Annotated in this window: 53 protein-coding genes and 1 riboswitch (2 of these 54 cut by a window edge); of the genes, 14 read left to right on the top strand and 39 right to left on the bottom strand. The window is 45.3% G+C overall.

Going from position 1 to position 57,671, the window contains the following annotated elements; all coding sequences use genetic code 11:
- The 3 genes from modA to JSY36_RS17760 form a co-directional block, all read right to left on the bottom strand.
- Positions 1-77: the beginning of a molybdate ABC transporter substrate-binding protein gene (gene modA, locus JSY36_RS17770; protein ID WP_205167393.1), read on the bottom strand. 676 nt of this gene lie to the left of the window's left edge; the window shows 77 of its 753 coding nt (coding positions 1-77); it begins with the start codon at positions 75-77; its stop codon lies beyond the left edge, outside the window.
- 295 nt (positions 78-372) lie between these two features.
- Positions 373-981 carry a zinc dependent phospholipase C family protein gene (locus JSY36_RS17765; protein ID WP_205167392.1) on the bottom strand — a complete coding sequence of 203 codons (609 nt, stop codon included), beginning with the start codon at positions 979-981 and terminating at the stop codon, positions 373-375.
- Positions 982-1,057: 76 nt separating this feature from the next.
- Positions 1,058-1,621 carry a GNAT family N-acetyltransferase gene (locus tag JSY36_RS17760; protein ID WP_205167391.1) on the bottom strand — a complete coding sequence of 188 codons (564 nt, stop codon included), beginning with the start codon at positions 1,619-1,621 and terminating at the stop codon, positions 1,058-1,060.
- A gap of 118 nt (positions 1,622-1,739) precedes the next feature.
- On the opposite strand from JSY36_RS17760, the gene JSY36_RS17755 reads away from it, so the two are divergent.
- Positions 1,740-2,732 (top strand): aldo/keto reductase, encoded by a 993-nt coding sequence (locus tag JSY36_RS17755; RefSeq protein ID WP_205167390.1) that lies wholly within the window; start codon positions 1,740-1,742, stop codon positions 2,730-2,732.
- Positions 2,733-3,449: 717 nt separating this feature from the next.
- Here JSY36_RS17755 and JSY36_RS17750 read toward each other — a convergent pair.
- The 4 genes from JSY36_RS17750 to JSY36_RS17735 form a co-directional block, all read right to left on the bottom strand.
- Positions 3,450-4,133 (bottom strand): zf-HC2 domain-containing protein, encoded by a 684-nt coding sequence (locus JSY36_RS17750; RefSeq protein ID WP_205167389.1) that lies wholly within the window; start codon positions 4,131-4,133, stop codon positions 3,450-3,452.
- A 2-nt stretch (positions 4,134-4,135) separates the two neighbouring features.
- Complete coding sequence (locus JSY36_RS17745) at positions 4,136-4,615, bottom strand: RNA polymerase sigma factor (RefSeq protein WP_336511523.1); 480 nt, start codon at positions 4,613-4,615, stop codon at positions 4,136-4,138.
- A gap of 214 nt (positions 4,616-4,829) precedes the next feature.
- Positions 4,830-5,348: a spermidine/spermine N(1)-acetyltransferase gene (gene paiA / locus JSY36_RS17740; protein WP_205167387.1), complete on the bottom strand. Its 519-nt coding sequence runs from the start codon at positions 5,346-5,348 to the stop codon at positions 4,830-4,832.
- 317 nt (positions 5,349-5,665) lie between these two features.
- Entirely contained in the window at positions 5,666-7,099 is a 1,434-nt protein-coding gene (locus JSY36_RS17735) for a SpoVR family protein (protein ID WP_205167386.1), read from the bottom strand.
- A 234-nt stretch (positions 7,100-7,333) separates the two neighbouring features.
- Between JSY36_RS17735 and JSY36_RS17730 the strand changes: the two genes are divergently transcribed.
- Complete coding sequence (locus tag JSY36_RS17730) at positions 7,334-8,872, top strand: hypothetical protein (protein WP_205167385.1); 1,539 nt, start codon at positions 7,334-7,336, stop codon at positions 8,870-8,872.
- 164 nt (positions 8,873-9,036) lie between these two features.
- On the opposite strand, the gene JSY36_RS17725 is transcribed toward JSY36_RS17730, so the two are convergent.
- The 4 genes from JSY36_RS17725 to JSY36_RS17710 all read right to left on the bottom strand — a co-directional run bounded on the left by JSY36_RS17725 (position 9,037) and on the right by JSY36_RS17710 (position 13,397).
- A complete protein-coding gene (locus JSY36_RS17725) occupies positions 9,037-9,507 on the bottom strand; it encodes a hypothetical protein (protein ID WP_205167384.1) in 471 nt (156 codons plus the stop codon).
- 176 nt (positions 9,508-9,683) lie between these two features.
- A complete protein-coding gene (crcB, locus tag JSY36_RS17720; protein WP_205167383.1) occupies positions 9,684-10,064 on the bottom strand; it encodes a fluoride efflux transporter CrcB in 381 nt (126 codons plus the stop codon).
- Positions 10,057-10,461, bottom strand: coding sequence for a fluoride efflux transporter FluC (locus JSY36_RS17715; protein WP_205167382.1), 405 nt, complete (start codon positions 10,459-10,461; stop codon positions 10,057-10,059). Before JSY36_RS17715 ends, crcB begins: the two co-directional genes overlap by 8 nt.
- Positions 10,462-10,922: 461 nt before the next feature.
- Positions 10,923-13,397: a penicillin acylase family protein gene (locus JSY36_RS17710; protein ID WP_205167381.1), complete on the bottom strand. Its 2,475-nt coding sequence runs from the start codon at positions 13,395-13,397 to the stop codon at positions 10,923-10,925.
- Positions 13,398-13,538: 141 nt separating this feature from the next.
- A riboswitch (M-box (ykoK) riboswitch) is annotated at positions 13,539-13,706 on the top strand.
- 232 nt (positions 13,707-13,938) lie between these two features.
- Between JSY36_RS17710 and mgtE the strand changes: the two genes are divergently transcribed.
- Entirely contained in the window at positions 13,939-15,300 is a 1,362-nt protein-coding gene (mgtE, locus tag JSY36_RS17705) for a magnesium transporter (protein WP_205167380.1), read from the top strand.
- Positions 15,301-15,435: 135 nt separating this feature from the next.
- Here mgtE and JSY36_RS17700 read toward each other — a convergent pair whose 3' ends face one another.
- Positions 15,436-16,515 (bottom strand): M42 family metallopeptidase, encoded by a 1,080-nt coding sequence (locus JSY36_RS17700; RefSeq protein ID WP_205167379.1) that lies wholly within the window; start codon positions 16,513-16,515, stop codon positions 15,436-15,438.
- Between the two features lie 197 nt (positions 16,516-16,712).
- Positions 16,713-17,033 (bottom strand): universal stress protein, encoded by a 321-nt coding sequence (locus tag JSY36_RS17695; RefSeq protein WP_336511525.1) that lies wholly within the window; start codon positions 17,031-17,033, stop codon positions 16,713-16,715.
- Between the two features lie 237 nt (positions 17,034-17,270).
- Here JSY36_RS17695 and JSY36_RS17690 point away from each other — a divergent pair, with 237 nt between their 5' ends.
- The 3 genes from JSY36_RS17690 to JSY36_RS17680 all read left to right on the top strand — a co-directional run bounded on the left by JSY36_RS17690 (position 17,271) and on the right by JSY36_RS17680 (position 20,327).
- Positions 17,271-17,528, top strand: coding sequence for a hypothetical protein (locus tag JSY36_RS17690; protein WP_205167378.1), 258 nt, complete (start codon positions 17,271-17,273; stop codon positions 17,526-17,528).
- Between the two features lie 111 nt (positions 17,529-17,639).
- Positions 17,640-18,584 carry a 6-phosphofructokinase gene (pfkA, locus tag JSY36_RS17685; protein WP_205167402.1) on the top strand — a complete coding sequence of 315 codons (945 nt, stop codon included), beginning with the start codon at positions 17,640-17,642 and terminating at the stop codon, positions 18,582-18,584.
- Positions 18,585-19,055: 471 nt separating this feature from the next.
- On the top strand, positions 19,056-20,327 hold the full coding sequence (locus JSY36_RS17680) for an ammonium transporter (protein ID WP_205167377.1): 1,272 nt from the start codon (positions 19,056-19,058) through the stop codon (positions 20,325-20,327).
- 80 nt (positions 20,328-20,407) lie between these two features.
- Here the strand turns inward: JSY36_RS17680 and JSY36_RS17675 are convergent, their stop codons facing one another.
- The 5 genes from JSY36_RS17675 to JSY36_RS17655 form a co-directional block, all read right to left on the bottom strand.
- Positions 20,408-21,112: a hypothetical protein gene (locus JSY36_RS17675; RefSeq protein ID WP_205167376.1), complete on the bottom strand. Its 705-nt coding sequence runs from the start codon at positions 21,110-21,112 to the stop codon at positions 20,408-20,410.
- Positions 21,109-21,996, bottom strand: coding sequence for an ATP-binding cassette domain-containing protein (locus tag JSY36_RS17670; protein WP_205167375.1), 888 nt, complete (start codon positions 21,994-21,996; stop codon positions 21,109-21,111). The genes JSY36_RS17675 and JSY36_RS17670 overlap by 4 nt, the downstream gene beginning before the upstream one ends.
- Positions 21,993-22,364, bottom strand: coding sequence for a GntR family transcriptional regulator (locus JSY36_RS17665; RefSeq protein ID WP_205167374.1), 372 nt, complete (start codon positions 22,362-22,364; stop codon positions 21,993-21,995). Before JSY36_RS17665 ends, JSY36_RS17670 begins: the two co-directional genes overlap by 4 nt.
- A gap of 160 nt (positions 22,365-22,524) precedes the next feature.
- Positions 22,525-22,776 (bottom strand): hypothetical protein, encoded by a 252-nt coding sequence (locus JSY36_RS17660; RefSeq protein ID WP_205167373.1) that lies wholly within the window; start codon positions 22,774-22,776, stop codon positions 22,525-22,527.
- Between the two features lie 23 nt (positions 22,777-22,799).
- Entirely contained in the window at positions 22,800-23,057 is a 258-nt protein-coding gene (locus tag JSY36_RS17655) for a hypothetical protein (RefSeq protein ID WP_205167372.1), read from the bottom strand.
- A 150-nt stretch (positions 23,058-23,207) separates the two neighbouring features.
- Between JSY36_RS17655 and JSY36_RS17650 the strand changes: the two genes are divergently transcribed.
- From JSY36_RS17650 to JSY36_RS17635, 4 genes are all read left to right on the top strand, one after another.
- A complete protein-coding gene (locus JSY36_RS17650) occupies positions 23,208-24,752 on the top strand; it encodes a peptide chain release factor 3 (RefSeq protein WP_205167371.1) in 1,545 nt (514 codons plus the stop codon).
- A 781-nt stretch (positions 24,753-25,533) separates the two neighbouring features.
- Positions 25,534-26,229 (top strand): DUF1538 domain-containing protein, encoded by a 696-nt coding sequence (locus tag JSY36_RS17645; protein WP_205167370.1) that lies wholly within the window; start codon positions 25,534-25,536, stop codon positions 26,227-26,229.
- Positions 26,226-26,957 (top strand): DUF1538 domain-containing protein, encoded by a 732-nt coding sequence (locus tag JSY36_RS17640; RefSeq protein WP_205167369.1) that lies wholly within the window; start codon positions 26,226-26,228, stop codon positions 26,955-26,957. The genes JSY36_RS17645 and JSY36_RS17640 overlap by 4 nt, the downstream gene beginning before the upstream one ends.
- On the top strand, positions 26,954-27,652 hold the full coding sequence (locus JSY36_RS17635; RefSeq protein WP_205167368.1) for a P-II family nitrogen regulator: 699 nt from the start codon (positions 26,954-26,956) through the stop codon (positions 27,650-27,652). Before JSY36_RS17640 ends, JSY36_RS17635 begins: the two co-directional genes overlap by 4 nt.
- A gap of 44 nt (positions 27,653-27,696) precedes the next feature.
- Here the strand turns inward: JSY36_RS17635 and JSY36_RS17630 are convergent, their stop codons facing one another.
- The 6 genes from JSY36_RS17630 to JSY36_RS17605 all read right to left on the bottom strand — a co-directional run bounded on the left by JSY36_RS17630 (position 27,697) and on the right by JSY36_RS17605 (position 34,600).
- Entirely contained in the window at positions 27,697-28,284 is a 588-nt protein-coding gene (locus JSY36_RS17630) for a pentapeptide repeat-containing protein (RefSeq protein WP_205167367.1), read from the bottom strand.
- An 84-nt stretch (positions 28,285-28,368) separates the two neighbouring features.
- Entirely contained in the window at positions 28,369-28,560 is a 192-nt protein-coding gene (locus JSY36_RS17625; RefSeq protein WP_205167366.1) for an aspartyl-phosphate phosphatase Spo0E family protein, read from the bottom strand.
- Between the two features lie 142 nt (positions 28,561-28,702).
- Positions 28,703-30,439 carry a phospho-sugar mutase gene (locus JSY36_RS17620; RefSeq protein WP_205167365.1) on the bottom strand — a complete coding sequence of 579 codons (1,737 nt, stop codon included), beginning with the start codon at positions 30,437-30,439 and terminating at the stop codon, positions 28,703-28,705.
- A 186-nt stretch (positions 30,440-30,625) separates the two neighbouring features.
- Entirely contained in the window at positions 30,626-32,299 is a 1,674-nt protein-coding gene (locus tag JSY36_RS17615) for a glycerol-3-phosphate dehydrogenase/oxidase (protein ID WP_205167364.1), read from the bottom strand.
- Between the two features lie 225 nt (positions 32,300-32,524).
- Positions 32,525-34,021: a glycerol kinase GlpK gene (gene glpK, locus JSY36_RS17610; protein ID WP_122896044.1), complete on the bottom strand. Its 1,497-nt coding sequence runs from the start codon at positions 34,019-34,021 to the stop codon at positions 32,525-32,527.
- An 18-nt stretch (positions 34,022-34,039) separates the two neighbouring features.
- Positions 34,040-34,600, bottom strand: a complete 561-nt coding sequence (locus JSY36_RS17605; protein ID WP_122896043.1) for a glycerol-3-phosphate responsive antiterminator — start codon at positions 34,598-34,600, stop codon at positions 34,040-34,042.
- A 114-nt stretch (positions 34,601-34,714) separates the two neighbouring features.
- Between JSY36_RS17605 and JSY36_RS17600 the strand changes: the two genes are divergently transcribed.
- Together JSY36_RS17600 and JSY36_RS17595 are read left to right on the top strand one after the other, a co-directional pair.
- Positions 34,715-35,776 (top strand): hypothetical protein, encoded by a 1,062-nt coding sequence (locus tag JSY36_RS17600; protein WP_205167363.1) that lies wholly within the window; start codon positions 34,715-34,717, stop codon positions 35,774-35,776.
- 26 nt (positions 35,777-35,802) lie between these two features.
- Positions 35,803-36,696: a PP2C family serine/threonine-protein phosphatase gene (locus tag JSY36_RS17595; protein WP_205167362.1), complete on the top strand. Its 894-nt coding sequence runs from the start codon at positions 35,803-35,805 to the stop codon at positions 36,694-36,696.
- Positions 36,697-36,813: 117 nt separating this feature from the next.
- On the opposite strand, the gene JSY36_RS17590 is transcribed toward JSY36_RS17595, so the two are convergent.
- The 7 genes from JSY36_RS17590 to JSY36_RS17560 all read right to left on the bottom strand — a co-directional run bounded on the left by JSY36_RS17590 (position 36,814) and on the right by JSY36_RS17560 (position 44,667).
- A complete protein-coding gene (locus JSY36_RS17590; RefSeq protein ID WP_205167361.1) occupies positions 36,814-37,311 on the bottom strand; it encodes a hypothetical protein in 498 nt (165 codons plus the stop codon).
- A 151-nt stretch (positions 37,312-37,462) separates the two neighbouring features.
- Positions 37,463-38,998 (bottom strand): bifunctional GNAT family N-acetyltransferase/carbon-nitrogen hydrolase family protein, encoded by a 1,536-nt coding sequence (locus JSY36_RS17585; protein ID WP_205167360.1) that lies wholly within the window; start codon positions 38,996-38,998, stop codon positions 37,463-37,465.
- Between the two features lie 227 nt (positions 38,999-39,225).
- Positions 39,226-39,690, bottom strand: a complete 465-nt coding sequence (locus tag JSY36_RS17580; RefSeq protein ID WP_205167359.1) for a chemotaxis protein CheX — start codon at positions 39,688-39,690, stop codon at positions 39,226-39,228.
- Positions 39,691-39,888: 198 nt separating this feature from the next.
- Positions 39,889-40,851 (bottom strand): ABC transporter permease, encoded by a 963-nt coding sequence (locus tag JSY36_RS17575; protein ID WP_122896026.1) that lies wholly within the window; start codon positions 40,849-40,851, stop codon positions 39,889-39,891.
- Positions 40,852-41,919, bottom strand: coding sequence for an ABC transporter permease (locus tag JSY36_RS17570; protein ID WP_419466050.1), 1,068 nt, complete (start codon positions 41,917-41,919; stop codon positions 40,852-40,854).
- Positions 41,919-43,442, bottom strand: a complete 1,524-nt coding sequence (locus JSY36_RS17565) for an ABC transporter ATP-binding protein (protein WP_205167358.1) — start codon at positions 43,440-43,442, stop codon at positions 41,919-41,921. The genes JSY36_RS17570 and JSY36_RS17565 overlap by 1 nt, the downstream gene beginning before the upstream one ends.
- Before the next feature lie 139 nt (positions 43,443-43,581).
- On the bottom strand, positions 43,582-44,667 hold the full coding sequence (locus JSY36_RS17560; RefSeq protein WP_205167357.1) for a BMP family lipoprotein: 1,086 nt from the start codon (positions 44,665-44,667) through the stop codon (positions 43,582-43,584).
- A 483-nt stretch (positions 44,668-45,150) separates the two neighbouring features.
- Here JSY36_RS17560 and JSY36_RS17555 point away from each other — a divergent pair, with 483 nt between their 5' ends.
- Positions 45,151-45,549 (top strand): response regulator, encoded by a 399-nt coding sequence (locus JSY36_RS17555; protein ID WP_205167356.1) that lies wholly within the window; start codon positions 45,151-45,153, stop codon positions 45,547-45,549.
- 351 nt (positions 45,550-45,900) lie between these two features.
- Here JSY36_RS17555 and JSY36_RS17550 read toward each other — a convergent pair whose 3' ends face one another.
- From JSY36_RS17550 to JSY36_RS17530, 5 genes are all read right to left on the bottom strand, one after another.
- Positions 45,901-46,728 carry a carbohydrate ABC transporter permease gene (locus JSY36_RS17550; RefSeq protein WP_122896021.1) on the bottom strand — a complete coding sequence of 276 codons (828 nt, stop codon included), beginning with the start codon at positions 46,726-46,728 and terminating at the stop codon, positions 45,901-45,903.
- 212 nt (positions 46,729-46,940) lie between these two features.
- Positions 46,941-47,843: a carbohydrate ABC transporter permease gene (locus JSY36_RS17545; protein WP_122896020.1), complete on the bottom strand. Its 903-nt coding sequence runs from the start codon at positions 47,841-47,843 to the stop codon at positions 46,941-46,943.
- A gap of 90 nt (positions 47,844-47,933) precedes the next feature.
- Complete coding sequence (locus tag JSY36_RS17540) at positions 47,934-49,187, bottom strand: ABC transporter substrate-binding protein (RefSeq protein WP_205167355.1); 1,254 nt, start codon at positions 49,185-49,187, stop codon at positions 47,934-47,936.
- 6 nt (positions 49,188-49,193) lie between these two features.
- Positions 49,194-51,308 (bottom strand): amylo-alpha-1,6-glucosidase, encoded by a 2,115-nt coding sequence (locus tag JSY36_RS17535; protein ID WP_205167354.1) that lies wholly within the window; start codon positions 51,306-51,308, stop codon positions 49,194-49,196.
- 103 nt (positions 51,309-51,411) lie between these two features.
- Complete coding sequence (locus JSY36_RS17530; protein ID WP_205167353.1) at positions 51,412-52,425, bottom strand: LacI family DNA-binding transcriptional regulator; 1,014 nt, start codon at positions 52,423-52,425, stop codon at positions 51,412-51,414.
- Between the two features lie 423 nt (positions 52,426-52,848).
- Between JSY36_RS17530 and JSY36_RS17525 the strand changes: the two genes are divergently transcribed.
- A complete protein-coding gene (locus JSY36_RS17525; RefSeq protein ID WP_205167352.1) occupies positions 52,849-53,154 on the top strand; it encodes a hypothetical protein in 306 nt (101 codons plus the stop codon).
- A gap of 89 nt (positions 53,155-53,243) precedes the next feature.
- Here JSY36_RS17525 and eutH read toward each other — a convergent pair whose 3' ends face one another.
- From eutH to JSY36_RS17510, 3 genes are all read right to left on the bottom strand, one after another.
- Positions 53,244-54,326, bottom strand: coding sequence for an ethanolamine utilization protein EutH (gene eutH, locus JSY36_RS17520; protein WP_205167351.1), 1,083 nt, complete (start codon positions 54,324-54,326; stop codon positions 53,244-53,246).
- Positions 54,327-54,404: 78 nt separating this feature from the next.
- The gene (locus JSY36_RS17515; protein WP_205167350.1) at positions 54,405-55,865 is read right to left on the bottom strand and encodes a TIGR02710 family CRISPR-associated CARF protein; all 1,461 of its coding nucleotides are present in this window, start codon (positions 55,863-55,865) and stop codon (positions 54,405-54,407) included.
- A 13-nt stretch (positions 55,866-55,878) separates the two neighbouring features.
- Positions 55,879-57,671 carry the 3' end of a hypothetical protein gene (locus JSY36_RS17510; RefSeq protein WP_205167349.1) on the bottom strand. The gene runs 2,059 nt beyond the window's last position, so the window shows 1,793 of its 3,852 coding nt (coding positions 2,060-3,852); its start codon lies beyond the right edge, outside the window; it ends in the stop codon at positions 55,879-55,881.

Raw genomic sequence — 57,671 nt, 5'->3', positions numbered from 1 at the left:
TCACTCTCATTCTCACTTCCTGCGCAGCCCGTTAAGAAGACTATGAAAAATACCATCAGTGAATGTTTCCTTATCATATGTAAACCTTCCTCAGCTTTCCTATTATGAAGCATAAATTAATCTTAGCATTAAACATGTCAATGGTGTAAAGGGGCAATAAAATAAGCTGCCCGGGCAGCTTATTGATCCAGTATGACACCTGAGAACTCTCCTTTTACCAATTCTTTTTCATTCTGGTTCAACATCCCTATGGGTAAACGTCCGTTCACATGTAAGGGTATTTCCTGCTTTTAATGACATGGAAATCTCCTACTCTTCATCGGGATGAAGTCTGCCTGCCCTTCGCTGATTCTCAGACTATTTATAAGCCGACTAATTCAGTACCTCCCTTATATTCACCATACCCTTATCTACCGATGTCTCTATATACCCGATGATCTGACTCAATGTAAACACCGTTAACCTTTGATCAATTACTTTTTGATCATAGTCCATATCCCCTGTCAGATAAGGAATGAATTCTTTAACTTCTTTGGATTTAACCTCCTGCAAATCAATGATGTCCGAAGTATAACGGAGCTGTTCTTTCAACTGTTCTGTATACCCAAAGTAATCTAATATCTTTCCGTTGAGTACCCTGAAATCCTCATGGTATAAACGGAATATCTCTTTATCAGCTTCCATCCTGTTTTTCAGCCAGGGTAAATAAAACCCTTTCAGCCAGAGATCATCAGCGATTAAATGTGTGAAATATCCCCATATGTAATCGCGCTCTGCTAAGGAATGATATTTTTGCAGAAATCCGTTGTAATCTATGTTTCTGGAATAATCTTCGAGAGACCCCCGGTAGAAGTGTGACAGGTCTTTGGAGGACGCTGCATCCGGAGCAATACCTCCAAGTAAAAACAATGTTTTATCTTCGATTCCCATACGCTCTGCAATTTTATCCGCAATAACGAGGTGCATGATTCTTGAGCCCAAACCAACCTCTCCCTTCTTAGATCATTTCGTTATTCACAACGCTTGCTTACTTGAAACTTGAAATATTCTTAAGTCCTTAATATCTTCTTTGTTTTTTCATCCAATCCTCTCTTATTAATTTCATATTAATTGAATCGATCCATTCTCCTTCACATTCCAACTCATTCTTATCAATACTATCTATAGTAAATCCAACTTTCTCATAGACTTTCCTTGCTCTCGGATTAAAGGCAAACACACATAAAGTCAGCTGATCCAAGACGGTATTCATAAAAACATAATCGACAATAAGCTGAGTTGCTTCAGTGCCTAATCCTTTATTTCTGCCTCCTGGTCCGATGAGGATCCTAAAGTTCATACTTTGATTCTGTTCATCAATGGAATTGACCACCACTTCCCCGACTAATTTGTTTTCGGTTTTATCAATAATGGCAAGATCCAACCGGTCAGTCTGTTCATTTCTAGTACTATACCATTTAAACACTTCTTTTCTATCGTACTCAGATGAGCTCCCCGTTAATTTAATCACTTCTTGGTCTTTCAAACATTCTTCTAAATAAGGAAAATCCTCCACTGTATTAAAAGGTCTTAATATTACCTTTTCTCCCGGGATCGTTGGTTTGTTAGTGAAATCCGCCATTTGTCTGCCTCCGTTCATCTTTTCTATCATTCTAATTATATCAGGATATTTCTGAAGTCGTTTAATCCTGGTAGCGAAAGGGTAATTCCTGACGTAGACGGTCTATAGGAGGGAAATCATGAGTCATTTAAAACATGGATTAAACAAAAAGATAGGTCTGGGAACGGCACCTCTCGGCAATATGTTCCGTAACGTTCCCGATGAGGAAGCACTTGCAACCATTCAAACCGCCTGGGACGCAGGAATCCGCTATTTCGATACAGCTCCTTTTTACGGATTTGGACTCTCTGAACTGCGGCTTGGAAAAGTGCTGCTGGAATACAATCGAAATGATTATATTCTCAGCTCTAAAGTAGGCAGAATAATTTTGGATGAAGAAGAAGATAAATCCGGGCTTTTTGAAGACGGGCGCAAGAACAAACTGGTTACCGATTATACTGAGGACGGTACACTCCGCTCTATCGAAGACAGCCTTACCCGTTTGAATACCGACCACCTGGACATTCTTTTTGTCCACGATCTTTCACCTGACTTTCTTGGTAACGAATGGACAGAGAAATTTGAAGAAGCCCGTAAAGGAGCCTTCCCGGTCTTGGAACAACTTCGTAAAGAGGGCGTTATTAAGTCCTGGGGGCTCGGTGTAAATACAACTGAGCCAATCGAAAAAATCCTGGAACTAGATGAGGTACAGCCGGATCTTTGTTTAACAGCCACACAATATACACTTATGCAACATGAAAAGGCACTGGAAAAGATGATGCCCCTTGCCGAAAAGAAAGGAATGGGCTTTGTGGTTGGAAGTCCGTATAATTCCGGGGCCCTGCTTGGCGGTGATCACTTTGATTATGCTGAAGCCTCCGAAGAAAAGAAAAGCCACGCCCGGGAATTGAAGGAGATAGCCGAAAAGCATGGTGTAAGCCTGAAAGCAGCTGCATTGCAATTTTCTTCTGCCCACCCCGCAGTCCAGGCAGTAATTCCCGGCTCTACCAGAACCGACCGGATCAAAGAGGATCTGTCTGCTCTTGAAGATGAACGAATTCCTCATGCTTTTTGGGACGAGCTGATAAGCAGGGGGTTTGTGTCTGAAAAGGCTCCTTTGCCGAAGGGATAAGTGAGGAAGTTATAATCTATATCACATTTGGGGGCGTGGACAAAAGTGTTTTAGTTAACGAGGAACCAAACGGATAACATGCAGTGCACCTCATTCGCTCCTGAAATATACTTCGCTTTCCGCGGCGGTGCCGGCGAGCCTCCTCAGGCTCTGCCCTGCGGGGTCTCTCCTGGCCCCCACTGCCGCAGGAGTCTGCGTATATTTCATCCGCTCTGTTGCCGTATCGTTTGGATTCTCAACTAAAGTAAACAATACTCTTCTGTCCATCTTTAATGGTGATGAATTTCTATCCTTTTTTATATTCTTTACCATTGAACATAGCAGTGAGAAAAACAATTCCCAATAGGAAAAATACCGCATTAGACTTAAATGTTGTATCCTGATGCAATTGCATGTCATTAAAATTGACGGACAAAAGATTACAGGTTAACGATACTACACCTATAGTTACAAACAATAAGCTTATTACCAGGTAGACTTTTTCCCATTTTGACATGAGTTTCTCTTTGTTCTTCATGTAAAAAATTAACCTCCCCCCACGAAAAATCAAATTACTCCAGCGAAATTAAATAAAGTATCCTTGTAATATTATACCAGTAGTTAACACTTCTGTAATACTCAATAAGTCATTCAAAAACGCACGAACTCAAACGGAGCTCGTGCGTTAAATCTGCGTCTATGTTATTAGCTGTTCCGTCAGCTTTGTCGTAATGTGCTTTAAAAATTAAACATGTTTTGAATTTCTTCACTTGCGTCCGGCAAATCCATCCCCTTTTCCCAAATCATAATATGATCCTTCGGGGTTCCATAATTAATCGTGGCTATCTCCTTACCACGCACAAGTTCCTGTTCCTCCATATCAATAAAATCATACCCCTTTTCCAAACCTGGCAGGTGTTTATCTGCCTCTTGTTTAATGACCGGTCTTAAAGGAGTGATATAGAAATTCCCTTCTCTGTCCATATGATACTTTATCCTGTTTAAACTATACCCATCATTGATTTCAGCAAAGTAGACCATTTTACCATCCGGTAATTCGCTTACTTCATTAATCTCTACCCTGTCTGTGGGAACGCTCATAATGTGCCATTCAAACAATCCAAAATAACTTAAAACAAGCAGGGAAATAACGAGTGCACCAATAACTCCACCTTTTATAAAGGACCTTATCCGCAATCGCTTCCATGAAGCGGAGATCGTCCTGATCACATGGCTGTCCTTCCTATTCTCACTTATGTCTTCCGGGGCTGTAATATTGTCCTGTATTCTTTCCAACTCTTGTTTACAACTGCTGCATTCCTGGAGATGTTCCTCAACCATTTTGACTGTATCCTCGCTGCACACCTGGTCGTGATACAAAGGCAGCACATCTCTGATAATATTACATGATGCTTTTTCCACCCTCATTCCTCCTTCAGCTTTTCTTGTATTTTCTGCTTACCCCGGTAATAGGTGACTCTCCCCCAACTCTCTGTCTTTTGAAAAAGTTCACTTATCTGCTTAAAGGAAAGTTCTCCAAATACTCTCAGCGTAAATACCTCTTTATAAGGTTCTTCCAGGGAATGCAGCACCTTATGAATGCGGAAGGTTTCTTCTTTATTTACGATCAACGTTTCGATCGTATTTCCACCTGCTTTATCCTTTATCCCCTCTGTATCAAACCGTTTTTGCCTGTTGAGATAAGTAAAGTATGTATTCTTAGCAATCTGGCACAGCCAGACATTGACCCGGCAACGGCCGTTAAAATGATCAATTCCTTTCAACGCCTTATAAAAAGTTTCCTGCGTGATCTCTTCAGCAACCTTTTCGTTACGGCATAACTTCAATACAAACAGGTAAACTTCGCGAAAGTATTGATTGTATATACTCTCAAACTCCTCCACTCTCCCGCCCCCTTTCATAAGTATGACTGTGCCGGCATTCATTCGTTACAAAAAAAATCAAAAAAAAATCAGACACATGAGTCTGGTTAATTCTCTGTATTCAGTGTAACGAATGTTTTTTAGTAAACCAGTGACATGGGGTTCAGTTTATCCACTGTCACTGGTACAACAAGCTTTTATTTGTAAGGTCTGTTTTTATAAATAAAGATCCACCTTATATGAGAGTTTTGATCATAATTAAATCTATTTGTCTTTCATCACCCATATAAAAAGAGTGGGTTGCAGTTTGAACAAATCCCATCCGCTTATAAAAAGCAATGGCACTTTCATTCTGCTCCCATACACCGAGCCATATTTTGTGTTTGTTTTGTTCCAACGCAATTTCAATAGCTTTATTTAGCAGGTATTTACCAAGCCCATGCTTTTGAAAGTTCCGCTTAATATAAATCCTCTCAATTTCAAGCGATTCATCTCCCATTTCTTCAGACTGGGCATCACCGGTATTCACCTTTAAATACCCGGCAACCTCATTTTCGAGGTAAACAATAAAGAATTGAGAAGAATCATTTGATAATTCTTTTTCGACCTGCTTTAAGTTAAATGCTTTTTCAAGATAGGCTTTCATATTTTCAGGTGAATTCTGATCCCTGAACGTCTCATTGAATGTTTCACAGCCAATCTCTTGAAGGTTACGCGAGTCTTCAAGAGTACACTTCTTCAATATTATCGTCATTTGCTATGCCGCTCCTTTATAAAATTATAAGTAAGTAACAGGTTAATTAAGATATTTCCAAAAGCCTTGCAAATAAAGTTAAAGGCCCTTTTATTTTTGGTTTGTTCACAAACTATCCCAATTGTTGAAAAAGTAATCATATGTGTGAAAGACTCACATCTTAATTGACAACATTCTCTATTCTATAACTATTTTACAAATACCTCCATACTACATACATCAAAATCAATCTAGCTTCTAATCGCTTCACTCTTATTGCGGCTTCATAGTTCAAGTATAAAGGAAAAGGTATGACCTGAACGGCCATACCTTTCATTTCACAAATACCTCTTATGAATCTTCTTTCCGTCATACGTAAAAACAATCCTACGGTCACTGAGCACTGTCTCCATATGAACGGGTCGCCCCCAAAGCTGATGAAGGTATGGAAGTGTCTTTTCAAGGTACTTCGTATCAAGCTCAATGTCTTCATACGCATGAGAAATGTAAAGCTCACCGTTCTTCAGATAATCCCCATCCGTAACCTGAAGATAAGGAAACCCGCCATTCACACGGCTTGAGATAAGCTGATCACGCACGGCTTCCCACTGTTTGTCTACGATCTTATAGTCACGGCCTTTCTTCTGAAACAGATACATATCCTCACGCGAGGCCAGTTCTTTTGTTAAATAGTTTCGGATAAACGAAATATCCGATTCAATCTCCCGAACCTCGAACATCTTCTCACGGCCGCTGCCTGGTTTCACACCCTGGCGTTTGATCATGTCTTCTGTTGGGTTATTGTAGCGCTCCTCTATATCTTCAAAGATTTTAATACCTAAATAGTACGGATTAATTTGCGTTTTGGACGGCTGGACAACGCCCGCGTTCAGTTTGGCGTATTCGATCGCTTCGTCTTCTGTGAGGTCCATTTCACGAATAATCCTTTGGTGCCAAAAACTGGCCCATCCTTCGTTCATGATTTTCGTTTCGAGCTGTGGCCAGAAGTAGAGCATTTCTTCCCTCATCATCGTGAGAATATCCCGCTGCCAGTCTTCAAGCTCACGGCTGTATTCTTCAATAAAGAGAAGGATATCCTTTTCCGGTTGGGGCGGAAGCTTTTTCTTCTTTTTCACCATGTCCCTTCGATTAGGCTTCACTTTATCCGCGTTTTCAAGAACCCATAAATCATCGTAGGGACTTGACTTCGTATCGTCATCTTCCTCATCCAGCCAGATATCCTCTTTTGACCATGAAAGCTTCGGCCTTACAAGACTTGGATCGATGTGTTCCTGAATGGCAAGAACTGCATCGAGAAACTTCTCCACTTCTTCCCTCCCGTGAACCATTTCGTAATGGGACACTCGCTCTGCAGTGGACGTCATGCTTTCCACCATATCTCTTCTCGTATTGGAAAAACGGACGTTATTTTTGAAGAAGTCGCAGTGCGCCAATACGTGGGCGACGATCAGCTTGTTTTGAATGAGCGTGTTCGTATCGAGTAAAAAGGCATAGCACGGATCGGAATTGATAACGAGTTCGTAGATTTTGCTCAATCCCAGATCGTACTGCAATTTCATTTTATGAAACTGTTTTCCGAAACTCCAGTGAGAAAAGCGCGTAGGCATGCCATAGGCGCCGAACGTATAAATAATGTCTGCCGGACAGATTTCATATCGCATAGGGTAGTAGTCAAGTCCGAATCCATCCGCAACTTCCGTTATTTCATCAATGGCCCTCATCAACTCTCTATCGTGATCATGACTGGTCATGTTTATTCCCTCCCAATAGCCTGTTAGTAATGTTTATGAAGGAATGGGCGGAAGGATGATGAAATGATGACGATTCGACGCAACTTGTCCGAAAAAGCCTCCTCTGACAGATAAAAACAGAGGAAATTGAACATTTTATTAAAATAGCCATTTGTGATTGTGATCAATTTCACTTTGAGGTATCATAGTAACTTGTGTATACAAATTTTATTATTACATTTAAAGGGGATTTTTATGGAAATTGCTGATCAAATTACGAACCTTCAACTGTTAAATCAGTTCTGGATCATCTTGTTATTCCTTATTCCGATCGTCCTGATCTCAAGAACGGTCGTTGCCGGAACAAGATATTCACCTATACTTATCATCGTTATCTTCGGTCTTGCGATGGGATACCTCCTTGAATCCAGCGGAGTATCCACTCCCGGACTTGAAAACTTCCCGTTAATTGACCTGATGGCGAAAACAACCATCATTGCTCTGACTGTTTCCTTCTTTGTCGGGGGCCAGGAACTGCGTAAGATTCTCGGAAAAAAATCACTGAATGAAGGGGATGACATGGTCGTTCCTTCTGATGAAGAAGTGATTCTGGGTACGGGCAGAACGCAGCTGTTCTTTATCCTGCGTGCTTTCTTCCTGTTATTTGGTATTCAGGGCCTGATGCACATTTTTCTCGGCACAGGTTCAGAGGATATGCTTGCTTCCTATTATCCGCTTGTAGCCTGGATCGGGCTTGTGGGTGCTGTTATCCTTATCGATAACAAAGCGCGGATTTCCAATAAGCATCTTTATTTACGCAAAGGTGTGATTGAAATCATCGTGATTATCGGGATACTGCTCGGTTCTTACTTTGTGGCTCAGATGGTGGCACCGCTTATTGCCCTGCCGCAGATTTTCTTTGCCATGATGATCGCTGCCGGCCTCGGCGCTGTATTTTATCAGTGGACGTTCGGGCCTACACTCCGATCCCTCTTGTTTGCAGGGATTCCGGTTGTACTTGCGGCTAACTTCCTGATCGGGGGCTCCCGCATCGGTGACGCTTTTGCGATTCCGGGAGTAAATGCTGTTCTTGTGTACGGATTCTTCGGACAGCTTCTGTGGATGTTTGGAGGTATTGCCCTTCTTATGTTCTTTGCCAGAACGGCCAACGCGAGAAACCTCGCACCTGGTATGGCCGGTGCCTTGTCCCACTCCGGGCTTACAGGCGCATGTACGGCCGGTGACTTTGGTAAAACAGCCGCAACACGTGCTCCGATTATGATTAACATTCCGTTCTTCGGTCACGTGTTTGTCTTTTCCGTTCTTGCAGTAAGTGCGGAGCGTGGCAGTCTGTGGATGGGGCCTGCCATTGCGATCGTGGTAATTGGGGTCTTCCTGACAATTCTTTCTTTGAAGAATCTTCGCAAATCGGGCGGTGAAGACCGTAAAGAAGTAACCGCTCTGATGCAGTTCTCTTTCGGCTGGCAGCTTTGTGCCGTATTCGGCGGACTTTCGTTCCTGGCCATCAGCTCCCTTTCCATGGATTACGGAGCGATGGCACAGGCTTCCGCCATTTCACACTTTGGTCTGTTTGCTGCGATACAGGAAGGCATGTTCGGATCTGAAGCAGCAACACTCATTCCGTTTATTTTCTCCATGCCGTTCCTGGTACATCCGCTTGTGTTCTTTATGTTCGGTAAAGCGATGGAAAACGGCGGTGAAATGCCGGTTAAGCCTGTATATGTGATGGCCCTTATCGGTCTTGCCGGAATCATTCTGGCTTTGTTTATCTAACGCTCATTTCGTATAGATTTAAACACAGTTATTGTAGTCGAAGTCTGCGTACCCTGCGCTTTCCGCGGGGGGCCCTCATTCGCTGCAATTAACATCCTTATAAAAATAACAAACACAGCTACTCAACTAAAAAAGCCTGGCTCCATGAGAGAGCCAGGCTTTTTTTAGTTGATTTCAGCATTCACTCCGAGACCTTCATCTCTTTCGTTCGATCCTCCGCCCGAAACGTAGGAAAGGTTCACTACTTCATGTTCCCCGGCCCAGTCAATGACGGCTATGATTCTTCTGTTGGAAGGAGTAAGGTCCATTCCGGCTTCCAGGAATGCCTCACCTTCAAACACGAGAACACTCCGCCCCGCTCCCGTATACCAGTCGCGTTCCGGAGTCATAACGGATACGGTAAAGTTCTGCGGCGTCTGCCCTTCTTTTAAATCAAAACGGATGGTGTCACGGGCATGTGTAACCCCATCCTCCCCACGTACAAATGAAGCTTCGACTTTCCATGATTCGGACTCTCCCTGAAACGTAAATGAGGTGTACACTTCTCCTTCTTTTGTCATCCCTTCAACAGCTGAGTAAACAGACACTCCAAGAATTAAGACTAAAAAAGCGAGTAAAGCGACTTTATGTTTCACCGGCAGTCCCTCCTTTTTATTACTTTTCTTGGAAGAAGGGAGGGACTCCTGCAATTTTTTCAAAATACCAGTATATGCTTTTGAAAGTGGGAATATGACGTTTTTTTCGGGGGAGTGCAGATTATTTTTGAGACACGTGTAAAAACGGCCTTCCGGGAAAAATCGGAGACCGTTTTTTATATAAACCAGTAGATGCCTGCGATGAATGCCGCGACTGAGCCGGCAATGCTCAGAACTATGTATAAAAAAGCTTTTTTATATTTTGCGTCATGGAGCAGCGTAACTGCTTCAACGCTGAATGTTGAAAACGTGGTGAATGCCCCGAAGTAGCCGACGCCAAGGAGGAGGAACCAGGGATTGTTGTACTCATAAATCGGTATGCCGCCAAAGAACGCTCCAAAGAAAATACCGAGGCCCAGTGAGCCTAAGAGATTAACAGTCAGCATGGCAACGGGAAACGGCGGGTCCGGATAACGGTGCTGAATTTTTGCTCCCAACAGAAAACGGCTCACCGCTCCCAGTCCGCCTCCAAGTGAGACTAACAGTAAGTTAAACATGGCTTTTTTCCCCCCTCCTTTTGGCAAACCTGTCTGTGATTACAAAACCGATAAACGCCACTAGGAGTCCCCCGAATAGGGAAAGCATCACGTAGAGTCCGGCGCTGAGAACCGTTTTTTCCCCAGCAAGCATAAATGCATCGGCTGCCAGGGTAGACATGGTGGTTAAACTTCCGCAAAATCCAACGCCAAGTCCGGCTTTCCATACTTCATGGGGTTTCCGATGGAGGACGTACCTAGTGAGTACGCCAAGGAGAAAGCTTCCAACGATGTTTTCAATTAGGGTTCCGAGTGGATAAAGGGTAAATAACGTCTGGACGTTTATGTAGTAGCGGACGGTCGTGCCGAGTGCTCCGCCGATAAATATTGCGATAATTAAATGCCAGTTGATTTTCATGGGCGGATCTCCTTTTTAGGGGTAGGAGTTGTAGTGCCGGCTAGGCGAAATTTGACGATTTGTGTCTAATTCTCTTTAAACTAACTAAAGTTCTGCATAAATGGGGGAAAAGTCTTCATAAACCAAAGAAAGTTCTCCATAAATGGCCCGAAAGTCTGCATAAATCGCAAAAAGTTCTCCACAAACCGCTTATGGCCCTGCTTTTTAAGCTCTTCATCTACTTTATAGAAAATAACGCTGGCTTTCAATCATGGCTCCATGGGTTTTTCCAATAAAAAGGAACCAGATCTGGAATTCTTAACATGCTCCCGTGGATTCTTAACATTGAGACGGGTTACCTTCACATTCATACCTGAATTCTTAACACAAATCCCCCAAAAATCCCCGCCAGCTCCCGCTCAAAACCCCCGCCAGCTAAAAAAACCGCCCTCTCCCCCAGGAAAGTCCGGCCTTTTTGTAAACTATTCCTCCCGGACAGGCACAAATGTCTTCACATTCGCCCCATCCTCTGGTCCCATGTTATAACGCATCGGCAGTAACTCACCATCCACCCACGCTTCAATCTGATCATCGTAATGAGGCGACATAACCTGTCCCGACTGCCCGGGCATCACAATGTCCTCTGTCGGCTCCTCAAGAGCGAGATCAGCGACAAACCGCCATCCTCCTCCGTGATTAACCCGGCCTGTCTCTTCATCATACGAATGAGCGCCGGGGGTGGCCCCGCTCCCTCCGACCTCCCACGACCCGAGATCAAACAAGTAGTTGAGAGGCTGCACACTACTGAGAGGATGCTTGATGGTCATCTGGTGCCATTCTCCCCATGACCAGCTTTCCGGATCACTTCCCTGCAATTCTTCCGCAGTAGCTACAGCTTCCACAAACGTTTCCCGGGAAAAATCCGTATAGTCCCGCTGCCATTGTTCATCTAAAAATCCAAACATCCTCCCCCCTTGATCCCCAGAAGCCTCTACAATTGTATTATGGATCACGAGGGCACTGGAGTATGGGAAGCTCACAATATCCTCAAACATCCGCTCACTGAACTGGTTGTACCACTGATGCCACAGGAGCGCTCCCCCTGAGTCCGTACTTTCAACAAAGTCCCAGTCCCGGAGAAGAGAGAGAGCTTCTTTCTCTTGCTCGCTCAGCTCTCCTTCACTTTTTTCCACCTCATCCACGAGCAATGGCACGAGGGCTCTTGCCTGGGTGTTCAAAAAGTCCACCTGCATCTCTTTACTCTGATCTGCCGTAAACGCCTTGCCTGACTCGATCCGGTCCACTATTATCTCCTCTATCCGCTCAGCCCGGTAAGGGTAAAAACTGCGGCCGATTTCATACGGATACTCGTCATCCACCGGCTTGTTGTTGGCGGTCATCACATACCCGTCTTCCGGATTAATGATTTGCGGGAGGTCTTCCGTTTCAATAAACCCGTTCCACTGGTAATCAGGGTCCCAGCCGGGAACGGGAAGAAGGCCGACTGAATTTTGCCTGTCGGGAAGTCTGGCCTGCCCCCGGTAAGCGATGTTCCCTTCCCGGTCGGCAAATACCCAGCTGAGTGCCGGGGTCACAAAGCCGTCCAGTCCTTCCATAAATTCATAGACATCCGACGAACGGTTGAGCTTAAGCACCCCGTTCAGCTCCTCTCCCGCTTCTCTTCCCGTCCACCGTAAACTGATAGCCTGATAAGGGGCGTCCGAATCTGCCTGAAAGCTGACTTCGGCGTTCTCCTCAGTAAAAAGACTCGTCATCACGGGGCCGTTTCTCGTCACCTCAACCGTTTCTGTATGTGGGTCCTCTCCGTCGATTTCGATCACTTCTTCAATGACCTCAGCCTCTTCCCATTCCCCGTCGTATAAATAAAAATGAGGTTCTTCCGGGTGAGCCTGCTCCAGAAACAAATCTTCCTGGTCCACACTCATGGACGTGACGCCCCAGGCAAGGTTTTCATTATGGCCGAGCACGACGCCGGGCACCCCGGGTACGGTCACACCGACGCTGTGAAAATCTCCATCAAGTTCAAGATGGGTCTGATACCATACACTCGGAATCGCAAGCCCCAGGTGCGGATCGTTTGCTACAATCGGAAATCCGGATTCCGTATACTCACCGCCAATAGCCCAGTTGTTGCTCCCGTTGAATTCCGATGGGGCAAAACTCATTAATGAATTGAGCGATCCACTGTCAAACGGCATGTCTTCTAATTCAATTTGTTCGTAGATTGTCGGGAAATGATCGGCGATGTGATACTCCGGAAAAAGAAATTGCGCATCTTCTCCCAAAGCCTGGACCAGCTGATAGTTTTCCAGTTCATTTCTGTGATTTCCTGTAAGGGTATAGCCCATGTATTTTACGACGATGGCACTGTCTTCAGCAGTCCACGGCTCCGGTTCGTAGCCGAGAATTTTAAACTCGAGCGGTTCGTTTCCCTCTTTAAAGGCTTCGTTAATATAAGCTGTGACCCCGGCTGAAAAAGCGTCCACTGCCTGCTTTGTCTCCTCGTCAAAAAGCTCAATCATCGCCTCTGTATACCGGTGCATCCCGTATGTCCGGAAAAAGCGGTCGCTGTCAAGAGCAGCACTCCCCACCACTTCAGACAGCCGTCCCCCGGCAAGACGTCTCGTCATATCCATTTGAAACAGGCGGTCCTGGGCTGTGACGTAACCCTGGATGTAAAAAAGATCCTCCAGATTATCTGCCGTTATTTTCGCCACACCACGTTCGTCCCTAACGACTGTCACCTCATTTGTAAGACTCTCCATCTGCTTTTCACCTTCCAATACGGGGAGGCTTTTTGTAATATACCAGTAACCCGTTCCGGCTCCTATTAAAAATAAAAAGATGAGAATTCCTCCAAGAATCATAAGGATTTTTACCCATCTTCTTTTTATAACCGGCTTTTTATCTCTTTCGATAACAACTTGTTGTGACATCTTTATCCCCCTGTATACAAACCTTTTTGTACTATAAGAATTCGCTTTGCCAGAGGTTTTTTCCTTTTTTGAAAGAAGTGAGCAACACTGTTGACACTTGGTTCCTTGTCGTTTATCATTGCAGACAGTTGAAAAAAACTGAACATTCCTCGTTAGGTGAGGCTCCTGTACAGGAGATACGCTACTGCCCAAAAATGTCCAAAGACGCCAATGGGTCAACTGGAATCATCGACATAAGGTGTTTCCTAATGTAGCTGGGTGTATGCCCTATGCCGTACAGTGCTAAAGCTCTACGAATGGAGGGAAGCCATCAGCGGTTATTTGCCATGCATATAACACCTTCATTTGTTTGAAATGAAGGTGTTTTTTTAGGTTTTATGCGAAAAATGAAACAGACCAAGTTGGAGGTGGTGTGAAATGGACCCGAGTCCCAGTCCAAGTTTAATTGGAAGTTTTGTCAGGAGAAAAACAGGAAATTTAATACTAAGAGCAGGGTTCATTCACACTTTGTGCCTGACCTTGTTTAAGGAGGCTGACCAATATGGTAAAACTGACTGAACAAAACCGCGAGCAGTATGCAAAAAGTATTCTGGATGCACTTATTGCGGAAGACATCCAGGAATTCCGGCATTTATTTTTGGAACTGCATCCGCAGGATCAGCTCGACTTTTTCCTTGAGCTTACTGAAGTACAACGAAAAAAAGTATACGAGTACCTTTCACCGGAAGAGTTCTCTGAGATCTTTCAGGAGCTGGAGCTTGAAGAACAAAAAAGCACAATTGAAGAACTGGATACGATTTATACACAAAGTGTATTTGCTGAAATGTCCGCCGATGATGCCGCCGATTTCCTCGGAGAAGTTCCTGAAGCAACGGTTAAGAGAGTGCTGGATGGGCTTGAGTCGGAGGATGCCAAAGACATTCGTGAACTTTTAAGCTATGAAGAGGAAACTGCCGGTGCGATTATGACCAAGGAGTTCATTAACATCACTGCTCAATCCACTGTAAGAGATGTGATCGAGCTTCTTCGCCAGGAAGGCCCTGACGCAGAGACGATCTACTATTTGTACGTTGTAAACGGCAATCATGAGCTTGCAGGCGTTGTTTCCCTTCGTGATCTGATTATCAGCGATCCGAATGAAAAAGTGGAAAATGTAATGAGTACCCGTTTGGTTTCTGTTAAGACTGATGATGACCAGGAGGACGTTGCGAACTTAATTAAAAAGTACGACTTCCTCGCTGTTCCGGTTGTGACGTCAACAAACACCCTTGTTGGGATTATCACAGTCGATGATATTATTGACGTTATTGAAGAAGAAGCCACAGAAGATATCGGTGAGCTGGCCGCATCCCGTGGTGCGACTGACGTAAACCTGTCTTCCTTTACAGCTGCTAAAAAGCGTTCCCCATGGATCATCATGCTGATGTTTTTCGGCTTGATTACAGCAGGAGTGATCGGACAGTTCGAGCAGACTCTGGAACAAATCGTGCTGCTTGCTGTCTTTATCCCTCTTTTGATGGACTCGGCAGGAAATACAGGCACACAATCCCTGGCTGTTATGGTCCGTTCTCTTGCAACAGGATCCTTCGAGAAAAAAGGGATGTTCAACACCATTAAAAGAGAGTTTGGAACAGGAATATTCCTCGGTCTGATCTGTGCCGTAGTATTAATGATTCTCATCCCTATCGTGTATGGTGATGTGATGATTGCCATCATTGTTGCTGTTTCCTTATTCTTCACCCTTAGTATCGCAACGATTGTCGGTGCAGTCGTTCCTGTTATTATCAATAAAATGAAGCTGGATCCGGCGATCGCATCCGGTCCGTTTATTACAACGGTAAACGATGTGTTAGGTCTGATGATCTACTTCTCCTTCGCAACAGCTATGCTGCAGTATCTGTAAACCAAACCCCGGAGACCTTTTTGGTCTCCGGGGTTTCTTCACGTGGGGCCAGGCTCTGCGTGCAGGGTATCACACAGTGCCTGGCCCCACGTGAAAAAGCTCACAGAGTGCCTGGCACCTTGTGAGCTTTTCACATTATTCAAGACCTTTGATGCTTTGGACGGTTTGTTCATCAAGGGCACTGATGACTTTAACGAGAAGCTCGACGGCGTTGTCGAGGTCGTCTTGATGAACGATAGACACATGGCTGTGGATATATCTCGCTGGGACGCTTACAACAAGTGTCGGGATCCCGTGTCCTTCGAGATGAAACTTCCCGCCGTCGGTAGCTCCCCCGCTCATAAGCTCACGCTGGAACGGAATGTTGTTATCCTTGGCAATGTTCACAGCGAGGTCCCGAAGCTTTCTGTGTGGAATCATCGAACGGTCCAGAAAACCGATGATAGGACCTTTCCCGAGCTCAAGGTTTGCCGCTTCCTGGTTCATCCCCGGCGTATCCCCTGCCACCCCAACATCGGTCGCAAATGCGATGTCCGGCTGGATTGTCTGAACAAGGGTTTGTGCCCCTCGAAGGCCCACCTCTTCCTGAACCGTTGCTCCTGAATACAGCGTGTTCGGATTGTTGGCACCTTTTAGTCTCTCGAGTACTTTAAGAGACACATAGCACCCGGCACGGTTATCCCAGTTTCTCGCTAAAAGCATCTTCGGGTTTGGAAGAACTTCAAGTTCTCCCACAGGACATATCGCATCGCCCACTTCAACCCCAAACTCCCTTGCTTCTTCATCACTGGAGGCGCCGATGTCGATAAACATCTTGTCAATCTCCAGCACCTTCTTCCGCTCTTCAGGTGCAAGAACGTGAGGGGCTTTGGAGCCGATCACACCGGTCAAGTCCCCTTTGCCGGCCATCACTTTCACACGCTGTGAAAGCATGACGTGCCCCCACCAGCCGCCGAGAGCTTTAAACTTAATAAAACCGGACTTTGTAATGCTGCTTACGATAAATCCGACTTCATCCAGGTGCCCTGCGAGAAGAATTTTTGGTCCGCTCTTTCCTATCCGACCCGTGATTCCTCCGAAGTTATCAGTCACAATTTCTTCACTCAGAGGTTCTATGTGTTTTTTCATCACATTGTATGCCCGGTCTTCAAATCCCGGTACGCCTTCTGCATTCGTTAATTCACGCATCAATTCGTATGTTTTGTTATCTTCCATTCGTGGTCACCTCTTTCCTTTTTTAGTATGTACAGGAATTTTGGTTGCATGCCGTGTTTAGGGTTAGGGATGAATTATATGGAGTTAGGGGTGAAAAAAAAGGATGTTAGGGGTGAATAACTGCGAGTTAAGGGAGAATCCCTTAAATAAAACCAAAGAAAAAAGCCGCCTCTGCAAACGAGGTGACTTCCTTGTGCTTATTTAACCAGCATAACCGGTGATTTTACGTGTTTCATGACTTTGTGGCTGACTCCGCCGAGAATGAACGTTTGAAACTCGTTACGTCCGCGGCTTCCCATGACGAGGCAGTCATACTCCCCGTCGTTTGCGTGTTCAATAATCGTTTCTGCCGGAGAGCCATGAAGAATCTTAGTTTCGTAATTTACACCTTTATTGAAAAGCTTCGCTTCGTACTTCTGAAGCATTTCTTTACGCTTAAAAGACGCTGTATCAGAGTCACCGTACTTTAACACATCAGACTTTGACTTGTTTCCGTCAACGACATAAAGAAGTTCAATTGCAGCCCCGTCCGTCAGTTAGATATTCCCGAAAACTAAAAAACGAATGTAAGCGTAAATCATCGTGTAAATACTCCTGTTTTCTTCTCAATTCACCTCATTTCGCCTATTTTCATAAAATGGACACAAAATCAATATAAAATAATTCTGAATATAATGATTTCGTTTATACAAGCACTTCTTTTGCCACATACATTATGTTAGACCGGCCACCACGCTACGAAAGGAATCATTTGTATGGATATGTTGTACATCGTTATTCTCTTCACCTCACAGGTGGACTACATGTATGTAAGTGCAACCCCTTTTAATGAGACTGACCGGACACCTGCTCTTACCATCTCCGGGACGGACGGTTCGGAATTTTACATCAACGGAGATTTCATTTATCTAAAAAAAGAAGTTACCACGTCAAATGTCACTGTACTTGAAGAAGTCTATGAAGACTACTTACTGGAGTCAGGTAAAGAACTCGTCATTTTTGATATAGAATAGTAGCGTTCAGGAAAGGAAAGCGCTATCATATATTTATAGAAGAAAACAAGCAGCTCTTTTTCCGGGTTGCTTGTTTTATTTTGAGAGGGTGATAACGTGAAAATTGCAGTCATGACCAGTGGAGGCGACTCTCCCGGAATGAATGCCGGGGTCCGTGCGGTTGTAAAAAAGGCGATTTATCATAATCTTGATGTGTACGGTATTTACCGGGGATTTGAAGGCTTAATGGAAGATGACCTGAAGAAACTCGCTTTAAAGGATGTAGGAAGCATTATTCACCGCGGGGGCACCGTTCTTTATTCAGCCAGAAGCGAACGGTTTAAAACAGAACAAGGACAGTCCCAGGCATTGGATGTGCTTAGAAAGCACGGGATAGAAGGACTTGTCGTCATTGGCGGGGACGGATCTTACCGCGGGGCACAGGTTCTTCACAATCACGGTATCAAAACGATCGGGCTGCCGGGGACAATTGATAATGACATCCGGGGAACCGATTATACACTCGGCTTTGATACAGCCATTAACACGGTTATTGATGCCATCGATAAAATCCGTGACACAGCAACTTCCCATGAACGTACTTATGTCGTGGAAGTAATGGGCCGGGATGCGGGTGACATTGCTGCATGGTGCGGCCTCGGCGCCGGTGCCGAGAGTGTCCTGCTGCCGGAAGTCGAATCAAGCCGCGACGAAATGATTCAGCGGATCCAGGACGGATTTGAGCGTGGTAAAAAACATTCAATCATCATCACAGCAGAAGGTGCCGGAAAGGCCGAAGAAATCGGTCAGTATATCAAAGAAAAAACAAACTTTGATACCCGGGTAACCATTTTAGGACACGTCCAGCGCGGCGGTTCCCCTAGCGCCTTCGACCGTCTCCTCGGCTCCCGGCTCGGGGCACGTGCGGTTGAAATGCTGATGAACGGAGAATCCGGTAAAGCACTCGGGCTTGAAAAGAACAGCATTTCCTCCCACGATTTCGACTATGTACTCGAGGACAAAGAAAACGAAGATATTAAAAAGCTTTATAACCTGGCAATCGAATTGTCTATTTAAAGAGAAGCGTCTCTCCATCTGGAGAGGCGTTTTTTTAGATGAACGACTCTCGGGTCGCTCTTTGGTGGGGGAAATCCATGAACAATCGGTGAAGGTCGATGAATAAATGAGGTAACTCGATGAACAAACCTCTCATCGTGATGTCTTAAATCCTACAACTCGTAGCATTAATTCCCTCACAACCAGTATCCCCTCTCACTGGACCGTCCTTCCCCCGCACACATATCCGACACTTTTACATTTTTATCGACCATTTTCTTCGATACTCCCCTTTTTCAGGCCTGACCACTTGGGTATGTTTCCATCCTTCCATCTCCCTTCTCCCCCTTACTTTCGTCATCATTCTACCAACTTCTTTTTTTATTTAATTTTCTAAAAAGTGTGTCACATAATCTGACCGGTTTATAGTCACACCGCTCAGGACTGACTACACTATAAAAAAACAGCAACACTGAAAGGGGAAAGAACTCTATGGAAGACAGTATTTTTCTGATGAACAACGTATGGGTTATTTTTGCAACAGTGCTTGTTATTTTGATGCAGGGAGGATTTATTCTCCTTGAGGCCGGATCGACAAGAATGAAAAACGCGGGGCATACGGCTGGTAAATCAATTTTCGCGTTTGGTATTGCCTCACTTACTTTTTGGGCAGTAGGCTATGGTTTTATTTACGGTGAAGGAAATGCCTTTATTGGTTTATCTGACTTTTTCTTTGGTGATTTTACTGGAGTATCTGACGGATTGATGGGCTCGGTTGACTTTATGTTCCAGCTTGCTTTTGCCGGAATCGCCCTCGCTATTGCTTTAGGTGGCTTTGCAGAAAGAGCGAAGATTTCTGTTTATATCATCTTCGCCGTCGTGTTTGCCGCATTCATTTATCCTGTCGTTGCACACTGGATTTGGGGAAGCGGCTGGTTAGCGGGCCTTGATAAACAGGATTTTGCCGGTTCAACCGTTGTTCACTTGACCGGTGCGATGGCTGCATTGGCCGCAACGATTTTATTAAAACCTCGAATTGGGAAATTTAATGCAAATGGCTCTTCCAATCCACTGAGCGGTCACAATCAGGTTTACACTGTCCTTGGTGTCTTGATTCTATGGGTTGGCTGGTTTGGCTTTAACGCTGGCAGTACACTTGAAGTCGCTGACGGATTTTTCGGCTATGTAGCTCTTAATACGCAGCTTGCTGCAGCTGCAGGTGCCATTGCTGCTCTCTTTATTACATGGGTTGACCGTGGAAAAGCGGACATTCCGACGATGCTGAACGGAACACTTGCGGGCCTCGTTGCTATTACCGCCTCTTGTGCCTTCGTTGCTCCATGGGCAGCCGTACTCATTGGTTTTGTAGGTGGAATTATCGTCCACTTCAGCATGAAGTTCTTTGAGAAAAAAGGTATCGACGATCCGATTTACGCTCTTTCCGTACACGGTGTAGCCGGGGTATGGGGTACATTGTCCACCGGCTTCTTTGCCACTCCACAGCTTTCTGCCATGAACGGCGGAAGTGCCGGCCTTCTTTACGGTGGCGGGTTTACTCAGCTCGGCGTTCAGGCAATCGGCGTTATGGCTTGCGGAGCATTCGCCTTTATCGCTTCTTACGGATTCCTGTTACTCATCCGCCCGATGGTTGGAGGGCTTCGAGTATCCCGCGAGAAAGAACTCCTCGGTCTTGATATGAGTGAACACGGAAGCTATGGCTATCCAGAGAACTTTGCTCCTGAAGAAGCGAAATCTCAAGCGTGATCTCCCGGCTTTTGCCGGTGATCCAATAGAATTGCTTCCCCTTGAAAGGACCGCCCTCATCAGCCAGGGCGGTCCTCTTTTTATACCGTTTTTTCCTTAAGATAAATATTAAACTGTCTGACCATCAGATAAGGTCCAGCAAAGGCAACTGCCGCAACAATCAGGACCACCCCTGTCGTTTCCCAGAGACTGCTTTCGGCAAGACCGTTAAACAGCTTCATCCACACCGCTTCTCTTGCATCCGGGATTATGGCAGACAAGGCCACCAGCCCACCAATGATCATTAGAGAAATGGGACCGAAACGATAATACAGGACTGATACTGAAAAACCGAGCGCTGTGACCATGAGAATGAACGAAACATCAACAGCATACATCGTAAAAACCGTCGGATCCGCAGTCATAAATTCAGTAATATGGGCGAGACTCATTTCTTCTGCCTGCCATCTTGTCAGCGCATCAAGAGCAAGGTACACTAACGTGTGAATTAAACTTCCAAGGAGGGCAAGTACTACAGCACTTCCTACAGCTCCCTTATAAATTTGCTTACGGGTTGCCCCGAAAGACGATCCGTACGTTAGTGCGAGGCGAAACAACTGACTTCCGATAACCACAAAATAAACGTAAACGGCCGCATTGGTCTGAAAAATGACCTGGTCAGACTGGTAAACAGCTGTATAAAGGATCCCCAGCCCCACAATCCCAAAAAGGATCGCCCAAAAGTAAATAAAGGATTTACTCATCTCAATCCAGACGATACGCCAAACTCCCATCAGCTCTCTCATGCTCCCACTCCCTCTTTTTTACGGTCTGTTTTGCGCAGTAAATAATCCTGCAGGCTCGGCACTTCCTTCATGCTGTCAAAGTACTGAAGCTCCTCCCACAGTTCACTGTCCTTCTCCACTAGCAGAGATACAGTGGGACCGAGTGTTTTTGTTTCCAGGACATCGGCATGAGTCAGGTATCCGCCCAGTTCCTTCATCGAACCTGTCACATAGACAGCACCATCGCGGATCGTTTCAATCGATTTTTGCAAAGTAAGCTTTCCATTATCCATTACGATCATCTCTTCAATCACCGATTGGAGTTCCTGAATAAAGTGAGTAGACAAAAGAATCGTCCGGTCTCCTTCCTCAAGTTCAGACAGCAATAAGTCATAAAAAACCTCCCGGACAGCAGCATCAAGACCATTGGTAGGTTCATCAAACACCGTCAATTCAGCCCTGCTCGCTAGACCCACTGTTAACGCAACCGCTGTCTTCATCCCTTTGGAAAGAGACTTCACACGCTGTGACTCGTTTAAAGAAAAAGCGTTTAAGCTGTGAATGGCAAGCTCTTTATCCCAATTTGGATAAAAATGAGCGGCAACCCCCAGTACGTCTTTTATTTTCCACGCAGGGTTCATAGGATGATTTTCCTGAATGAAGCAGATTCTCTTTAATACGTTACGATTTTCGAAAGGCTGTTCGGAAAAAAGCTGAACGCATCCTTCATCCGGCCGGAAGAAACCGGCAAGGACTTTCATAAGTGTCGTCTTTCCAGCTCCGTTTCTTCCCCAAAGACCATAGACCTTCCCTTTTTCCAACTTCAAACTGACGTTGTCCAAACCCTTCTTTTGTTTACTGTGAAAGTACGTTAACCCTTCGATTTTCACCACAGTTTCATTCACTCTTCATCCACTCCCTTAGATAACAGTTCTGAAAGCTCAGCCCGCTCCATCCCGATTCGCTTCGCTTCTTTTATGAGCGGTTTGACGAACTCAGTGTAGAACTCCTCTTTTCTTTTTTTCATCAGCTGCTCTTGTGCCCCGTCCGCCACAAACATTCCGACCCCTCTTCGTTTAAAAATCAATCCATCATCCACCAGAGCCTGAATTCCCTTGCCTGCTGTAGCCGGATTAATTTTATAAAACCTGGCAAGCTCATTTGTTGAGGGGAGTCTGTCTCCTTCATTGAGTACTTCATCCAGGATGTCTTCTTCGACCCACTCTTTGATCTGCTGAAAAATCGGCCGGTTTTCATCAATTGTTTTTTTCATACCATCACCAACTCGTTGTTCGTGTCATTTGGTTAGTTACTCAACTAACTAACTAAGATACTACAGCCAGTATATGTAAATGTCAACATCAATTGTATGGAATTTTTAAATATATTTTTGCCTGCCGGCCAAAAAAACCGCCCTTCCCAGGAAGAGCGGTTCAAAGAACAATCGTCGTAAATGCAAATGCCGTAAGGGAATAAACAGCAAGGGCAATAAACAAGTAAGCCAGTTTCTTATGATTTTTTCTCCACTCAAACGATGCCCAAACCCCAAACATAATAGCTATAATGAGCAGGTGATAGGGCAAGGATAAGAGAAGTGCAGGTGATTGAATCGTGTTGTAAAGGAGCAGTCCTCCCATAAATATGAGGAGGATTGCGATCAGCCAGATCCAGCGTTGTTTAGTCATGATGTGTACTCCTGTTGTTTGTTTTACATTGCCAGCAATGTGAATACTACCATCAGCAGGGCGTATGCCGAGAGCAGCGTTAAAATAAAGGCAAAGGGATACGATTTTCTTTTCCAGCGGAGAATGGCCCAAATCCCAAAGGCAAGGCCGATAAGCAGCAGATGGTTCGGGAACGAAAATTCCTGTTCGGCCGCCTGCTGAAATACATACACTCCGCTTGAGGCGATGACGATCGCAAAAATTGCGGACATAAGATAATAAAACAAACGTTCATCCTTCATTGTTTCTCCCTCCCTCTTCTCTCTCTTATGTGTTATTTTCCCGCTCTGTTTAAGAACCATGCATTTTTAGAGTGATTCCTGCCCGTAAGTTGTATATAATGGGGAGATGAATGTAAATATGAACGCTTGAATGTAGAAAGGGTTATGTACATGACTGCCGAATTACCAAGAAAAACATTTGCCATCATCTCCCACCCGGACGCCGGGAAAACCACTTTGACCGAGAAGCTGTTATTCCTCGGCGGCGGAATCCGTGACGCAGGAACGGTTAAAGGAAAAAAGAGCGGAAAGTTTGCGACTTCCGACTGGATGGAGATCGAAAAACAACGTGGAATCTCCGTTACGTCCAGTGTGATGCAGCTCATTTATGACGACGTACAAATCAATATTCTCGATACACCCGGACACCAGGACTTCAGTGAAGATACGTACCGTACCCTTACTGCCGTGGACACTGCCGTAATGGTGATCGACAGCGTAAAAGGGATCGAAGCCCAGACCCTGAAGCTCTTTAAAGTATGTAAAATGCGGGGAATTCCAATCCTCACGTTCATCAATAAGCTTGACCGTGAAGGAAAAGACCCTCTTGATCTTTTAGCTGAAATTGAAGAAGTTCTTGAGATGGAAACGTATCCGATGAACTGGCCAATCGGAATGGGTAAAACCCTCAAAGGCATTTACAGCCGTGAGAAGAACAAAATTGAAATTTACAATGATCAGCACGAACGTGTCATTGTGGACTACAACGAGCAGACAATGCTTGAGGACTATGAGAAAGAAAAGCTTGAAGAAGATGTTATGCTTTTGGACGAAGCAGGTAACGACTTCACGATGGACAAAGTCCGTAATGGTGAGCTTACCCCGGTTTTCTTCGGAAGTGCCCTTTCCAGCTTCGGGGTGCAGTCGTTCCTCGATGAATTCGTCAATCTTGCTGCACCGCCCCAGCCGAGAAAAGCGGGGGGAGAACTGATCAGTACAGACGGAGACACGTTCAGTGGATTTATCTTTAAGATCCAGGCAAATATGAACCCGAACCACCGTGACCGAATCGCATTCCTGCGGATTTGTTCCGGCAGATTCCAGCGTGGGATGGAAGTCATGCTTTCACGTACGGGCAAAAAAATGAAGCTCTCACAGTCCCACTCCTTCTTTGCTTCGGACCGTGAAACCGTCAATGACGCTCTTCCGGGAGACATCATCGGTCTTTACGACTCAGGTAACTTTGAGGTAGGCGACACGATCGTGACCGGCAGTGAGGCGTTCCAGTATGAAGAAATGCCTCAGTTCCCGCCTGAGAAATTCGCGAAAATAATGGCAAAAAACGCATTGAAGCACAAGCAGTATCACAAAGGCATGAAACAGCTTGTCCAGGAAGGAACGATTCAGCTTTACCGCACACCGTATTTTGACGATTACATTATCGGTGCCGTCGGTGAACTTCAGTTTCAGGTGTTTGAGTACCGCATGAAAAATGAGTACAACGTGGATATCGAGTTCATCCACATGACTCACGAGCTCGCCCGCTGGGTAACGAAAGGCGAAATTACCGATAACATGACCGACAGCCGCAAGATGCTTGTAAAAGACCAGCATGACCGTTCGGTTCTCCTGTTCGAAAACGAATTCGCCCTCCGCTTCTTCCAGGATAAATATCCTGATCTGAAGCTCTCAACAGGCTGGGAGCTGCTTGAGTAGAATAAAACAGTTATAACCCCCTGTCCAAAATATGGATAGGGGGTTTTTTGCTTAGGTGAGGCAGGTATAGTAGCATCTTACGGGCTTGGCTCAGCTGTTTAACGGCTCCACATCTCACACTAACGGGTTTATGCTCTCTATTCACGGCTTTATTGCATCCATTAACGACTTCTGTTCCCTGATTAACGGCTTTACCTCTCCTATTAACGGTTACGCTCTCTTTCCCCATTTTTCCCGTAAGAACCAGCGATCTCAACCTGGCAGAGGTGTGTATTAACGGCTTCATTTTACACATTAACGGCTTCTGCCCCCTGATTAACGGCTTCCACTGTCCTATTAACGGTTAAACACCTTCACCAACCAAAAACCACAACAAAAAAGCCCTCTTTCCCTGAAACAGACTCTCCATTTAAACCGGCTTATTATATCTTCTCTTTCCTTTTCCTTCACAAAAGTGGCAGTTGCTCTTCCTCGACAAAAACCAAAGCTTCCTCTCCACATGACCGGCACCATTACACTGCTTACAGATGTAAATAATGGCCACTTTCCCCACCGCTTTCAATTTCCTTTTAACAGTATACACCGATATTTACAAAAAGTAACCAAGGATTATACAATTAAATAGAAAATTCAGTTAAGTTTTCGCACGCATATTTTTAAGCTTAATAAAAGGGACTGAAGGGTATTAGTAAGTGAAGAGCTATACAAAGATTTAATCCTCATTCGCTCTGCTTCGTTTTATCACTTTATACTATAAATCCAGAAATGTTGGGGAGATGCTATGAAGAATGTAATAGACCAGTTCAAAGAAGTCAGTCTCGCAATCATGCCAATGGCAGCCCTGATCATTTTACTGCAGTTTACGGTTATCGGGATGCCCACAGACGTCTTCATTCGATTTTTGTTCGGAGTCGTTATGGTTGGACTAGGACTCTTTCTTTTTTTACTTGGGGTACATATCGGACTCCTGCCGATTGGTGAACTTATTGGCTCCACCCTGCCCAAGTCGAAAAAACCATGGCTTATTATTACTGTCGGGTTTATTCTCGGGGTTGCTGTGACGATCGCCGAGCCTGACGTGCGCGTCCTCGCTCTTCAAGTGGACCAGGTTTCAGGCGGTGAAATTACAAATACAACCCTCGTGTATACGGTCGCTCTCGGGGTTGGGATCTTTGTGGCACTTGCGATGGCAAGAACCATCTTTGAAATCCCACTCAAATACCTCCTTGTCGGGGGGTACACCCTTGTTTTTGCACTTGCCTTGTTCACCCCGGACAACTTTATTCCCATCTCCTTTGATGCCGGCGGTGTGACAACCGGACCGATGACCGTTCCATTTATCCTTGCCCTGGGCGTCGGGGTCGCCTCCGTTATTCGCGGTGGGAAAGGGTCTTCCAGTGAAGGATTCGGCCTTGTGGCTCTTGCCTCAATCGGACCGATCATTGCCGTCATGATTCTGGGGGTGATTTACGGATGATCAGGGAACTGTTTGAAGGATTTGACCACGTGCTTTTGGAAGTAACGATGGCGGTTATCCCCTTGTTGATATTTTTCCTTGTCTTCCAGCTTTTCTTTCTCAAAATGGACAAGGAGAGAATGAAGAACGTCTTAATCGGAATTGTTCTTACGTTTATGGGGCTCTCGCTCTTTTTACAGGGAGTTGAAGTAGGCTTTTTTCCTGCCGGCGAAGTGATCGGAGAGCTTCTTGGTGAAAGGGAAAACACCCTTATCCTCCTTCCGATACTTGGATTTTTGTTCGGGTTTACAGCAACATTTGCAGAACCTGCGATTCGTATCTTAAACTATGAAGTGGAAAAGGTAACATCAGGGTCCATCTCAAAAAACGTCATGCTTATCACCTTGTCTATCGGGGTAGCCTGCTCGATCGCGTTATCCATGTTCAGAATTGTTCTTGGCATCCCGCTCTGGTATTTAATCGTTCCAGGGTACGCCCTTGCTCTTGTCCTCATTTTCTTTTCAAAGGACCGGTTCATTTCCATTGCCTTTGACGCAGGCGGTGTTGCTACCGGACCGATGACGGTCACCTTTATTATGGCCATTGCTGTAGGGATTGCAGAAGTAACAGAAGGCCGGGATCCATTGATGGACGGGTTTGGTATGATTGCCCTCGTTGCCATTACACCTATTCTGTCTGTACTCATACTCGGATTAATTTACAAATGGAAGGAGAGTACATCTTCATGACACCATCGAAAAAGCACGATCATAAGCTCATTCTCACCATTGTAAAGCGGGGCAGGTCAAAAAAAGTAATGAAAGCATCCAAAGCTGCCGGAGCTGAAGGGGGAACCGTTCTTCTCGCTAATGGCAGAGGGATTCATGAAAAAGGAAAGTCGTTCGGTCTCGACCAGATTTATGAGAAGGATCTGATTCTTACACTGGTCCGGGATGAAATCCTGCCGGGTGTATTAGGAAACATCATTGATACTGTTAAGCTCGATAAAAAGGGACAAGGGCTTGGCTGTATTATCGATATAAAAAAAACAATGGGCATTAATCATATGGACTATGAAGAGAAAGAAAAGGAGGATCTGGCTGAAATGACCGACGACAATAAGGGATTCAACCTGATCGTGACGATCGTAAATAAAGGAGATGCGGGCAAAGTAGTAGACTCTTCCATTGAAGGGGGAGCTGAAGGCGGAACGATCCTGAACGGCCGGGGCAGCGGCATCCATGAAAAGGCCAAGCTTCTTTCCCTTAGCATCGAGCCGGAAAAAGACATTGTTTTAACTCTCATTAAACGCCATAAAACAAAAGAAGTTCTATCGAAAATCGAAGAAGGAACCGAGCTGAATCAACCGGGGAAAGGCATTTGTTTTGTTTTGCCTGTAGAGGAGACGGTAGGCATTCACCATCTTCTGCAGGATGAAGAGTAGGAAGGTTGACCCAAAAGGTAAAAACGACCTTTTGGGTCAACCTCTTAATCGACTTTCGCTCCGTGGCTTTCTGCTACACGTATCGCCTGGTGCCAATCAAGCTTCGTCTCCTGGAGTGTCAGATCCTTAAAGTTAATGCCATCCACCACGGCTCCGCGAAGGTCTGTCTTTTTAAGTATGGCTTTCATCAGTTTTGCCCGTGTCAGATCCGCACCGGTAAAAATCGCGCATGATAAATCAGCTTCATAGAAATCAGCTTCCAGCAGACGGACATTTTTGAACGACTGTTTCCCGAGACTCTGAAGCCTTAAATTGACGTAGGACCAGTCTCCCTCTTCAATAGTCATTCCTGTAAGGATGGCTTCCGTAAAAGAAGACCCCGTCATTTTGCAATACGAGAAGTTCACCGTCCACAGATTTGCCATCTGAAAATCACAATTCAGAAAAGCCGAAGTATGATGAGTGGAATCATTCAGTCTTGCCCCGGTAAAATCACAGTTTTCAAACACACAGCCGGATGTTTTTACATCCTGGAGATCCGCACCTCTGAACTGACAGTCAGTAAAGGTACACCGCTCGATCTGTTCAGGCAGGCTGCTGAACGTTTCGGTTGTATAGATCTGATCTTTCATGTTTATATCAACTCACTTTTCTCTTTTTATAACCGTAGGATTTTGATACCGGTAAGATAAAAAAGCGCAAAGATGCACAGCTTTTTAACTAAAGCCTGCATCACCTGCGCTTTTCTTTGTGCCGTCTGTGTATTGCTGGTACAGATTTAAAAGTTCGTCCAGTTCCTGACTGTACCTGACGGTTTCCTCGGAGGTTAAGCCGTTTTTTTTAGCCGACAGCATCATAAGCTGACGCTTGTCTTCCACATAACGTTTCAGGTCGTGCAACAATACCATATACTCACTACCTCATCTGATTCGGTTAATTATTCTGACAAAAATCACAAATAATGTTAATTACTATTATAAATAAACCATCTTGAAAAGAAAAGAAAAAAGCATGCTGAATGAAAAACAACATGCTTCTTCCCGGTTGATTCTATGACATTTCATTTACTTTTTGTAATACAGCATCCTTCAGCTGTTCAAGCTGTTTTTCTGCTTCACTGAGTGTATCCTTCTTCACTCCGAAGTAGGCTTTAATTTTCGGTTCGGTGCCTGACGGACGAAGGCAATACCAGGAACCGTCTTCCAGTACCACTTTAATGACATTGGAGGAAGGAAGATCAATGATTTCAGAAGAGTCGTCCAGCATGTTCGTGCGTGTGCCGGTTGAGTAGTCTTCCTGCCATTTCACTTTCTGGCCAGCCTGTTCTTTCATCGGTTCACTTCGGAATGATTCCATCATACGGGCCATTGTTTCAGCTCCGCTTTTTCCTTTGAAGACGAATGATTCAAGATCCTCAAGGTAGTATCCATACTGCTCATATAGTTCTGTCAGACCTTCAAAAAGAGTCTTACCCTGTTTTTTATAGTAAGCCGCAACTTCCGACGCCAGAAGAACGGCCTGGATGGCATCTTTGTCACGGGCAAATGGTTCAATTAAGTAGCCATAACTTTCTTCATAACCGAAAAGATACGTATTCTCTTTTGTCTTTTCATACTCGCGGATCTTTTCACCGATAAACTTAAATCCGGTCAGTACGTCCAGCGTTTCCACACCGTATGATCCGGCAATCCGGCGTCCCATTTCAGACGTTACAATTGTTTTAATTACCACGCCGTTTTCAGGAAGCGTGCCTGCAGCTTTTTTCCCGGATAGAAGGTATTCAAGCATAAGAGCACCTGTCTGATTACCTGTAAGCACTTTATACTGGCCATTTGAATCCTTGGCTGCAACACCTACACGGTCACCGTCGGGATCCGTTGCAATCAGAATGTCTGCATCCCGCTTGTCCCCGAGAATCATGGCATGGTCAAATGCCCGGTGTTCTTCCGGGTTTGGAGACGTTACTGCAGAAAATTCGGTATCCGGTACAGCCTGTTCTTCCACGACATGGACATTTTTGAAGCCGGTGCGGCTGAAAGCGTCCATCATCGGTGTTTGAGCTGCGCCGTGTAACGGAGTGAACACAATACTAAGGTCGCTTCCCATTTCTCCGACCAGGCTTTTATCTACGACAACACTCTCCAGTGCCTCTCCGTATGACTTGTCCAGGTCTTCAAGGACATATTGGAAAAGACCCTTTTCAATCAAGGTTTCTTTATCGGCTGTTTCAATTGTAAGTTCATTTTCCACAGCATTTACCATCTCAATCAGACGGTCTGCATCTTTTGGTACGAGCTGCGCGCCATCATCGCCGTATACTTTAAACCCGTTGTATTCCGGAGGGTTGTGGCTCGCCGTAATCATAATGCCTGTATGCGTATTAAGCTCACGCACTGCAAAGGACAGCTGGGGCGTCGGGCGCAATTCCTTAAAGACGTATGCCTTAACTCCGTTTGCCCCAAGTGTGCAGGCTGCTTCGATGGCAAACTCATGACTCATCCGGCGGTTGTCATGGGCAATAACAACGCCTCTGGACATCGCTTCCTCTCCGGCAGCTTTCATGTAATCTGCCAGCCCCTGAGCGGCTTTACGGATTGTATAAACGTTCATCCGGTTCGTACCCGGGCCGATTTCCCCCCGCATTCCACCTGTACCAAACTCAAGGTTTTTGTAAAAGCTGTCTTCAAGATATGTTTCATCCTCTGCTTGCTTTAAAAGTTCCTCTTTCAGATCTTCACGAAGGCTTTCGTAACCAATCCATTTTTCAAACTGTGCTTTCCAGCTCATTTAGTTCCTCCTCATAGTGCATTATTTGTCGTATGTAAGTTTGCTCATAAGGCAGAGAAGCTCGGGAAAGACATGGGCCTTTCCTTTGTATTTGAAGGAAAAGCCCTATCAGACAAGAAGATGACAGGGCTTTTCTGGTTTCTTTTATTATACGAGTGGTTGGAAGAAAAACCAAGACTCGTTTTGTTATGCGTGTGTTTTTTCCTGGACTTTCTCTTCAGGGTTCATAGCGTAGGCCATTTCACGCTCCAGCTCTTCAATATACTGCTCTCTCTGTTCACGGGTCCAGTGGAGGCGGTAAGACAGGTAATTAACGACCTGCTCCTTCCATTCCTTTACCCAGTGAATGTCAAAGAACAGTGATCCGGTACGGCGGTTAAAGAAGTCCAGCGGTGAGACAGTCATCTCTTCTTCCAAGCCGTATACAAGACTTGCATACAAGCTCTTCGGCATGTGGAAGTGCTTTGCTTCTTCACCTGTTGTTTCAATAATCTCATAAACACGCTTCACGTTTGAACCGTATAGCTTAACAAGTTTTTCTGCTTCTTTTTTCTCAAGGCCCAGGTTCATCCCGGCCTTTACCTGCTCTTTTTGGAATGCTGCAAGGCCATTTGATCCGCCGACAGCACCGCCTGAAAGAACAATTTTGTCGGTTGTGCATTTGCCTTTTACACCAAGGTCTTTCGCTACCATGTCTACAATACGCTCTGCCATTTTACGATAGCCGGTGAGCTTTCCACCGGCAATGGAAATCAGACCGGAGTCAGAAATAAACGTTTCGTCTTTTCTTGAAATCTCAGAAGCTGATTTTCCTTCTTCGTGGATAAGCGGACGCAGACCAGCCCAACTGGACTCTACATCTTTTTCTTCAAGTTTGAGGCTTGGAAACACATAATTTGTAGCCTTAAGAATGTAATCCAGATCTTCCTGAGTCATACGGGGACTCGCAATTCGTCCATCGTAATACGTGTCCGTGGTCCCTACATATGTTTTCCCGTCACGGGGAATCGCAAACACCATTCTTCCATCATCTTCCGTATCAAAATAAACAGCATGCTTTAACGGTAGACGGGACTGGTCAATCACAACGTGCACCCCTTTTGTTAAGTAAAGGAACTTACCTTTTTTTGATCCGTCAATTTCCCGGAGATCGTCAACCCATGGTCCTGCAGCATTTACAACGCGCTTTGCTTTAATGTCGAATGTTTTGCCTGTTACGAGGTCTTTTACTTTCGCCCCAATAACACGGCCGTCCTTATAAAGAAGAGTTTCAGCTTTCGTGTAGTTGGTGGCTTTTGTACCACGGTGAACGGCTTCTTTCATAATCTCCAGTGTAAGGCGGGCATCGTCCGTTTTGTACTCAACATAGACTCCGCTTCCTTTAAGACCTTCTTTGCGAAGAAGAGGCGCTTTCTCAAGTGTCGCTTTTTTATTGAGCATGTTTCGGCGTTCATTTCGTTTTACCCCTGCAAGCTTGTCGTAGGCTTTCAGGCCGACAGATGTGGACAGCTTTCCAAACGTGCCGCCTTTCATAATCGGCAGAAGCATCCACTCCGGAGATGTTACGTGAGGGGCGTTTTCGTACACAATGGCACGCTCTTTTCCTACTTCAGCCACGAGCTTGATCTCAAACTGTTTTAAATAACGCAGTCCTCCGTGTACGAGTTTCGTAGAACGACTGGAGGTTCCCGCTGCAAAATCCTGCATTTCAATAAGGCCCGTTGAAAGACCCCGCACAGAAGCATCCAGAGCAATCCCCGCTCCTGTAATTCCGCCCCCGATTACCAGCAGATCGAGTTCGTTATTTTCCATTTCTTCAAGGTACGTATTTCTTTGAATTGCTGAAAATGGCTTGACCATTTACAAACATCCTTTCTTTTATAGGAAACATTATTTTTGATTTATCTTTCAGGTCCGGCAAAAAGAAAAGACCACAACATCTCCTTTTCCCCTTAAAAGCGTATATTACGCCCAGGGAATTGGAGTGTTGTGGTCTTTCTCCTAATCTCCGACCTGTTATGAACTTATCTGCAGTATACTACAATTGCCGGGTTTTTGAAAGGGTAAAGAGCGGACGATTTGGATTTATACTTTGTAAGCCACCGTTGCTTCGATTGCCTTCTTCCACCCTTTATACAGATTATCGCGCTGATCGGCCGGCATCTGTGCTTCAAATGTCTTATCCACATCCCACTGCGCAGCAATCTCTTCCCTGCTGGACCAGAATCCGGTAGCCAGTCCTGCCAGATAGGCCGCTCCGAGGGCTGTCGTTTCCTGAACAACCGGCCGTTCAACCGGGGCATCAATAATGTCGCTCTGAAACTGCATTAAGAGGTTATTTGCCACAGCACCTCCGTCCACGCGAAGGGTCTTTACATCAATCTTTGAATCTTGTTCCATAGCGTGCACGACGTCCTTTGCCTGATAGGCAAGTGACTCGAGTGTTGCACGGATAAAGTGTTCCTTTTCCGTTCCGCGGGTCAGACCGAAGATCGCTCCCCGGGCATCAGAGTCCCAATACGGTGTTCCAAGGCCGACGAAAGCAGGTACAAGGTATACGCCGTCTGTAGATGCCACTTTTTCTGCATATTTTTCAGTGTCGCCGGCACTTTTAATCATGCGAAGGCCATCACGGAGCCACTGTATCGCAGAGCCGGCAACGAAAATACTTCCTTCCAGGGCGTACTCGACTTTACCGTCCAGTCCCCATGCGATCGTCGTAAGAAGGCCGTGATCCGATTTTACTGCTTCTTCTCCCGTGTTCATGAGCATAAAACAACCGGTTCCATAAGTATTTTTAGCCATTCCTTTTTCAAAGCATGCCTGTCCGAACAATGCGGCCTGCTGGTCCCCTGCTGCACCCGCAATCGGCACTTTCTCTCCGAAGAAATGATAATCAATCGTTGTACCGTAAACTTCAGAAGATGGCTTCACTTCAGGAAGCATCGCTTTTGGTACATCAAGAATGGATAGAAGTTCGTCATCCCATTTCAGCTCGTGAATGTTGTACATGAGTGTACGGGAGGCATTGGAATAATCGGTCACATGGGCCTTGCTGCCGGACAGCTTCCAGATGAGCCATGTATCAATCGTACCGAAAAGGAGCTCCCCTTTTTCAGCACGCTCTCTCGCTCCGTCAACGTGGTCAAGGATCCACTTCACTTTTGTACCGGAAAAGTACGGATCCACCAGGAGCCCTGTTTTTTCCCGGATCGTTGTTTCGTGACCTGCTTTTTTAAGTTTTTCACAGATCTCTGCTGTCTGTCTTGATTGCCAGACCACCGCGTTATGAATCGGTCTGCCTGTTTCTTTTTCCCAGACAACGGTCGTTTCCCGCTGGTTCGTAATGCCGATGCCTGCAATCTGTTTCGCTGAAATCCCTGTACGGCTCAGAAGCTCTGCAATGACAGCTAAAATGGACGACCAGATTTCGTTGGCGTTATGCTCCACCCAGCCCGGCTCGGGATAGATCTGCTTGAATTCAGTCTGAGCCATGTCCACTACCGAACCTTCCTTATCAAAAAGTATTGCTCTTGAGCTCGTTGTTCCCTGGTCTAATGAAAGAATGTACGTTTGCTCCATCGTTTCTCCTCCTAATGCTTACTTCTCTATATAGTGCTTCCATAGTTCTTTATTTGATGTAGTTACTGATGCGGCTCCTGCCTTGAGGGCTGTTTCTGCGTCCTCTTTCGTCCTGATCAGTCCGCCTGCAATTACCGGTGTCTGTGTCCGGGCCGTAATCTCCTCGATCAGATGAGGGACGACACCGGGAAGGACTTCAATGTAGTCGGGCTTTGTGAGCTCGATTTTTTTGTAGCTTGCTTCAAGTGCGAGGGAGTCGAGCAGAAACAGCCTTTGAATGGCTGAAATTCCTTGCTTCTTCGCTTTTAAAACCATATTTTTCCTCGTTGAGATCAGTCCGTCCACTTTAATGTCCTGACAGAGAAAGTCTGCACCGTAATCATCGCTTTTCAGGCCGTGGACCAGATCTGCGTGAATAAACATTTTCTTGTTGGCCCTTTTCGCTGTGGTCACAATGCTCCGCAGCTGGCCGATATGGCTTTCAAGAAGAATAATGGTTTCATAAGGGCTCCTTAAGAGCCAGTCAAAGTCTTTCAGCTGGCGGATCGCCGGCAGCACTGTCTGCTTGGAATCGTTCATTGCGTTTCACTCCTATCTTTTTGTAACTCTTATTATTAACTTCACATTACATTTTTCATGGCATTAACCAGTGTGTATTGTATACTTAATAATAAAAAGTGAAAGGGGAAAAAAATGAGTTCAGTAATTAGTTCAAATGAAAAACAAAAGAGAATACTTGATTTTGTAAATAAACTACCTAATGAGACTTTAAGAGAATTCGAAGTAAGGGTAACATCTTTCGCTACTGAAAGTGAAGCAGGCATCATAGATACAATTGATTCATTGATGGAACAAGATTTTCTTTCAGATAAACAAAAGTTTGCATTATTTACGATAAAGGCAAATTTTTATCGTCGATATAAAGATCATACTTATTTTTTAGCCTATGTAAAAGATTTTATGGGTGAATATAATCATAACCCTTTTTATCAACACTTATTATCTATGGCATATAAGGCTCAAACAATGAATGCCGATTACTTTAGGGAAGGCATTAGGTATGCTAATATGGCCGCTAAATCTAAAATGGGGAGAGACCATGTTGGTATTTTACATAATTTTTCAGAAGCAGTGGTAATTGCTATGGAAGAAAATCTTGATGACCTTCCAAAAAAAGTTATAGCGGAAGCTTTTGACGATATAAAGCGCGTAGTTGAAATAGATAAAGATCAGTATCCTAAGTTTTTTTGCACCTTAGGGAGATGGTATGCTATCTATAAAAAGCAATATATCGAAGCAAAGAAACTAATTGAAAAAGCAATTGATTTAGAACCATCTTCAGGTAGAAATTACGCTCTTCGAATCGGTGATTATCAACGCTCGTTACTCCGAATTGAATTATTGGAAGCTAAAGAACTTTTAAATAAAAAGGTTAATGAAACTTCTGAAATTGTCAAAGAAGCAAAGGACGAAATAAAAGAAGCTAAAAGTGACCTAAAAGGGATGAAAGAGGATAACCTGAAAATTTTAGGCTTTTTCACAGCTATACTAAGTGTAATAATTGGTTCATTACAAATTATCAGTGGGCAAGACTTTTTTGAAGCTGCTTTATTAATAGTAGTTCTCTGTGCCTCTCTAACAATAGTTTCAGCTTGCTTTTCCATTACTTTTTTAAAAAACACTGTCTTTTATACTTTGATTCTTGGTGGATTAACGTGTATAATTCTATCTTTTTTATATTATTCAATATTATGATACTACCTTAAGAAAGGTTGATTAACTTGGTAAAGAAAATAGATTTCGTATATAGAAAAGGAGTAGGGAAAGAAAATGAAGACCAGTATTTGATGCGAGAGGATAGAATATTTGCTGTTATTGATGGAGCCACCGCATTAAAACCTTTTAGTTTTTCAGGTTCAATGGCCTCGAAATGCGTGCAAAATACCTTAATGAAACTAAACATAGAAATGAATGTTTTGGAAATGATGAAATCAGCTAATGAACAAGTTGGTAAATCCGTTTACCAATATTCTAAAAAATACGTAGAAGAATTAAAACCCGAAGAAAGAAGTACATGCGGTTGTGCTTTAGTTAAGCTTAATTATACGAACCAAGAACACTCAGTTATGCAATATGCTCATGTAGGAGATTGTATGGTCTTTCTATTATATAGTAATGGTCAAATACGAAAAATTACATATGATCATATTGACAAGCTTGATATCGGAGCCATTAAGTCCTCACTAAATTATAAAAAAGAATTCTTCAGTAAACATAAGAATAACAATATGAATTCAGAAGAAATTATACAACTGAATCGAATTGCAAGAGAACATATTAATGACTTGTTAATAAAGAATCGTCGAGAATTAAACACACATAAAGGCTATGGAATAATAGACGGCAGCGAGCATACAACACGTTTTATTGAATCCGGAGTTATACCTATAATGGATGCCGAACAAATACTCATCTTGTCTGATGGGCTTCAGCTCCCAAATTCGCTGGATGAAGAAAGAGATAATTGGATGGAAACTGCTGAATATGCTTTCCAAAACGGTCTGAAAGATTTAGAGTCAGAAGTAATTAGAAGGGAGAAAGAGGATCCGAATTGCACAAAATACCCACGGTTGAAATCTGCTGATGATAAAACAGGGATATGTATACAATTATAAAGATAGATACAAAAATTCGAAATAATGTATTTATCAAATTCTCTGCAAAATGTGCTCATAATGAACGTAACAACTATATACCTTTAATGGTTAGTAATTTTGCCTTTATAGATAATCTCACTGAGAAACCGCCTCTGTTTTTTCCATATAAAAAGCAGATATATTCTCCCACTCATCGGCAAAAGGCTCCACGGGGAATTCAAAGGTACGGGTTTGTTCCGCCCCCTGCATTCTTATTGTGACAGTACCGCTTAATACTTCATTTTCAGAGATCCGGCTTACATTTTCATAAAGACCGTTTTCAACGTAGTGAAGAATGATCGGATCGTCCCTGAAATCAAAGCTGGCGTCGATGTCTGCACCTCTTACAGGGTCTTTCGTTTCTTTATCAAACACAAAAACCTGCAGAGTAACATCTCCGCCTTCCCTAAGAGGGTTTTCCCTTGTATAAACCTGAACCGACCAGTCCGGCTCAGTAATCTGCTCTTCTTTATCCAGTTGACTCGGAAGCCAGAGAAAAAAAGCCGTCGTGACCCACAGAAAGATCATCGCAATGGCAGCGGGCGTTTTCCATGAAGGCAGCTTATCGCGTTTTGGTGTGGTTTGCTCGTTCATGATTGTCTCCCCTTTCTTTTTTCATCATGGTCCAACTTTCGGATAAATAAACAGCAATGGACGGTTTACTCTTATTTTTATGAAACTTGTCCAGGGAAAATAACCATACAAAAATCCCTCCCCGAAAATTTCGGGAAGGGATTTTTTCACATCAGCAGTCTGATTTGATTTCGTATAAATCTTTTCTGCGGTCTTTCCACTGAGTCACGTTTCCTGATTTACGGGACCGCCGGATCAGCTCTGTGTCCACGTCTCCTACAACGACGGTCTCAATATTCGGGTGACACTCCCCGACGATACCGTCCCGGGCGAAGCCGAAATCAGACGGTGTGAAGATGCCGGACTGAGCATACTGAATGTCCATGTTCTCTACGTGAGTCAGGTTACCGACAGTACCACTGATAACCGTATATACCTGGTTTTCAACCGCACGGGCCTGGGCACAGTACCTTACTCGTAGATACCCCTGACGCTCGTCTGTACAGAACGGGGTAAAGATGATGTTTGCTCCTTTTTCTGTTGCGATACGGCCAAGCTCCGGGAACTCGATGTCATAACAGATTTGAATGGCGATCTTCCCGCAGTCTGTGTCAAACACTTCAATTTTGTCACCACCGCGGATTCCCCAGAATTTACGTTCGTTTGGTGTGATGTGGATTTTGTACTGCTTTTCAATCGTTCCGTCACGTCTGAACAAATAGGCAATGTTGTAGATGTCCCCGTCTTCTTCAACAAAGTGGGAGCCTCCGATGATGTTTACGTTGTATTTTACAGCAAGGTCAGTGAACATCTGGATGTAGTCTTCTGTGAACTCTGTCAGGCGTCTGATTGCGCGGCTCGGGCTCTTCTCATCGATGAATGAAAGAAGCTGGGTCGTGAAAATCTCCGGAAATACAACAAAGTCGGAACTGTAGCTCGCCCCTACATCAGCGTAATACTCACACTGCTGGGCGAACTCCTCAAATGAATTGATCTTTTTCATCATGTACTGTATGACACAGATCCGGACCGGGAACGCCGTTTTAAAGTGGCGTTTCGTCGTCGGCTGGTAGTCGACGTTGTTCCACTCCATCAAAGTGGCGTACTTCATGGAAGCCTTGTCGTCTTTAAGGTAATCGCGGTTTACCCGCTTCAGGCTGAAGCCGTTCATTACCTGAAAAGTAAGTACCGGATCGTATACATTGTGATGAATCACTTCTTCTACGTATTCTCTAGGAGACATATCGTCTGAGTGTTTGTTGTAGTTTGGAATCCGCCCTCCGATGATGATACTTTTCAGGTTCAGTTTTCGGGCCAGATCCTTACGAGCCTCGTAAAGTCTGCGTCCGATTTTCATGCGGCGGAAGTTCGGGTCAACCATAATTTCGATTCCGTAAAGGTTGTAGCCTTCCGGGTCGTGGTTTGTGATATATCCTTCGTCTGTGATCTCATCCCAAGTGTGCTGATCGTCGTACTCGTCAAAGTTAATGATGAGACTCGAGCAGGAGCCGATAATCTGACCGTCGTACTCCACACAAAACTGCCCCTCCGGGAAAAGTTCAATGTGGCTTCTCAGCTGCACACGCTTCCACGCTTCCATATTTGGGAAACACGTTTTCGACAGCTGAATGATTTTATCTATGTCTTTCGCTTTAATGTTTCTGATAATGATTTTCTTCTCAAACTTCGACATATCCAAAGTTGACATCCAAATCTTCCTTTCTCTAAACCAAGTCTCATGCCTGTCTTCTTAAATTTATTACGAATGCAGACGAAAAGCAATGGATAACGTCAGTCTGTGTCATTTCCTGGGTAATAATGCCCCCAAGTATGTGAACCCCTTAACAGAGGGTCAGACCCTGAGTTAAGAGGTTCACAAAACCAGACTCTAAAAGAAAGACGTCTGCCTAATGGGGCCGACGTCTTTCTTTGTTATCAGCTTGCTTTTTGGTAAAGGGAAATATGGATGTCGATCAGTCCTAATGAACTTGCAAGAGGAACAGTAATAAACTGTTCCGAGGATCGGTAATTCGACTGTCCGTCGTTTACCATTGGCGGTGTTACATCAATAAGACAGTTTTCCTTTGATAACTCTGTAGCTGTCGATCCTGCCACCCAGTTTCCAAACTCCTGGATTGCACTCCAGCACATATCATCCAGGTTTTCGATTGTCATGCCGCCCATCATCATACCGACGATATTTTTGGCTGTTTGTTCATTTATTGCACAGACAATCTGGCCGTTCACTTCACCATTCACACCAAGGACAACGGATACGTCATTAGACGGAATTGCATTTGCCCCCGCCACGGGGGTTTTATATTCAACGTCTAGTCCAAAATGGCTTGATAAAATTCCTTTTGCTGCCCTGCATACGGCATTCACATGATTAACTTTCATGGGTTTTCTTCCTTTCATGTTTCCCCTTGCATTTATGACAACTGTGTAAAAGTCCACTCTCTGCAGTTGGTGATCTCAGGACGTAATACCCCCCTGCTGGTACTATATATTCAGTATAAAAGACCTTGTCGGATTTTGGAATACAAAAACACCCGCAGGATCAAAAGACCCAGCGGGTGATAGTCCCTATCTATACGGTTAGCGGCTTCCCTTTTCATAAGGTTTACCAATCGCATTCGGCGGATGAGCTTTTCCAACAAAGCCTGCCAGCGCCAGAATGGTTAACACGTACGGTGCAATCAGCAGATACACCTGAGGTACCTGTGAAAGTGCAGGAATCTGCTGGCCGGTCAGGCTTAACGCCTGGGCAAGCCCGAAGAAAATAGCAGCTCCAAGAGCACCAAAAGGATGCCACTTACCGAAGATCAACGCTGCCAGTGCCATGAAACCCTGACCTACGATCGTATTCCCGGCGAAGTTAGCCGATGTCGTAATGGCAAATACAGCTCCTCCGACACCTGCAAAGGCTCCACTGAGCATCACGGCGATGTAACGCATGCGGTTTACCTTAATCCCCATTGTGTCGGCTGCCATCGGGTGTTCCCCGACCGAGCGAAGACGAAGACCAAACGGTGTTTTGAACACCACATACCATACAACAACAGCCAGGATAATGGCAATATACGTTGTTGCATAAACACGGCTGAAAAACATAGGTCCGATAATCGGAATGTCGCTTAAAAACGGTACATTCGTCCGGAAGATACGGGCACTGATGTAATCTGTCTGACCACGGTCAAAGATTTCACGGACGGTGAAAACAGCAAGACCTACAGCCAGAAAGTTAAGGGCAACACCACTTACAATCTGGTCCGCACGGAGGGTGATGGATGCAACGGCATGGAAAAGAGAAAACAGGGCGCCGCACAGCATAGCAACGAGGAGAGCAATCCACGGTGATGCATAACCAAGCCCCATAGACTCAAACCAGAGTGTTGCAAGAATACCACTGAAAGCTCCAATGACCATCAGACCTTCAAGACCGATGTTTACAACACCGGACCGTTCACTGAACAAGCCGCCGAGAGCAGTAAAAATCAGAGGAGTGGCCGCAATTAAAGCCGCTGGAATTATCGTATATAAAATCTGAAGGATATCCATTTATTTCTCCTCCTTATTTTGCTGAAGACGGCCAAGAATCCAGCGAATTAAGTAGCTGGAGGCTACAAAGAAAATAATCAGGGCGATAACAATCTCAACAAGCTCGGGAGCAACTCCTGCAGCTGACTGCATGTTTGAGGCACCAATTTTCAGTCCCCCGAACAAAAATGCAGCAAGGAAGATCCCGACAGATGTGCTTGCACCAAGAAGTGCAACAGCGATTCCGTCAAATCCGAGATTCGTAAATCCTGAGAGAATCTGAGCGTAACCATACGTTCCAAGCCCTTCCATCGCTCCCCCGACACCGGCAAACCCGCCTGAGATGACCATGGAAAGAACAATGTTTGTTTTAACATTCATACCTGCGTATGAAGAGGCATTTTTGTTGTAACCTACCGCACGAAGCTCATATCCTTTGTTTGTTTTCCAAAGGATAAACCACATGACAACGCAGGCTCCAATTGCTATGGCAAATCCCCAGTGAAGTCTCGAGAAGTCCGTCAGACTCTCAAGAAACGGGGAGGATATGGACGCTGACTGGTTTACAAACTCCGTACGCTGCCCGCTTGCAAGTAAATAATTACGGATAAAATGATTGCTCACATGAAGGGCAATGTAGTTCATCATAATCGTGACGATAACTTCGTGAACCTCATATCTGGCTTTCAAAAAACCCGGGACAAATCCCCAAAGCCCCCCGGCTACAGCACCAGCTGCAATAGCAAGTACGAACGCCATCGGCCCGTCAACGTAAATCCCTACTACAACCGCTGCCAGCCACCCGACGATGAGCTGTCCTTCAACACCGATGTTCAACAAACCGGTACGGAAGGCAAAAGCCACGGCGAGTCCGGACAATATGAGCGGTGTCATCATCCGGAGTGTTTCACCGAAGTAATACATATCCCCGAACACGCCCTGAAAGAGAGCCGCGTATCCGAGAATCGGATTATTACCACTCACAAGCATAATCAGTCCGCCTGCAAGAAAACCAAATGCGATGGCGATAAGAGGAACGATGAGCCCGAATGACTTCCCTCTTGCTCCAACTAAGATTCGTTTCATCATCAGGACTCACCTTCCTTTCGCTTTCCTCCGGCCATAAGAAGACCGAGTTCACGTTCATTCGTTTTGTCAGCATCCACGATGTCAACGATCTGCCCTTCGTAAATAACCGCAATACGGTCACTTACATTCAGTACTTCATCAAGCTCGAGTGACACGAGAAGGACTGCTTTACCCATATCCCGTTCTTCAATGAGCTTTTTATGAATAAACTCAATCGCACCAACATCCAGACCACGTGTCGGCTGTGCGGCGATCAGAAGGTCCGGTGAACGATCCACTTCTCTTGCGATAATCGCTTTTTGCTGGTTACCGCCTGACAAGGCTCTCGCAGGGGTCCGCTCATTCGGCGTGCGCACATCATACTCTTCAATCAGGCTCCGCGCTTTTTCATACATTTTTGTATAATTGAGAACGGTGTTGGACGAATAGGGTTTCTGGTAATACGTCTGAAGAAGAATGTTTTCTCCGATTGTAAAGTCCAGAACAAGCCCATGCTTATGACGGTCCTGTGGGATATGTCCCACACCGGATTCCGTTACTTTTCTCGGTTTTAACCCGGTAATGTCCTTACCGCTTAATGAAATCGTTCCTGCAGATACTTTACGGAGCCCGGCAATGGCTTCAATCAGTTCTGTCTGACCGTTTCCATCAACCCCGGCAACACCGAGGATTTCCCCGGAGCGTACTTCAAGATTAAGGTTGTTTACTGCCTTAACCCCTCTCGAATCTTCTACTGCCAGACCTTTAATGGAAAGAACAGGGTCTTTAGGCTGTGCTGGCTCCTTTTCAACAGAGAAGCTTACTTCCCGGCCGACCATCATCGCCGCAAGCTTGTTTTCATCCGTGTCGGAAACATTTACTGTACCAATGCCTTTTCCCCTGCGGATAACCGTACAGCGGTCACAGACACTCATAATTTCTTTCAGTTTATGAGTAATGAGGATGATGGACTTTCCTTCTTTGATCAGGTTTTTCATGATCTGAATCAGCTCTTTGATTTCCTGAGGCGTAAGGGCAGCCGTAGGCTCGTCAAAGATCAGAATGTCAGCTCCGCGGTAGAGTGTTTTCAAGATCTCCACACGTTGTTGCATTCCTACTGAAATGTCTTCAATTTTAGCCCTCGGGTCTACTCTAAGCCCGTACTGCTCGGAAATAGCTGCTACGTCTTTTTCCGCTTTGCGGATATTGATATTCATTCCTTTTGTAGGTTCACTGCCAAGGATAATGTTTTCTGTTACTGTAAACTTCTGGACGAGCATAAAGTGCTGGTGAACCATTCCGATTCCCAAATCATTTGCTACATTCGGGTTTGTAATGGCTACTTTTTCGCCCCGTACTTTAATTTCACCTTTTTCAGGCTGGTACAAGCCGAACAAGACGTTCATCAACGTAGATTTTCCTGCTCCGTTTTCACCCAGAAGCGCATGAATTTCGCCTTGTTTGACCTGCAATGTGATGTTGTCATTCGCAACGATACCGGGAAACTCTTTACGAATGTTGTTCATTTCAATTACATGTTCCATCCGCTAACCCTCTCCCCACCGTGAAAACCGGCGTATTGTTAGAAAAAGGTGTCCCATATCGGCAAGCTGGACACCTCCGCTTCACAAAAAATCGGAGGATCCGGGTATCTTGTCTATGGGACACCTTCTGTTTTACTTATTAAAGGCTGCTTTCGTACTCTTCGAATTCATCGTCATTATGAGGAACGTCGATTTCACCGTCAAGAATCATCTGCTTATACTCTTCAACTGCCTGAAGAGCTTCTTCAGATACGTTATCCTGTGTTTCAGCAATTCCTACCCCGTTGTCTTCAAGACCGAATTCAATGATTTCCCCACCTGGGTATTCACCGTTCATTGTCTGTTCAGAAACCTGGTAAACCGCTTCGTCTACGCGCTTAATCATAGAAGTAAGCGTTACGTTTCCGCCGTCATAGTCACCCTGCGCGTGCTGATCCTGGTCAACCCCGATTACCCATACGTTTTCTCCGTTACGGGCACGGTCAATTGCTTCAGTAAATACCCCGTTACCTGTACCGCCGGCAGCGTGGTAAATGATGTCAACTCCACCACCGTACATGGTGTCGGCAATTCCTTGTCCTCTTGAAGCATCATTAAAGTCCTGTGCATACTGAACAGTAATCTCAGCATCCGGATTTACTGCAAGGACGCCTGCTTTAAATCCATTTTCAAACTTAGAAATAAGCGGGCTTTCTACCCCGCCGATAAAGCCAACCTGGTCAGTCTCTGTTTGAAGACCGGCCACAACACCTACAAGGAAAGATCCCTGATGCTCGGCAAATGTGATGTTGGCAATGTTCTCGTAAGTATCCCCGTCATCGTTAGCTACAACTGTATCAACAATCGCAAACTGCTGATCTGCATTTTGCTCTGCTACTGACCGGATATCATCTTCCATAAGGAACCCGATTGCGAAAGTAAGGTCAGTGCCTTCACGAGCCAGACGGTTTAAGTTTGGCGCGTAGTCACTCGCATCTCCTGATTGAAGATAGTCAACTTCCACGTCAAAATCATCTTCAAATGCCTGAAGACCGGCCCATGCTGATTCGTTAAATGAACGGTCGTCAACCCCGCCTGTATCTGTTACCATCTTCGCTGAAAATACATCCCCTTCAGCACCATCGGCACCTTGTTCTTCGTCTCCGTTACCCCCGTCTCCGCAGGCTGCAAGCAATGTCCCCGCTGCGAGAACAGTTGTTAAAAGAAATGAAAACTTCTTTTTCATTTGTTAATCCCCCTCGATTAATGTTGAAAAAATTGTGAAAATGCAACTTATGCAGCATGTCCAATCATCATCCACCGTGAAACCGGCTTCAATAGTATGACACAGTCCGAGTCTCACCTTCTTGTAAAGCGGTTTCATTGACTAATAAAAAAAACGTTCGATGTCTGACAACTAGATGTGATACTACATTAAACCGTAATAAGTTACATGAATCGAATTTAATATATCATCTTTATTCAATGTAATAAATAGTTTTATTACAAAAAGGACATATTTTTTTACATTTTTTTATCTTTCCATTTAATAGTAAAGCAAAGGAAGGCTTTATCCGTAATCTGCCATAAAAACGTCTTCTTTTCAATAAATTTCACTGAAATGTCTATATTTTCTGACATATGTGTTAAACTGTTTTTAACCAAAGAATGACAGAATCAGTTTTATTTTTCATCCTTCCCGTCAGCTGATTTAACAGGAGGTACAAGAATGGCAGAAGAACAGTTTTCAATCCTCATCTGTGACGATTCACAAATGCTAAGAAACCATTTGAGGGAAACCGTTGAACTTCTTGGCGCTTCAGATGTCTTCGAAGCGTCCAATGGTGCAGAAGCCGTGGAAAAGCACCGCAGTCACCGTCCTGACTTAATCATTATGGATATTATCATGCCGGTAAAAGATGGTGTTCAGGCCTTGAAGGAAATTGTACGTGTTGATTCAAATGTTAAAATCATAATGGCCTCCTCCGCCGGAACAAACAGCCACTTAAAAAAGACCATTATGCTCGGTGCATTCGCCACCATCCAAAAACCAATCAGCGATTTTGTCATTCGCGACCTCGTAGAGCGTGCTGTATACGAATTGAAAGGTGTACAAAATAAAGTGTAAGAAAAACCGCCATCCGGATCGCATCCGTGTGGCGGTTTTTCAGCTGGATCTGCAGGCGGTTTTGCCGGAGAGGAGAAAGATTTCTTCAATGCGGTAATTCTTTTCTGCTGAGAGATTGGGTTTTGGGTGGGGTTTTTACGGTTAGATTGGTTTATTTTACAGTTAAATCTTCTCATTTTACGCTTAGAGGTTATTTAACGGTTAGCTCTTCCTTTTTTACAGTTAGAAGAGCTTTTTCTACACTTATTCCTCTTCTTTCTACACTTAGGGCAGACTTTTTTACACTTAGCCCCCTCCCCCTCCTAACAAAAACGAAAAAAAGAGAGGACCTCTCCTCTCTTTTCCATCTTTCTATTTGTCCCCTCTGAAAGACAATCCTCTCAGGAAGAAACGGTTAAAGAAAATGTAAATTACAAGTACAGGTAATGTGAATACCATGGATGCGGCCATGATGTAGTTCCAGTAGGTGGCGTAGTCGGACTGGAATGCGTTCAGACCGACCGGAAGTGTGTACATGGACGCGTCAGTCATGATGATGAGCGGCGCCATGAAGTTGTTCCAGAACGACATAAAGACGAAGATCGCCTGGGCTGCAAGAGCCGGTTTAGCCATTGGCATGACGATTCTGAAAAACGTTCCGAAACGTCCCAGGCCGTCAATCGCTGCTGCTTCTTCCACTTCACGGGGGAAGTTCACGAAGAACTGCCTCATCATGAAGATAAACGTCGCATTGACCATACCGGGGATAATCAAGCCCTGGTAGCTGTTCAGCCAGCCAAGCTCTTTTAAAATCAGGAAGTTTGGAATCATCGTTACCTGTGCCGGAATCATCAGTACAGCCAGGATCGTAATAAAGAGCGTCTTTTTACCCGGAAAGGTAAGCCTGGCAAGAGCGTACCCTGCCATGGAGTTGAATACGAGATTCAAAGCCGTTCCGATTACGGCAACAAACACACTGTTAAACAACCAGCGGGGAAAAAGAGCCTGTTCTGTAAAAATCGTAATATAGTTATTGAACGTAAATTCCTGGGGGATGAAGTTCAGTCCCCCGGCGAGAATTTCATTTAAGGGTTTAAACGATGCACTCAATGCCCAGATGAACGGAATCAGCGTTACGATGGCATAGCTTGTGAGGATCGCATAAAGCAGCAGTTTTGCAATGTTCATTTGACTTTTCATGGTCGTATCCTCCTCTCCTTTTGAAACCACTGAAAAAGTAAAAGCTCAACTTTTTCAGTGTCTTTATTAGAATGGCAATGGCTCCACTCGGTTGCGCGCCTGTTACGAGAAACCCACACGTAACCGGCTCTTAAAACATGCAACCGTTCCGCTCATTGCTTAGCAAGGCATAGAAAAAGTTAAAGCCCGACTTTTTCAGTGCCTTCCTTTATCTAGTAGACTTCTTCGTCTTTTTGAAGCTTACGCTGAATGAGCGTCGCTGCTAAAATGACAATCGCAAGGGCGACAGCAAGGGAAGCGGCATAGCCCATCTGATCGTAGGCGGCGAAGGCATACTGATAAATCAACAGAACGACCGTTAATGTGGAGTTATCCGGTCCGCCGGATCCCCCTGAGAACATGTACGACTGGTCAAAGAGCTGGAACGTTCCGATAATCCCCATAATGACCGCAAAGCCTGTAACCGGACGGAGCAGGGGAACCGTGACATGCCAGAACTTCTGAACGGCATTGGCACCATCAAGATCAGCCGCTTCGTAAAGGGAATCAGGAATGTCCTGCAGTGCAGCTAAGTAGATAACCATAAAGAACGGGGCTGTGGCCCAAATGTTCATAATCATAATCGAAATAAGGGCAATGTTGGGATCATTGATCCAGTTGTATGTCGGGAGCCCGACGCCTCCAAGAATGGAGTTAATAAACCCGTCCGGACGATACATCCACATGAAAATCATTACGAGTACCGCGGAAGATGTAAGTGTTGGAAGGAAATAGATAATTCTAAAGAACTTTTCCCCTTTTAGTCCTGCATTAAGAGTTGCTGCCAAAACGAGAGCCAGAATCGTTTGGACAGGTACAACGACGACTACGTAAAAGGCTGTATTTCGAAGGGCGATCAGCGCTCTTGTGTCATCGACCATTCTCGTAAAGTTATCAAATCCTACGAAAGTAAAACTTGTATCCCCAAGGAGCTGCACTCTCGTAAAAGCCAGAAATAAAGCAAAGATAATCGGTCCGATCAGAAACACAAGAAGCGTGAGAATGGTCGGAGATAAAAATACGTAACCTTGACCGGCCTCTCTGAGCTGGCTTTTTGTATATTTCCGTTTAGCCATGGTTTTCGTAACCTCCTTCAATAGGCGTGTATATAGGAAAAGGGATGTCCCCGGGAGTATAAAGACTCCCGGATGACAGACCCTCATCTGTTAGTCCTGAATTTCGTTGTTTGCTACACGCTCTGCTTCTTCCAGTGCTTCCTGAAGACTGCGGTTACCTAAAAACGCACTGGAGAACTGGTTTTCAAAGTTTGAATTGATGATGGGCAGGTTCGTGTCGTCTGCCCAGACCGTCGCGTAGGAAGCGGCTTCAATAAATGGTGCGTACAGCTCGTCATCGGCATAATCAAGTTCTTCAGCTACACTTTCACGGGATGGAAGGGCAAGACCGGAGCTTGTCCAGATCTCCATACCTTCTTTGCCGGTCAAGAACTCTATTAACTGCCATGCTTCGTCTTTATGTTCAGACGCGCTGTTCATCGAATAAGACACCGTGTAAGCCATCGATCCTTGTTCACCGTTGATTGTCGGGATTTCAGCAACACCGTAGTTGACATCCGGGAACGTGTCTTCCATGAACTCAAGCATCCAGTTTCCTTCGATGATCATGGACGCACGCTCTGTCCCAAACATGTCTCCGCCCCACTCGGCACCTACGTCAGCAGGTGACGCAGCGATTTCTTTTTCGTTTCTCATATCCACAATCGGCTGCAGTGCTTCAAGAACGCTTGGGTCAGAGAAGCTGGCACGGTTGTCTTCAACAATTTGTCCCCCGCCGGATTCTGCGATGAACTTAAGTCTGGCAAGGTCCGTTACGACACCGAATCCGTAGCGGTTCCCCTCCGTGAGTGTTTCGGCCATTTCTTCAAGCTCTTCCCACGTTTCAGGCGGGCCGTCATAACCTGCTTCTTCGAGGTGATCTTCGTTATAGAAAAGAGCGAGTGTAGATGTGTCTTTCGGAAGTCCCCAAAGCTGGTCATCACGGCGGAAAGCGTCAATTAATGGCTCCTGAAAATCTTCAATATCGAATTCATCTGTAATGTAGTCATCAAGCGGCTCAAGAACGCCTGATTGAATAAGGCCAGGTGCTTCAAATGCATCGAGGAAAAATACGTCCGCTGCTTCCCCTCCAATAAGGCGGGTACGAAGAACGTCCATGTACTGATCGGCAATCGTGTCAACCTGTACGTTAATGTGCGGATACTCTTCTTCAAAGGCAGCGATCGTTTCTTCAAAATACCGTTGTTCCGTTGGAGATGACTGCCACCCGGTCAAACGGATCGTCACTTCCTCTTCTCCGTCTCCCCCTGCGTCGTTTCCACCATCACCACATGCTGTCAAGACTCCTGCAACCGTCACTAATGAACCCATACCTAGTACTTTCAGCCAGTTTGCTTTTTTCATCTTCGTTCATTCCCCTTTCGGATGGTGATATCTATTCGTTACTACAGTAAAACCGGTCGTATTGGACAAAACTTCTGTCTTAAAGCCGTCATCTTTTCCAGTGACACGAACGCTCAGCTGTCCTTTTCCGATAGACAGGTTCGTTACTTCCAGTTCGTTTGTGCCTTCAGGAAGCACCGGGTTGAGTTCAATCGTTTCTGTTAAGCTGTCAGGGAACAAACCCAGGATCGACTGGATAAATAGCAGTGGTGTTCCTGCAGCCCACGCCTGAGGTGAGCAGGCAACCGGATAATTAACCGCTTTTCCTTTTGCATCGTACCCGCAGAACAATTCAGGCAGACGATCATATTCAAAGGAAGCAGCCGAATCAATCAAGCCTTTCATCGCTTTTGCAGCGTCCGATTTGTTTCCTGTTTTACTCATTCCGAGAATGACCATGCTGTTGTCGTGAGGCCAGATCGTTCCGTTATGATAGCTCATCGGGTTGTAACCCGCTTCACCTTTCCCCATCGTCCGAATGCCGTATCCTGAAAACATTTTGTCTGAGACAAGCATGCGGCTCACCGTTTGAGCACGGTCTTCATCAAGCATGCCGGAGAATAATACGTGTCCCGGGTTTGATGTAATCGTACCGACCTGGTTCTTGCCTTCATCGAGTGCCAGTGCGTAGAAGTTCACATCTTCCATCCAAAAGGCTTTTTCAAATGCTTCTTTAAGTTTTGCTGCTTCATTTCGAAGGGATTCAGCTTTTTGGCCTTCAGACCGTTTCTCGTAAATGGCAGCAATGCTTTCTTTTGCCTGATACACATAGCCTTGTACTTCGGACAACGCGATCGGTGTTTTTGCCAAATCCCCGTTTCGGTGAACGATGGAATCACCTGAGTCTTTCCACCCCTGGTTGGCAATGCCTTTGGACGATTCCTGGTGGTACTCCACAAACAGATCCCCGTCCCGGTCGCCGTAGCTGTCAATCCACTCGAGCGCTTTTTCCACGTTCGGTTCAAGCTCCGTGAAAAGATCCAGGTCACCTGTCCATTTAATGTATTCGCTTAACAGCACGAGGAAAAGCGGAGTCGCATCGATCGTTCCGTAGTAAGGAGTAAATGGAATCTGGCCCGTATTGGCAAGTTCACCAAAGCGCATTTCGTGCATGATCTTGCCCGGTTCTTCGTCACGCCAGCTGTCTTTTGACTGTCCCTGCGTGCTGGCCATCGTTTTGAGTGTACCCTTGGCTACTTCCGGGTTGAATGGAAGCATCTGCAGAGCGGCAATCAGGCTGTCACGTCCAAACGGAACACCAAACCACGGCAGTCCGGCAACGGGAAAACGACCGTGCCCGAGATCTGTAAGGAGAATTCTTAGGTCGCCGATTCCCCGGTCGATCAGCCTTTGCAGTGCTTCGTTGTCGGTTTTAACCTGTGTGGTTTCTTCCTCCCACTCCCGGTATGAAGCAGCAAGGTTTTCAAGCGCTCCCTCGGGCGGATATGTTTTTGGGGCTTGTCCATCGATTGTTGGTGCAAACGTAAAGACGATGGTTCGTGCTTCTTCATGTTCGAGATCAAGATGGAAGTGAACGTCTCCTTCTTTATTTACAGAGGAGGCTTCCTCATTCCACGCAATTGCTGTTTCACGCTTCACATCATCTGCACCGTTGTAAGTAAGAACAAGGCGGTTGTTTTCAAGGGTTGTTTCTCCCCTCGAACCGATATCGCCGTTTTGGAACCCCCGGACGATGAACATATCCTTAAAGTCGGCATCTACATGAAGGCTGATATCAAAAGCTGTACGCTTCGGGTTGTAATTTTTAGCCGTAATCATTTCGTAGAAAACGTCTTCGTATATGAAGCGCTTTCTTGTCAGCTCAACGGATTCACGCCAGAGTTCAACGTTTCCGTTCTGTTCCATGTGCGGGTTTGTAAGAATCATGGAAGCGATGTAGCTTTCTTCGGCTTCCGATGACAGAAGAATCGGCTCCTGTCCGTTGATTTTCAGGTCCAGCTTGCTTAAAAATCGTGTATCTTTTGAATATAAACCCGGTCCGTATGGGTGATCTTTTGGAATGTTTCCTTTTTCGTCAGTAAGTAAAAATACGTCATTTTCTTTGATTACGCGGTAGTTCATCGTTGTGGGCCTCCTGATTGCTAATTTTTTCCGAAACGTTTCGGGTTTAACTCTTAAAAATAACCGAAACGTTTCGGTTGCGGTGTAAAAAAAGAGGATCGCATTATTTTGGCGGAGCGGTGGATCCCCTTACAATTAACTGATTGTCCAGTATAACTTTTCTTTTTTTTGTTTTTTGCTGAAGCATCGCTGTAAGCAACCGGGCTGATTCGTAGCCGATCTGGTATTTATCCTGTGCTACCGTTGTAAGGGGCGGATGGGCATACTGCGCGAGCATGATGTCATCGTAACCTACAACAGATAATTCTTCAGGCACCTTTCGTCCGAGGCGTTCAGCTGCCCGGAGCACCCCCAGTGCCATCAAATCACTGGCGCAAAAAATGGCCGTGATCTCCGGATGATCAGTGAGGAGTTTCACTGCTTCTGTTTCGGCTTTCGGCTCTAAATAATCACCTTCAGCAACATAGTGATCATAAACCGGTAATCCCGCTTCCTCGAGAGCTTTTACGTACCCTTCAAGACGTCTCTGACTCACTCTCGCCTGGTTGTGCCCGTTCATCATGGCGATGTTTTCGTGACCCAGGTTAATCAAATGCCTCATGGCCATCTGGGCCCCAAATACGTTGTCCGTTGACACATAGCCAACGTTGTCACCTTCCAGCTCTACGTCCACAAGAACACAGGGAATGTTCGATTCAATAACCTCATCCAGATAAGGATCATCTGTTTTGATCCCCTGCATGATGACCCCTTCAACCTGTCGTTCCCGACAAAGCTGGGAGTAGCTTTTTTGCTCCTGTTTAACAGGGTTTGTGCTGAATAAAATCAAATCATAGTTCTCATCCGATGCTGCGTCGTTGATTCCGCACATGACTTCATACGTAAACATATCCTTTGCACCGGAACGGTTTAATTCTGAAACAAGGAGGCCGATCGTATGGGATTTGCTCATAACCAGGCTTCTTGCTAAAGCATTGGGACTGTAATTTAATTGTTCTGCTACTTTTTTAATGCGGTCCCTTGTTTTTGGGTTTACATCACTGTAGCCGTTTAATGCCCGCGAAACTGTAGTAACAGAGACGCCTGCCATTTTTGCAATATCTTTTATCGTTGCCATCGGCTGCCCTCCAAAACGTTTCGGACGTTTCTTTGACTATTACAATACACAATAATGTATGCGATTTCAAGGGGGAATTATTTATACTTTAGGTCCGGGCAATTGGGACAGGGCGGATCTTGTTTAAACAGGTTTGTTGTCCTTTTAAACAGGTTAGCGCGGCCTTTAAACAGGTTAGCGCCCTCTTTAAACAGGTTAGCCACCCATTTAGTCATGTTAGCTTCTCCCCCGTCAAAAACAGAGATAACTTTCACAGATTCTAATAAAACAGACAACCGTAATGCTGATGTCATCGTGATTAGCGATGGCTCATACAAATAACTCAGCCTGTCTTTACTTTGTGATTAAATGTTTACCATGCCTGGGTATAGGGGTATTGGAAACTATATAGAAAAAAGAACTAACAACAGAAAGGGGTCTCATATGAAGCCGTTCAGCCGTATTAGTGAAAACCGTACTTTTCGAATTCAATGGCACAGATTCTGCTATTATTCTAATTTTGTTAAAAGCTATTATTATGGTAAAAGTCGTTATTCCGATAAAGCGGCAGTACACAAACAGCTTTGGCAGCACTGGGTAAGCACACCGGCTCCTGCACCTGAAGAAAAAACCGTACATACTCGAGAGCCTCTTGAACCAGCCACTCAAGCTGCTCAGACACGATACCAGCCCTTTTTGGAAAAATTAAAATCCCGGCTTGCCCTTATTAAAGGAAAAGTACGTGCATAGAACCTGAAACACCCCTCCGACATTTACCGGAGGGGTGTTTTAGGTTAAAGGTACTTGATTTGCCAACCGTGAAAAGTCGGTGGAGGCTCTCAAGATTCTTCAATCCCTTTCACAGTAATCAGAGCCAGCCCCACCGCCAGACAACCTGCTGACAGCTTTCCTGCAATCATAGGCACAATCATCTGAGGCTCAACGGAAGACACGAATCCGAGGTGACCGCCAAGAACGAACGCCCCGCTTACAGCAAATGCCACATTCATCACCTTGCCACGGCTGTCCATCTCATGGAGCACTTGGAACACAGGGATACTGTGAGCAAGAGACGATACAAGCCCCACAAGGGAAACCCGCTTCACATTAAGCTTCGCCGCAACAGGTGCCATCACACCACCGAGAATCCCCTTTAAAAAATGAACAAAAGGAAACGCACCGGACAAGGTGATCGCAATCATTCCCACAATCATAAACGCCTCCCCTGCAGGAGACGTTCCCGCCACTACGGTAACACCTGTAAGAACTTCAAACCCGATCACCCCGGCCATGAGGGTAAACAGAGCCACAATCCCTTTCCCAAGCCAGATAAATCCCCGGATCATCCCGTTTGGAAAAAGGACAAGCCCCGCCATAACAAACACGCTCACAACAAGCACCGGTACAAGATTGACCAGCACCATCCCCGCCGGAAACCCCGCCACCACCCCGGCAAGCCACGCTCCCGCCGGCACAGGCACAAGACCGATCAGGATCCCCCGGGCAAAAAATCGGTGGTCCTCTTTTTTTATAAGCCCCAGCGCCACAGGAATCGTAAAAACAAACGTCGGACCGATCATCGTCGCCAGGATAATTCCTGAAAAAAGACCCGCCTGGTCTGTCTCTGAAAGCTCCACAGATAACGGGTACCCGCCCATGTCGATTGCAAAGAGAATTCCTGCAAAAACCGACGGATCAGCCCCCATCAGGTTTGCCGCCGGAATAAACACCGGCCTGAGCCATTCGGCCACCACAGGTGAAAAACAAATAATCCCCACCATGGCAAGCGCCAGCGGCCCCATGGCAAGAAATCCCTTCTCAAACTGCTCCCCATATCCAAACCGGTTTCCAAAGATCCGGTCAGCTGCACCAACCACCGCAAAAACGGCGATCGTCCAGATTACTGCGTCGTTAAGCCACATAGAAAAATCCCTCGTTCCTGCTCTGCTACTTAATTAAGTACGAGATCGAACGGGGGATTCCCTTTTATTCTTTTGCGATTACCTTCTTGCCGTTACCTCTATATCCACAAACCTAAAATGCTTCGCAAAGGTATCAAAGCTCCAGTCGCATTGAATTTCACTGCGTTGTTCGTTCCATATTTTGTTGTTCAGCCCTCTTATTCTCCCGTAAAATTCTGATACTCTCTCTTCATCCAGAAGTTCAAATCCATGAATAAGGCGGCTCTTGTTTCGGAGATTAATAAAGTTGTTGATGCTTTTCAGTTTAATATCACGAAGCAGCGGTTCGTCCAATGCCTTAAGAATAAGAAGACCCTGCATGAGTGATATTTTTGACCCGAAGGTTTTAATTTCCCTGAACTCGTGGAAGATCTCTTTGGAAATTTCATTTACCTTGTTGATAAGGGACCCGTAATCAAGATGACCGAACTTTGGCCTGGAGGCTGAAATCCCCCGTTTCAGTAATAAACGCTGCACGATCATCTCCAGACAGCGATAGGTTAACAGAGCTGTAAGATCGTACTTTTTCCGTTTACGGTAATGGTTTGCCAGCTGAAAAAGATAGCCGAATAAATGCCAGTACGTCTCTCCATCAGATAGAATCCGCTCGTCTGACATTTTGTGAAGCTCGCCTAAGGGCGCTAGTGCAGTAAGTTGCTGCTTCAACTTATCTACAGGGATTTCTCTCAGTTCGAGCAGTTCTGCAATCTGTATTGTCTTTTCAATATGCACCTGCGCCTCATCGAATACCATAGACTCCAAGTGACTGTAGGCTGTGGCCAGGTGTTCATAGGCCTGGTATTTCCTCGGATTAATGACACGCTCCTGAATCTGCTGAAAGATTTCTATGGCATTTTCAAAGTCTTCACTGTTAAACTTGTGAATTCCCGTTAACAAGTCTCGGTCCCCGAATACTTCCAGCGGATCCTCAAGGACGGTTGGCGTTTCTCTCCCAGGCTCGGGTACTTTATGCCCCGGGTAATGACCATTATTCTCGATATATAAAATATCGATCCCCAGATGGTTGGCGGCAAGAGAACACCCTGAAATCATGCTCTTCTTCCCGCCGGTAATATCAATCGCGACCTTTGAGAAAAAATGAATCTGATGTTTTTCCACATAATGTTTGATTGCCTGATACACATCGGAAGCGTCAATCCGGCTTACAGAATCATACTCTACCTGTGTCACCTTCAACCCTGTTTCTTCCACAATGTCATTCACGTAATCAATCGTGTCAGGGGAGCATATGAAAAACACCCGCTCAGGTTTAATGGCTTCTATCCATAAAATCAGCGGAGAAATGTCATGTCCCACGCTCATTAAAAGGTAGTCATAGGAAAAACGGGTTTCATCATCAGAACGGGCGAGCTGTACCTTCTGGACAAATTGATTTTTTACTTCATCAAACAGGTGCTTTTTATAAAATGACTCCGCTTCTTCTCTGTCTTTGTTTAACTTCTCAGTGTATACGTGTCTCTTCTCCTTGAATGTTGTCACATGCGCCTCCTTACTAAGCAGGTTGTTTCACTCCATAAAGCTCAAAAGGACTCTTCACTCCCGCCTCTTTCATCTGTGCCATGATCTCGTAGTAGCCGCGTGAATACGAATCGTTACGATCCTCGAGCTGTCTTTTGAACCATTCCACATAGGTGTGCTCGTGGAAGTGTTCGGCGAGGCAGATTTCAACCCAGGTGGCAAAGCCCTCAATTTCATCAAGTGTCATGTATGTGAGGTTCAGATTGTCATACTGCCAGACGTGGGTAAGCTCGTGGACGAGTGTCATATACGTCTGAAGCCGCGGTGCTCCGTTTTCAATCATGACTTTTATGTTGTTTTCCTCATCCAGTGACGCCTGCCCCACCATGCGGCCCGGGTTTTCCGGCGTGAACGGTAGACTGTTTGCTTCATGCAGATCTTTTGCACTCTTCAATTCTACACACAGGTAATCCCGTCTCAGTTCAACGTTAAATTCAGTGGCGAGAAAAGTGCGTAGCTTTTCATACATAGGCTTTAATTCCCGCTCGTAGTTCACGGCGCTTTCCCTGCAGTCGATACACCAGACTCGTTTATCGTCGGTCTTTTCGTAATAAACGGCTTTAAACACTACACCGCAGAAGGAACAGGTTTTTTCTTCATAATCTTCTTCCGATCCAGTTTCTTTTTCCGCTTCCTGGTGCTGGTTGTGACGCTGTTCTCCCAGCGACTCCCCGCCCATAAAGGTTCGGAGCACTTTTTGTGTACCTTCCAGATCAAACAGGCCTGAGAGGGTTTCACAGCCGAAGCTGAGATACTCTCTGCGTTCTTCCACATCCGCTAAAACCCAGCTCACGTAGTCCTCGAGCAATTCGAACACATACTCCCGGTTCTGGATAAAGCTCTCGGCAGCACCAAGCTGGCTTGGAGAATCCTCAATCAGATAGAGGTGAAGCTCGTTTGTACCGGCTTCATCATATGGCATACCGTTGTTCATCTTAGGGTGAATCAGGCCGATCATGTCATTCTCCCCTGCAAAGAAGTCTTCTGGCAAGGGAACGGATGCAGCCAGATACTCATGAAGGTTCGGATAAAGCGTAAGGAACAATTCATTCAGTAAAAAAGAGAGGGTAAAGGCAACCCGGTTCCTGTTGACGATGGCTTCAGGCAGTTTAAGGCTTACCTTCAGCACCTTTCCTTTTTCAAATCGGCGCTCTACAAGGGTCTGCTCACTGTCTTTTAACGTGTGGAAGCTTCCCTTCTGAAGATCGACATGCTTCATGCTTTCAAGATAGCCTCTTGTTCTTACCGTCACCGGCAGTTCTCCCAGTTGAATCGTAAGCGTCTGCCCTTTCTTTGTCCCTTTTGTAACGACATTGCCTTGTTGTGGCCAGTCTTTAGCATGAAAGATGTATGTCCGGTCCTGTTTATACACGTATGGGCGGCGGTTTGACGTTAACGTTACATCCATCGTTCCAAGGCGGGGACTTATTTTCTCAACCTTACAGAGCTCACCGTTAAAGGTGTGCTCCTGTCCCGGCAGGTAGCGCTGATACAAGTGCCCTTCACGGATCGCTTCCACAACGTCACCGGACTGCTTTTGCACCTTGATTTCATTAGACACCATAGACGAAATCAGTTCTTCAAGCCTTTTCGTCAGATTGTATTCTGTCTGCTCTTTAAAACACTGCTCTTCTTCATCAAAAATACGGGATTTCCTCACTTTCAGAGCGTCAACCACCTGATCACTGGCTCCGAACAGATGAATAAAACAATCTTCAAGCTGCTTGATCACCGGCAATGAGGCAGCGTTTCCAGTATCAAGAGAGG

Origin of the sequence: Alteribacter salitolerans (genome assembly GCF_016901055.1) — a bacterium.
Taxonomy (GTDB): Bacteria; Bacillota; Bacilli; order Bacillales; family Salisediminibacteriaceae; genus Alteribacter; species Alteribacter keqinensis.
This window is presented reverse-complemented; position numbering and strand designations above follow the sequence as displayed.

Excerpts from the sequence above, each read along its gene's own strand:
- paiA (WP_205167387.1), bottom strand. The coding sequence starts at position 5,348 with ATGACGATAATATTGAAGAAGTGTACTCTTGAAGACTCGCGTAACCTT.
- JSY36_RS17700 (WP_205167379.1), bottom strand. The coding sequence starts at position 16,515 with ATGGAAGATAACAAAACATACGAATTGATGCGTGAATTAACGAATGCA.
- JSY36_RS17645 (WP_205167370.1), top strand. The coding sequence starts at position 25,534 with ATGAAGAATGTAATAGACCAGTTCAAAGAAGTCAGTCTCGCAATCATG.
- JSY36_RS17540 (WP_205167355.1), bottom strand. The coding sequence starts at position 49,187 with ATGAAAAAAGCAAACTGGCTGAAAGTACTAGGTATGGGTTCATTAGTG.
- JSY36_RS17545 (WP_122896020.1), bottom strand. The coding sequence starts at position 47,843 with ATGGCTAAACGGAAATATACAAAAAGCCAGCTCAGAGAGGCCGGTCAA.
- JSY36_RS17655 (WP_205167372.1), bottom strand. The coding sequence starts at position 23,057 with ATGAAGGATGAACGTTTGTTTTATTATCTTATGTCCGCAATTTTTGCG.
- JSY36_RS17535 (WP_205167354.1), bottom strand. The coding sequence starts at position 51,308 with ATGAACTACCGCGTAATCAAAGAAAATGACGTATTTTTACTTACTGAC.
- JSY36_RS17735 (WP_205167386.1), bottom strand. The coding sequence starts at position 7,099 with ATGACCAGTCATGATCACGATAGAGAGTTGATGAGGGCCATTGATGAA.
- JSY36_RS17680 (WP_205167377.1), top strand. The coding sequence starts at position 19,056 with ATGGAAGACAGTATTTTTCTGATGAACAACGTATGGGTTATTTTTGCA.
- JSY36_RS17675 (WP_205167376.1), bottom strand. The coding sequence starts at position 21,112 with ATGAGAGAGCTGATGGGAGTTTGGCGTATCGTCTGGATTGAGATGAGT.
- JSY36_RS17755 (WP_205167390.1), top strand. The coding sequence starts at position 1,740 with ATGAGTCATTTAAAACATGGATTAAACAAAAAGATAGGTCTGGGAACG.
- JSY36_RS17715 (WP_205167382.1), bottom strand. The coding sequence starts at position 10,461 with ATGAAAATCAACTGGCATTTAATTATCGCAATATTTATCGGCGGAGCA.
- JSY36_RS17690 (WP_205167378.1), top strand. The coding sequence starts at position 17,271 with ATGGATATGTTGTACATCGTTATTCTCTTCACCTCACAGGTGGACTAC.
- JSY36_RS17625 (WP_205167366.1), bottom strand. The coding sequence starts at position 28,560 with ATGGTATTGTTGCACGACCTGAAACGTTATGTGGAAGACAAGCGTCAG.
- JSY36_RS17760 (WP_205167391.1), bottom strand. The coding sequence starts at position 1,621 with ATGGCGGATTTCACTAACAAACCAACGATCCCGGGAGAAAAGGTAATA.
- JSY36_RS17560 (WP_205167357.1), bottom strand. The coding sequence starts at position 44,667 with ATGAAAAAGAAGTTTTCATTTCTTTTAACAACTGTTCTCGCAGCGGGG.
- JSY36_RS17665 (WP_205167374.1), bottom strand. The coding sequence starts at position 22,364 with ATGAAAAAAACAATTGATGAAAACCGGCCGATTTTTCAGCAGATCAAA.
- JSY36_RS17530 (WP_205167353.1), bottom strand. The coding sequence starts at position 52,425 with ATGGCAACGATAAAAGATATTGCAAAAATGGCAGGCGTCTCTGTTACT.
- eutH (WP_205167351.1), bottom strand. The coding sequence starts at position 54,326 with ATGTGGCTTAACGACGCAGTAATCTGGACGATCGCCGTTTTTGCGGTG.
- JSY36_RS17630 (WP_205167367.1), bottom strand. The coding sequence starts at position 28,284 with ATGAAAGATCAGATCTATACAACCGAAACGTTCAGCAGCCTGCCTGAA.
- JSY36_RS17580 (WP_205167359.1), bottom strand. The coding sequence starts at position 39,690 with ATGAAAGTTAATCATGTGAATGCCGTATGCAGGGCAGCAAAAGGAATT.
- JSY36_RS17615 (WP_205167364.1), bottom strand. The coding sequence starts at position 32,299 with ATGGTCAAGCCATTTTCAGCAATTCAAAGAAATACGTACCTTGAAGAA.
- JSY36_RS17550 (WP_122896021.1), bottom strand. The coding sequence starts at position 46,728 with ATGAAAAGTCAAATGAACATTGCAAAACTGCTGCTTTATGCGATCCTC.
- JSY36_RS17635 (WP_205167368.1), top strand. The coding sequence starts at position 26,954 with ATGACACCATCGAAAAAGCACGATCATAAGCTCATTCTCACCATTGTA.
- JSY36_RS17660 (WP_205167373.1), bottom strand. The coding sequence starts at position 22,776 with ATGACTAAACAACGCTGGATCTGGCTGATCGCAATCCTCCTCATATTT.
- JSY36_RS17650 (WP_205167371.1), top strand. The coding sequence starts at position 23,208 with ATGACTGCCGAATTACCAAGAAAAACATTTGCCATCATCTCCCACCCG.
- JSY36_RS17570 (WP_419466050.1), bottom strand. The coding sequence starts at position 41,919 with ATGATGAAACGAATCTTAGTTGGAGCAAGAGGGAAGTCATTCGGGCTC.
- JSY36_RS17590 (WP_205167361.1), bottom strand. The coding sequence starts at position 37,311 with ATGAACGAGCAAACCACACCAAAACGCGATAAGCTGCCTTCATGGAAA.
- JSY36_RS17585 (WP_205167360.1), bottom strand. The coding sequence starts at position 38,998 with ATGTCAACTTTGGATATGTCGAAGTTTGAGAAGAAAATCATTATCAGA.
- crcB (WP_205167383.1), bottom strand. The coding sequence starts at position 10,064 with ATGTTTAACTTACTGTTAGTCTCACTTGGAGGCGGACTGGGAGCGGTG.
- glpK (WP_122896044.1), bottom strand. The coding sequence starts at position 34,021 with ATGGAGCAAACGTACATTCTTTCATTAGACCAGGGAACAACGAGCTCA.
- JSY36_RS17575 (WP_122896026.1), bottom strand. The coding sequence starts at position 40,851 with ATGGATATCCTTCAGATTTTATATACGATAATTCCAGCGGCTTTAATT.
- JSY36_RS17710 (WP_205167381.1), bottom strand. The coding sequence starts at position 13,397 with ATGTCACAACAAGTTGTTATCGAAAGAGATAAAAAGCCGGTTATAAAA.
- mgtE (WP_205167380.1), top strand. The coding sequence starts at position 13,939 with ATGGTAAAACTGACTGAACAAAACCGCGAGCAGTATGCAAAAAGTATT.
- JSY36_RS17730 (WP_205167385.1), top strand. The coding sequence starts at position 7,334 with ATGGAAATTGCTGATCAAATTACGAACCTTCAACTGTTAAATCAGTTC.
- JSY36_RS17605 (WP_122896043.1), bottom strand. The coding sequence starts at position 34,600 with ATGAACGATTCCAAGCAGACAGTGCTGCCGGCGATCCGCCAGCTGAAA.
- pfkA (WP_205167402.1), top strand. The coding sequence starts at position 17,640 with ATGACCAGTGGAGGCGACTCTCCCGGAATGAATGCCGGGGTCCGTGCG.
- JSY36_RS17640 (WP_205167369.1), top strand. The coding sequence starts at position 26,226 with ATGATCAGGGAACTGTTTGAAGGATTTGACCACGTGCTTTTGGAAGTA.
- JSY36_RS17600 (WP_205167363.1), top strand. The coding sequence starts at position 34,715 with ATGAGTTCAGTAATTAGTTCAAATGAAAAACAAAAGAGAATACTTGAT.
- JSY36_RS17620 (WP_205167365.1), bottom strand. The coding sequence starts at position 30,439 with ATGAGCTGGAAAGCACAGTTTGAAAAATGGATTGGTTACGAAAGCCTT.
- JSY36_RS17565 (WP_205167358.1), bottom strand. The coding sequence starts at position 43,442 with ATGGAACATGTAATTGAAATGAACAACATTCGTAAAGAGTTTCCCGGT.
- JSY36_RS17555 (WP_205167356.1), top strand. The coding sequence starts at position 45,151 with ATGGCAGAAGAACAGTTTTCAATCCTCATCTGTGACGATTCACAAATG.
- JSY36_RS17525 (WP_205167352.1), top strand. The coding sequence starts at position 52,849 with ATGAAGCCGTTCAGCCGTATTAGTGAAAACCGTACTTTTCGAATTCAA.